50 protein-coding genes and 1 pseudogene are annotated in these 57671 nt (G+C 70.3%); 18 read left to right on the forward strand and 33 right to left on the reverse strand.

Going from position 1 to position 57671, the window contains the following annotated elements:
* Window positions 1-43: 43 nt before the first annotated feature.
* From ACLZN2_RS37245 to ACLZN2_RS37280, 8 genes are all read right to left on the reverse strand, one after another.
* Entirely contained in the window at window positions 44-376 is a 333-nt protein-coding gene (locus tag ACLZN2_RS37245; RefSeq protein ID WP_123978062.1) for a metal-sulfur cluster assembly factor, read from the reverse strand.
* Window positions 373-840, reverse strand: coding sequence for a Fe-S cluster assembly sulfur transfer protein SufU (gene sufU / locus ACLZN2_RS37250; protein ID WP_416984007.1), 468 nt, complete (start codon window positions 838-840; stop codon window positions 373-375). Before sufU ends, ACLZN2_RS37245 begins: the two co-directional genes overlap by 4 nt.
* 99 nt (window positions 841-939) lie before the next feature.
* A complete protein-coding gene (locus ACLZN2_RS37255) occupies window positions 940-2208 on the reverse strand; it encodes a cysteine desulfurase (RefSeq protein ID WP_416984008.1) in 1269 nt (422 codons plus the stop codon).
* Window positions 2205-2969: a Fe-S cluster assembly ATPase SufC gene (gene sufC, locus ACLZN2_RS37260; RefSeq protein WP_416984009.1), complete on the reverse strand. Its 765-nt coding sequence runs from the start codon at window positions 2967-2969 to the stop codon at window positions 2205-2207. Before sufC ends, ACLZN2_RS37255 begins: the two co-directional genes overlap by 4 nt.
* A gap of 7 nt (window positions 2970-2976) precedes the next feature.
* Window positions 2977-3294, reverse strand: a complete 318-nt coding sequence (locus tag ACLZN2_RS37265) for a bifunctional 3-phenylpropionate/cinnamic acid dioxygenase ferredoxin subunit (RefSeq protein WP_416984010.1) — start codon at window positions 3292-3294, stop codon at window positions 2977-2979.
* On the reverse strand, window positions 3291-4520 hold the full coding sequence (gene sufD, locus ACLZN2_RS37270) for a Fe-S cluster assembly protein SufD (protein WP_416984011.1): 1230 nt from the start codon (window positions 4518-4520) through the stop codon (window positions 3291-3293). The genes ACLZN2_RS37265 and sufD overlap by 4 nt, the downstream gene beginning before the upstream one ends.
* 59 nt (window positions 4521-4579) lie before the next feature.
* Window positions 4580-6001, reverse strand: coding sequence for a Fe-S cluster assembly protein SufB (gene sufB, locus ACLZN2_RS37275; protein WP_416984012.1), 1422 nt, complete (start codon window positions 5999-6001; stop codon window positions 4580-4582).
* Window positions 5998-6741 (reverse strand): helix-turn-helix transcriptional regulator, encoded by a 744-nt coding sequence (locus ACLZN2_RS37280; protein ID WP_416984013.1) that lies wholly within the window; start codon window positions 6739-6741, stop codon window positions 5998-6000. The genes sufB and ACLZN2_RS37280 overlap by 4 nt, the downstream gene beginning before the upstream one ends.
* A 173-nt stretch (window positions 6742-6914) precedes the next feature.
* Between ACLZN2_RS37280 and ACLZN2_RS37285 the strand changes: the two genes are divergently transcribed.
* The 4 genes from ACLZN2_RS37285 (at window position 6915) to ACLZN2_RS37300 (ending at window position 10645) form a co-directional block, all read left to right on the forward strand.
* Window positions 6915-7709 carry an aminoglycoside N(3)-acetyltransferase gene (locus ACLZN2_RS37285; protein WP_416984014.1) on the forward strand — a complete coding sequence of 265 codons (795 nt, stop codon included), beginning with the start codon at window positions 6915-6917 and terminating at the stop codon, window positions 7707-7709.
* A 129-nt stretch (window positions 7710-7838) separates the two neighbouring features.
* Entirely contained in the window at window positions 7839-8762 is a 924-nt protein-coding gene (locus ACLZN2_RS37290) for an ABC transporter ATP-binding protein (protein WP_416984015.1), read from the forward strand.
* A 50-nt stretch (window positions 8763-8812) separates the two neighbouring features.
* Window positions 8813-9529: an ABC transporter permease gene (locus ACLZN2_RS37295; RefSeq protein WP_416984089.1), complete on the forward strand. Its 717-nt coding sequence runs from the start codon at window positions 8813-8815 to the stop codon at window positions 9527-9529.
* Between the two features lie 105 nt (window positions 9530-9634).
* A complete protein-coding gene (locus ACLZN2_RS37300; RefSeq protein WP_416984016.1) occupies window positions 9635-10645 on the forward strand; it encodes a COX15/CtaA family protein in 1011 nt (336 codons plus the stop codon).
* A 126-nt stretch (window positions 10646-10771) separates the two neighbouring features.
* Here ACLZN2_RS37300 and ACLZN2_RS37305 read toward each other — a convergent pair whose 3' ends face one another.
* The 3 genes from ACLZN2_RS37305 to ACLZN2_RS37315 form a co-directional block, all read right to left on the reverse strand.
* Entirely contained in the window at window positions 10772-11878 is a 1107-nt protein-coding gene (locus ACLZN2_RS37305; RefSeq protein ID WP_416984017.1) for an amidohydrolase family protein, read from the reverse strand.
* A gap of 73 nt (window positions 11879-11951) precedes the next feature.
* Entirely contained in the window at window positions 11952-12293 is a 342-nt protein-coding gene (locus ACLZN2_RS37310; RefSeq protein WP_416984018.1) for a hypothetical protein, read from the reverse strand.
* A gap of 110 nt (window positions 12294-12403) precedes the next feature.
* Window positions 12404-13393, reverse strand: a complete 990-nt coding sequence (locus ACLZN2_RS37315; RefSeq protein ID WP_416984019.1) for a heme o synthase — start codon at window positions 13391-13393, stop codon at window positions 12404-12406.
* A 412-nt stretch (window positions 13394-13805) separates the two neighbouring features.
* Here ACLZN2_RS37315 and tkt point away from each other — a divergent pair, with 412 nt between their 5' ends.
* The 5 genes from tkt to pgl are packed head-to-tail and all read left to right on the forward strand — an operon-like array spanning window position 13806 to window position 20614.
* Window positions 13806-15914: a transketolase gene (gene tkt, locus ACLZN2_RS37320; RefSeq protein WP_416984020.1), complete on the forward strand. Its 2109-nt coding sequence runs from the start codon at window positions 13806-13808 to the stop codon at window positions 15912-15914.
* Between the two features lie 33 nt (window positions 15915-15947).
* The gene (tal, locus tag ACLZN2_RS37325) at window positions 15948-17066 is read left to right on the forward strand and encodes a transaldolase (RefSeq protein WP_416984021.1); all 1119 of its coding nucleotides are present in this window, start codon (window positions 15948-15950) and stop codon (window positions 17064-17066) included.
* Between the two features lie 4 nt (window positions 17067-17070).
* On the forward strand, window positions 17071-18609 hold the full coding sequence (gene zwf, locus ACLZN2_RS37330; RefSeq protein WP_416984022.1) for a glucose-6-phosphate dehydrogenase: 1539 nt from the start codon (window positions 17071-17073) through the stop codon (window positions 18607-18609).
* A complete protein-coding gene (gene opcA / locus ACLZN2_RS37335) occupies window positions 18606-19835 on the forward strand; it encodes a glucose-6-phosphate dehydrogenase assembly protein OpcA (protein ID WP_416984023.1) in 1230 nt (409 codons plus the stop codon). Before zwf ends, opcA begins: the two co-directional genes overlap by 4 nt.
* Window positions 19832-20614, forward strand: coding sequence for a 6-phosphogluconolactonase (gene pgl / locus ACLZN2_RS37340; RefSeq protein WP_416984024.1), 783 nt, complete (start codon window positions 19832-19834; stop codon window positions 20612-20614). The genes opcA and pgl overlap by 4 nt, the downstream gene beginning before the upstream one ends.
* A gap of 27 nt (window positions 20615-20641) precedes the next feature.
* Here the strand turns inward: pgl and ACLZN2_RS37345 are convergent, their stop codons facing one another.
* From ACLZN2_RS37345 to rapZ, 12 genes are all read right to left on the reverse strand, one after another.
* A complete protein-coding gene (locus ACLZN2_RS37345) occupies window positions 20642-21475 on the reverse strand; it encodes a hypothetical protein (protein WP_416984025.1) in 834 nt (277 codons plus the stop codon).
* Between the two features lie 61 nt (window positions 21476-21536).
* Window positions 21537-23189, reverse strand: a complete 1653-nt coding sequence (gene pgi, locus ACLZN2_RS37350) for a glucose-6-phosphate isomerase (protein WP_416984026.1) — start codon at window positions 23187-23189, stop codon at window positions 21537-21539.
* 73 nt (window positions 23190-23262) lie between these two features.
* Window positions 23263-24531 (reverse strand): MFS transporter, encoded by a 1269-nt coding sequence (locus ACLZN2_RS37355; protein WP_416984027.1) that lies wholly within the window; start codon window positions 24529-24531, stop codon window positions 23263-23265.
* Between the two features lie 155 nt (window positions 24532-24686).
* The gene (locus tag ACLZN2_RS37360) at window positions 24687-25022 is read right to left on the reverse strand and encodes an RNA polymerase-binding protein RbpA (RefSeq protein WP_003957010.1); all 336 of its coding nucleotides are present in this window, start codon (window positions 25020-25022) and stop codon (window positions 24687-24689) included.
* A 228-nt stretch (window positions 25023-25250) separates the two neighbouring features.
* A complete protein-coding gene (gene secG, locus ACLZN2_RS37365) occupies window positions 25251-25481 on the reverse strand; it encodes a preprotein translocase subunit SecG (RefSeq protein ID WP_189718317.1) in 231 nt (76 codons plus the stop codon).
* A gap of 113 nt (window positions 25482-25594) precedes the next feature.
* Entirely contained in the window at window positions 25595-26371 is a 777-nt protein-coding gene (tpiA, locus tag ACLZN2_RS37370) for a triose-phosphate isomerase (protein WP_416984028.1), read from the reverse strand.
* A gap of 6 nt (window positions 26372-26377) precedes the next feature.
* Complete coding sequence (locus ACLZN2_RS37375) at window positions 26378-27589, reverse strand: phosphoglycerate kinase (protein ID WP_416984029.1); 1212 nt, start codon at window positions 27587-27589, stop codon at window positions 26378-26380.
* Between the two features lie 133 nt (window positions 27590-27722).
* On the reverse strand, window positions 27723-28733 hold the full coding sequence (gene gap / locus ACLZN2_RS37380; RefSeq protein ID WP_416984030.1) for a type I glyceraldehyde-3-phosphate dehydrogenase: 1011 nt from the start codon (window positions 28731-28733) through the stop codon (window positions 27723-27725).
* A 228-nt stretch (window positions 28734-28961) separates the two neighbouring features.
* A complete protein-coding gene (locus ACLZN2_RS37385) occupies window positions 28962-31916 on the reverse strand; it encodes a M14 family zinc carboxypeptidase (protein ID WP_416984031.1) in 2955 nt (984 codons plus the stop codon).
* Between the two features lie 165 nt (window positions 31917-32081).
* Complete coding sequence (gene whiA / locus ACLZN2_RS37390) at window positions 32082-33071, reverse strand: DNA-binding protein WhiA (protein WP_385064485.1); 990 nt, start codon at window positions 33069-33071, stop codon at window positions 32082-32084.
* Window positions 33062-34129, reverse strand: a complete 1068-nt coding sequence (locus tag ACLZN2_RS37395) for a gluconeogenesis factor YvcK family protein (protein ID WP_416984032.1) — start codon at window positions 34127-34129, stop codon at window positions 33062-33064. The genes whiA and ACLZN2_RS37395 overlap by 10 nt, the downstream gene beginning before the upstream one ends.
* Complete coding sequence (gene rapZ / locus ACLZN2_RS37400; RefSeq protein ID WP_416984033.1) at window positions 34126-35025, reverse strand: RNase adapter RapZ; 900 nt, start codon at window positions 35023-35025, stop codon at window positions 34126-34128. Before rapZ ends, ACLZN2_RS37395 begins: the two co-directional genes overlap by 4 nt.
* Between rapZ and ACLZN2_RS37405 the strand changes: the two genes are divergently transcribed.
* Window positions 34982-35221, forward strand: coding sequence for a pentapeptide repeat-containing protein (locus tag ACLZN2_RS37405; RefSeq protein WP_416984034.1), 240 nt, complete (start codon window positions 34982-34984; stop codon window positions 35219-35221). The genes rapZ and ACLZN2_RS37405 overlap by 44 nt on opposite strands.
* Window positions 35222-35291: 70 nt before the next feature.
* Here the strand turns inward: ACLZN2_RS37405 and uvrC are convergent, their stop codons facing one another.
* Window positions 35292-37427, reverse strand: coding sequence for an excinuclease ABC subunit UvrC (gene uvrC / locus ACLZN2_RS37410; RefSeq protein WP_416984035.1), 2136 nt, complete (start codon window positions 37425-37427; stop codon window positions 35292-35294).
* Window positions 37428-37756: 329 nt separating this feature from the next.
* Between uvrC and ACLZN2_RS37415 the strand changes: the two genes are divergently transcribed.
* Together ACLZN2_RS37415 and ACLZN2_RS37420 are read left to right on the forward strand one after the other, a co-directional pair.
* Complete coding sequence (locus ACLZN2_RS37415; protein ID WP_416984036.1) at window positions 37757-38728, forward strand: hypothetical protein; 972 nt, start codon at window positions 37757-37759, stop codon at window positions 38726-38728.
* Window positions 38729-38845: 117 nt separating this feature from the next.
* On the forward strand, window positions 38846-39757 hold the full coding sequence (locus ACLZN2_RS37420) for a carbohydrate kinase family protein (protein WP_416984037.1): 912 nt from the start codon (window positions 38846-38848) through the stop codon (window positions 39755-39757).
* A 90-nt stretch (window positions 39758-39847) separates the two neighbouring features.
* On the opposite strand, the gene uvrA is transcribed toward ACLZN2_RS37420, so the two are convergent.
* A complete protein-coding gene (uvrA, locus tag ACLZN2_RS37425) occupies window positions 39848-42847 on the reverse strand; it encodes an excinuclease ABC subunit UvrA (protein ID WP_416984038.1) in 3000 nt (999 codons plus the stop codon).
* A gap of 222 nt (window positions 42848-43069) precedes the next feature.
* Between uvrA and ACLZN2_RS37430 the strand changes: the two genes are divergently transcribed.
* The 5 genes from ACLZN2_RS37430 to ACLZN2_RS37450 all read left to right on the forward strand — a co-directional run bounded on the left by ACLZN2_RS37430 (window position 43070) and on the right by ACLZN2_RS37450 (window position 47314).
* Window positions 43070-43756, forward strand: coding sequence for a maleylpyruvate isomerase family mycothiol-dependent enzyme (locus ACLZN2_RS37430; protein ID WP_416984039.1), 687 nt, complete (start codon window positions 43070-43072; stop codon window positions 43754-43756).
* 9 nt (window positions 43757-43765) lie between these two features.
* Window positions 43766-44422, forward strand: coding sequence for an MBL fold metallo-hydrolase (locus tag ACLZN2_RS37435; protein ID WP_416984040.1), 657 nt, complete (start codon window positions 43766-43768; stop codon window positions 44420-44422).
* Between the two features lie 344 nt (window positions 44423-44766).
* Window positions 44767-45651, forward strand: coding sequence for an ABC transporter substrate-binding protein (locus ACLZN2_RS37440; RefSeq protein ID WP_416984041.1), 885 nt, complete (start codon window positions 44767-44769; stop codon window positions 45649-45651).
* The gene (locus ACLZN2_RS37445) at window positions 45648-46565 is read left to right on the forward strand and encodes an amino acid ABC transporter permease (RefSeq protein ID WP_416984042.1); all 918 of its coding nucleotides are present in this window, start codon (window positions 45648-45650) and stop codon (window positions 46563-46565) included. Before ACLZN2_RS37440 ends, ACLZN2_RS37445 begins: the two co-directional genes overlap by 4 nt.
* Window positions 46562-47314 carry an amino acid ABC transporter ATP-binding protein gene (locus tag ACLZN2_RS37450; protein ID WP_416984043.1) on the forward strand — a complete coding sequence of 251 codons (753 nt, stop codon included), beginning with the start codon at window positions 46562-46564 and terminating at the stop codon, window positions 47312-47314. Before ACLZN2_RS37445 ends, ACLZN2_RS37450 begins: the two co-directional genes overlap by 4 nt.
* On the opposite strand, the gene aroQ is transcribed toward ACLZN2_RS37450, so the two are convergent.
* Window positions 47315-47785, reverse strand: a complete 471-nt coding sequence (gene aroQ / locus ACLZN2_RS37455) for a type II 3-dehydroquinate dehydratase (RefSeq protein WP_416984044.1) — start codon at window positions 47783-47785, stop codon at window positions 47315-47317.
* Between the two features lie 196 nt (window positions 47786-47981).
* Between aroQ and ACLZN2_RS37460 the strand changes: the two genes are divergently transcribed.
* The gene (locus tag ACLZN2_RS37460) at window positions 47982-49253 is read left to right on the forward strand and encodes an MFS transporter (protein ID WP_416984045.1); all 1272 of its coding nucleotides are present in this window, start codon (window positions 47982-47984) and stop codon (window positions 49251-49253) included.
* A gap of 13 nt (window positions 49254-49266) precedes the next feature.
* On the opposite strand, the pseudogene ACLZN2_RS37465 reads toward ACLZN2_RS37460, so the two are convergent.
* The 7 genes and pseudogenes from ACLZN2_RS37465 to ACLZN2_RS37495 all read right to left on the reverse strand — a co-directional run.
* Window positions 49267-49973, reverse strand: a pseudogene (locus ACLZN2_RS37465) (calcium:proton antiporter); the annotation flags it as partial.
* A gap of 66 nt (window positions 49974-50039) precedes the next feature.
* Window positions 50040-50354, reverse strand: a complete 315-nt coding sequence (locus ACLZN2_RS37470; RefSeq protein ID WP_416984046.1) for a hypothetical protein — start codon at window positions 50352-50354, stop codon at window positions 50040-50042.
* 126 nt (window positions 50355-50480) lie between these two features.
* Window positions 50481-51482, reverse strand: a complete 1002-nt coding sequence (locus tag ACLZN2_RS37475) for a TerC family protein (protein ID WP_416984047.1) — start codon at window positions 51480-51482, stop codon at window positions 50481-50483.
* Between the two features lie 234 nt (window positions 51483-51716).
* On the reverse strand, window positions 51717-53771 hold the full coding sequence (locus ACLZN2_RS37480) for a TerD family protein (protein WP_416984048.1): 2055 nt from the start codon (window positions 53769-53771) through the stop codon (window positions 51717-51719).
* A 54-nt stretch (window positions 53772-53825) separates the two neighbouring features.
* Entirely contained in the window at window positions 53826-54404 is a 579-nt protein-coding gene (locus ACLZN2_RS37485) for a TerD family protein (RefSeq protein ID WP_416984049.1), read from the reverse strand.
* 160 nt (window positions 54405-54564) lie between these two features.
* Window positions 54565-56709, reverse strand: coding sequence for an excinuclease ABC subunit UvrB (gene uvrB / locus ACLZN2_RS37490; RefSeq protein WP_416984050.1), 2145 nt, complete (start codon window positions 56707-56709; stop codon window positions 54565-54567).
* 82 nt (window positions 56710-56791) lie between these two features.
* The gene (locus ACLZN2_RS37495; protein WP_416984051.1) at window positions 56792-57655 is read right to left on the reverse strand and encodes an MHYT domain-containing protein; all 864 of its coding nucleotides are present in this window, start codon (window positions 57653-57655) and stop codon (window positions 56792-56794) included.
* Window positions 57656-57671: the final 16 nt, after the last annotated feature.

The following is a 57671-nucleotide window of genomic DNA, read 5'->3' on the forward strand; positions in this document are numbered from 1 at the left end:
CCCCCCGCTTCCGTCCGCTCGGCCTGAGACGCCTCGGGTGAACTCAGACGTTGAAGCCCAGCGCGCGCAGCTGCTCGCGGCCGTCGTCCGTGATCTTGTCGGGACCCCACGGCGGCATCCAGACCCAGTTGATGCGCAGTTCGCTGACGAGGCCGTCCGTGGCGGACTTGGCCTGGTCCTCGATGACATCCGTCAGCGGGCAGGCCGCCGACGTCAGGGTCATGTCGACCGTGGCGATGTTCGCGTCGTCGATGTGGATGCCGTAGATCAGGCCCAGGTTGACGACGTCGATGCCCAGTTCGGGGTCGACCACGTCGTACAGCGCCTCGCGGAGTTCCTCCTCCGAGGCCGGCTTCATCTCAACGGTCTCGCTCATGCCGTCCTCCTCTCGGCGTCGGCCCCGCCCAGGGCCTGGGCCGTCGCGTCCTTCCACGCCATCCAGCTCAGGAGAGCGCACTTGACCCGGGCCGGGTACTTGGAGACACCGGCGAACGCGACCGCGTCCTCCAGCACCTCCTCCATCGCGTCGTCGGGCTCGATCCGGCCCTTGGACTGCATCAGCTCCAGGAAGGTCTCCTGGATCTTCCGCGCCTCGGACACGTCCTTGCCGACCAGGAGTTCGTTCAGGACGGACGCACTGGCCTGGCTGATGGAGCAGCCCTGGCCCTCGTACGAGACGTCCTCGATCCTCGTGCCGTCGTACTTCACGCGCAGGGTGATCTCGTCGCCGCAGGTGGGGTTGACGTGGTGCACCTCGGCGTCGCCGTCCCGCAGACCACGCCCGTGCGGGTGCTTGTAGTGGTCCAGGATGACTTCCTGGTACATCGAGTCCAGTTTCACAACGAGATACCTCGCGTCCCATCGTCCGTCGCGTGGTTCTTCGGCCGGGGGTCCGGGGGTTGTCCCCCGGGCAGACACAGCACGGTTTCAGCACGCCCCTCAGCCGAAGAAGTTCCGTACGTGCTCCAGGCCGTCGACCAGTGCGTCGATCTCGGCCGGCGTGGAGTACAGATAGAACGACGCTCGCGTGGTCGCGGGAATTCCGTACCGCAGGCAGACCGGGCGGGCGCAGTGGTGGCCCACGCGGACCGCGATGCCCTGCTCGTCGAGGACCTGGCCCACGTCGTGCGGGTGGATGTCGCCGAGCGTGAAGGAGATCGCGGCGCCCCGGTCCTCGGCCGTCGTCGGGCCGATGATCCGCAGGTCCGGGACCTCCGCCAGACGGCGGACGGCGTACTCCGTGAGCGCGTGCTCATGGGCGAGGATCTTGTCCATGCCGATGGCGTTCAGGTAGTCGATCGCCGCGCCGAGGCCGACCGCCTGCGCGATCGGCGGGGTGCCCGCCTCGAACTTGTGGGGGGCCGGGGCGTACGTCGAGGAGTGCATCGACACCGTCTCGATCATCTCGCCGCCGCCGAGGAACGGGGGCAGGTCCTCCAGGAGTTCCTGGCGGCCCCACAGCACGCCGATGCCGGTCGGGCCGCACATCTTGTGGCCGGTGAAGGCCACGAAGTCGGCCTGGAGGGCCTGGACGTCCAGGGGCATGTGGGGTGCGGCCTGGGAGGCGTCGATGCAGACGAGGGCGCCGACCTCCTGGGCGCGGCGCACTATCGCCTCGACCGGGTTGACCGTGCCGAGGATGTTCGAGACCAGGACGAAGGAGACGATCTTCGTCTTCTCCGTGATGATCTCGTCGATGTTCGACAGGTCGAGGCGGCCGTCGTCCGTCAGGCCGAACCACTTCAGCTTCGCGCCCGTGCGCTGCGCCAGCAGCTGCCACGGCACGATGTTGGAGTGGTGCTCCATCTCGGTGATGACGATCTCGGTCTCGTGGTCCACCCGGTAGGGCTCGTCGGCCCAGCCGAGCATGTTCGCCACGAGGTTCAGCGATTCGGAGGCGTTCTTGGTGAAGATCACCTCGTCGCGGCTGGGGGCGTTGACGAACGCGGCGACCTTGTCGCGCGCGCCCTCGTACAGCGCCGTGGCCTCCTCGGCGAGCACATGCACACCGCGGTGGACGTTGGCGTTGTAGCGCTCGTAGTACTCGCTCAGGACGTCCAGCACCTGGCGCGGCTTCTGCGAGGTCGCCGCGTTGTCCAGGTACACGAGCTTCTTGCCGTCGTGGACCAGGCGGTCCAGGACGGGGAAGTCCTTGCGGATCGCCTCGGTGTCGAGGAGGCCGGGGAGCCCATGGCGGGAAGGGGTCACGCGGATACGCCACCCTTCGTGTATGCCTCGTAGCCCTCGTCCTCCAGCTTGTCGGCGAGTTCGGCGCCGCCGGACTCCACGATCCGACCGGCGGAGAAGACGTGGACGAAGTCGGGCTTGATGTAGCGCAGGATGCGCGTGTAGTGCGTGATCAGCAGGGTGCCGACCTCGCCGGTCTCGCGGACGCGGTTGACGCCCTCGGAGACGATGCGAAGGGCGTCGACGTCCAGACCGGAGTCCGTCTCGTCGAGGATCGCGACCTTCGGCTTGAGCAGTTCGAGCTGCAGGATCTCGTGGCGCTTCTTCTCACCGCCGGAGAAGCCCTCGTTGACGTTGCGCTCGGCGAAGGACGGGTCCATGTTGAGGCGCTCCATGGCCTCCTTGACCTCCTTCACCCAGGTGCGCAGCTTGGGGGCCTCGCCGCGGATGGCGGTGGCGGAGGTGCGCAGGAAGTTGGAGACCGAGACGCCGGGGACCTCGACCGGGTACTGCATCGCCAGGAACAGGCCCGCGCGGGCGCGCTCGTCGACGGACATCTCCAGGACGTCCTCGCCGTCGAGCAGCACGGTGCCGCCGGTGATCGTGTACTTCGGGTGGCCCGCGAGGGAGTAGGCGAGGGTCGACTTGCCGGAGCCGTTGGGGCCCATGATGGCGTGCGTCTCGCCCTGCTTCACGGTGAGGTCGACGCCCTTGAGGATCTCCTTCGTGGCGTTGTCGGCCTCGACGGTGACGTGCAGGTCTCGGATTTCAAGCGTTGCCATGGTGGCCTCAGGACTCCTGGGTGAGGGAGACGAGCACGTCGTCCCCTTCGATCTTGACGGGGTATACGGGGACGGGGCGCGTCGCGGGAAGGCCGGACGGCTTGCCGGTGCGGAGGTCGAACGAGGAGCCGTGCAGCCAGCACTCGATCTGGCAGTCCTCCACCTCGCCCTCGGAGAGCGAGACGTTCGCGTGGGAGCAGATGTCGTGGATGGCGAACACCTCTCCCTCGGTTCGGACGACCGAGATCGGCGTGCCGTCGAGTTCCACCCGCTTCGGGGTGTCCTCCTCCAGTTCGCTGAGCCCACAGGCGCGTACGAAGGTCATCGGCCCGATCCAGACACGGTCTCCAGCTCGGTCTCGATCTTGGCGAGCAGGCGCTCCTCGATGTCCGGGACACCGATCTGCTGGACCAGCTCGGCGAAGAAGCCGCGGACCACCAGGCGGCGGGCCTCGTCGGCCGGGATGCCGCGGGCCATCAGGTAGAAGAGCTGCTCGTCGTCGAAGCGGCCGGTGGCGGAGGCGTGGCCGGCGCCCACGATCTCGCCGGTCTCGATCTCCAGGTTCGGCACGGAGTCGACACGCGCGCCGTCCGTGAGGACCAGGTTGCGGTTCATCTCGTAGGTGTCGGTGCCCTCGGCCCTGGCCTCGATCAGCACGTCACCGATCCACACCGCGTGCGCGTCGTTGCCCTGGAGGGCGCCCTTGTAGGCCACGTTCGACTTGCAGTGCGGGGTGTTGTGGTCCACGAGGAGGCGGTGCTCCTGGTGCTGGCCCGCGTCGGTGAAGTACAGGCCGAAGAGCTCGGCCTCGCCGCCGGTACCGGCGTAGGCGACGCGCGGGTGGAGACGTACGAGGTCGCCGCCGAAGGTGACCACGAACGACTTGAAGGTGGCGTCCCGGCCGATCAGCGCGTTGTGCTGACCGACGTGCACGGCCTTGTCGTCCCAGTCCTGGACCGAGACGACGGTGAGCTTGGCGCCGTCCCCAAGGATGTAGTCGACGTTGGCGGCGAGGACCGCGTCACCGGTGTGGTCGATGACGACGACGGCCTCGGCGAAGGCTCCCAGCTCGACGACCTGATGGCCGTAGGCGACCCCGCCCTCGCCGTGCACCGCGATGCGGATCGGCTCGGTGAGGACCGTCTCCTTGGGGACGGTGATCACGCCGGCCTTCTCGAACGCGGAGTACGCCTGGGCGGCGACGCGGTCCACGGGGGTGCCCGCCCTGCCGAGGCGCGGGTCGTCACGGTCGACGGTCTCGACGGTGACGCCCTCGGGGGCCTCGACGGCGACCTTGACGCCCTCGCCGGTGGCGACGGCGGTGCCGTCGTGCAGACCGCGCAGGCGCTCCAGCGGGGTGAACCGCCACTCCTCCTCGCGGCCGTGCGGGACCGGGAAGTCCGCGACGTCGAAGGACGGGGGCGCGCTCATGCGCGTGGCGACGGTCGACTCGGCGGCGACCGCGATCGCGCCGGCGGTGGTGCTGCCCACCGATGGGGGTCCCCCCGCCTGAGCGGAGCCGAAGGTGGGGGAGTTCTGAGCCTCAGCCATGGCTGTCGGTTTGCTCTCTTCCTACGTCAGTAATCTGCGTGCTGCGTCAGGGGCGGGCGTCAGCCGACCGCGCCTTCCATCTGCAGCTCGATCAGCCGGTTGAGCTCCAGCGCGTACTCCATCGGCAGCTCCTTCGCGATGGGCTCGACGAAGCCGCGCACGATCATCGCCATCGCCTCGAACTCGGAGAGACCGCGGCTCATCAGGTAGAAGAGCTGGTCCTCGGAGACCTTGGAGACGGTCGCCTCGTGGCCCATGGACACGTCGTCCTCGCGGACGTCCACGTAGGGGTAGGTGTCGGAGCGGGAGATGGTGTCGACGAGCAGCGCGTCGCACAGCACGTTGGACTTGGAGCCGTGGGCGCCCTCGCCGATCTCGACGAGACCGCGGTAGGAGGTACGGCCGCCGCCCCGCGCCACCGACTTGGAGACGATGTTGGAGGAGGTGTTCGGCGCCATGTGGACCATCTTGGAACCGGCGTCCTGGTGCTGGCCCTCGCCCGCGAAGGCGATGGAGAGGGTCTCGCCCTTGGCGTGCTCGCCCATGAGGTAGACGGCGGGGTACTTCATCGTCACCTTGGAGCCGATGTTGCCGTCGATCCACTCCATGGTGGCGCCCTCGTAGGCGACGGCGCGCTTGGTGACCAGGTTGTAGACGTTGTTCGACCAGTTCTGGATGGTCGTGTAGCGGCAGCGGGCGTTCTTCTTGACGATGATCTCGACGACCGCGCTGTGCAGGGAGTCCGACTTGTAGATCGGGGCCGTACAGCCCTCGACGTAGTGCACGTAGGCACCCTCGTCGACGATGATCAGGGTCCGCTCGAACTGGCCCATGTTCTCCGTGTTGATGCGGAAGTAGGCCTGGAGCGGAATCTCGACGTGCACGCCCTTCGGCACGTAGATGAAGGAGCCACCCGACCACACGGCGGTGTTCAGCGCGGCGAACTTGTTGTCACCGGCGGGGATGACGGTGCCGAAGTACTCCTTGAAGAGCTCCGGGTGCTCCTTCAGGGCGGTGTCGGTGTCGAGGAAGATGACGCCCTGCTCCTCCAGGTCCTCGCGGATCTGGTGGTAGACGACCTCCGACTCGTACTGGGCGGCGACACCGGCGACGAGGCGCTGCTTCTCGGCCTCCGGGATGCCCAGCTTGTCGTAGGTGTTCTTGATGTCCTCGGGCAGGTCCTCCCAGGACTCCGCCTGCTTCTCCGTGGAGCGCACGAAGTACTTGATGTTGTCGAAGTCGATGCCGGACAGGTCGGAGCCCCAGTTCGGCATGGGCTTCTTGTCGAAGAGCCGCAGGCCCTTGAGGCGGAGCTTGGTCATCCACTCCGGCTCGGACTTCTTCGAGGAGATGTCCTTGACGACGTCCTCGTTGATGCCGCGCCGCGCAGAGGCACCGGCGGTGTCGGAGTCGGCCCAGCCGTATTCGTACTTGCCCAGACCCTCGAGTTCGGGGTGGGCAGTCTCCGTGGGGAGAGTCATGCGGGGTTCCTCCCGGCCGTGCTTGCAGATGCGTGATGAGTGGTCTGGGAAATCTTGGGGATGAACGTCGTGCACACCCCGTCGCCGTGGGCGATGGTGGCCAGTCGCTGGACGTGTGTTCCGAGCAGCGTGGAGAAGATCTCGGTCTCGACCTCGCAGAGCTGCGGGAACTTCTCCGCCACGTGGGCGACCGGGCAGTGGTGCTGGCACAGCTGCTCGCCGACCGGTGCGCTGCGCGCCGTAGCAGCGTACCCGTCGGCGCTCAGGGCCCTGGCGAGTGCCTCGGTGCGCGCCTCGGGGGCGGCGGCCTCGATGGCCGCGCGGTAGGCGGCGGCCTGCTCGGCGATCCGTGCGCGCGCGAACGCGACGACGGCCTCGTCCCCGCCGAACTGCTGCTGGATCCAGCGGAGCGCGTCCGCGGCGAGCGTGTCGTAGGACTGGTCGAAGGCGTCCCGGCCGCAGTCGGTGAGGGCGAAGACCTTCGCCGGGCGGCCGCGCGTGCGCGCTCCGTACACCCGCTGTTCCCGGGGCTGTACGACGTCGTCGGCGGCCAGCGCGTCGAGGTGGCGGCGTACGGCCGCGGGGGTGAGCCCCAGCCGGTCGGCCAGCTCGGCGACGGTCGACGGCCCGTGGTCCAGGATGGACCGCGCGACCCGGTTGCGCGTCGAGCGCTCCCCGGTCGCGAGCTCCTCCTGAGGGGTCCCCCTGGGGGTCTCCCGAGCCTCGCCGACGTTTTTCACAACGCCATTGTTGCGTAATTCCTCAGAGGCAGGCAAGCCGCGTCCGGTCCGCCCGACGGTGCCCTGCGTCACTTAGGCATACCTAATCTGACCTGCGGAAACGATCATTGATCGATCAAACGCCCGATAAAACCGGTGGCCCTCCGCGCCCCCTCCGGGGACACTGCACAACCATGCCCACACCCCCTCCGACCGGCCCACTTGTCACCCGGGAGACCCTCGCGGCCCAGCTGCGCCACCTGGGTGTCGAACCGGGAGAAACCCTCCTCGTCCACTCCTCCCTCAGCTCGCTCGGCTGGGTATGCGGAGGCGCCGTCGCCGTCGTCCAGGGACTACGCGACGCCCTCGGCCCGGACGGCACGCTCGTGGTCCCGACGCAGTCCGGGGACCTGTCCGATCCGGCGGTGTGGAGCAATCCGCCGGTGCCCGAGGAGTGGTGGGAGACGATCCGGGCCACCATGCCCGCCTACGACCCCCTCGTCACCCCCAGCCGAGGGCTCGGGGTGATCCCGGAGACCGTGCGCACCTGGCCCGGGGCCCTGCGCAGCGCGCACCCGCAGACGTCCTTCGCGGCACTGGGGGCACACGCGGCGGAGATCGTCGAGGGCCATGCTCCCGACTGCCGGCTGGGTGAGCACAGCCCGCTGGCCCGGCTGGAGAAGGCGGGGGCACGGGTGCTGCTCCTCGGCGCGGGATACGACACCTGCACCAGCTTCCACCTCGCCGAGTACCGGATCCCCGCCCCGCTGGTGGAGGTGGCCCGGCCCGGGCCGGGCGGCTGGGAGGTGGTGACCGAGGTGTCGATCGACTCCGACCGCTTCGACGAGCTGGGCCACGACTTCGAACGGGACCGTCCCGTCCTACGGGGGAAGGTGGGCGCGGCCGAGGCACGCCTGTTCCCGGTCGCGGACGCCGTGGCCTACGCCGAACGGTGGCTGGCGATCCACCGGCCCCGGGAGGAGGAGTGAACGGGACGGTCACACCGGCGTCCGCCGGAGCGCGTGGCCGGTTCCCGTACCCTCCCCCACTCTCGGCTCCGCTCGAGCGGGGGCACCCCCACGTCTGAGCCCCCACGAGCGAACCTAGACTCTGGACCCATGCGAACTGAGCCTGTCGTCCGGGTCCAGGCCCTGGTGAAGCGGTACGGGACGAAGACCGCGGTGGACGGCCTGGAGCTGACGGCCCGGGCGGGCGTCACCGCCGTCCTCGGACCCAACGGCGCCGGCAAGACGACCACGATCGAGACCTGTGAGGGGTACCGCACGGCGGACTCCGGCACCGTACGCGTACTCGGGCTCGACCCGGTCGCACAGGCGTCCGAGCTGCGGCCCCGGGTCGGGGTGATGCTGCAGTCCGGGGGCGTCTACTCGGGTGCGCGGGCCGACGAGATGCTGCGGCACGTGGCGAAGCTGCACGCGCATCCGCTGGACGTGGACGCGCTGATCGAGCGGCTCGGGCTCGGCTCCTGCGGCCGGACGACGTACCGCAGGCTCTCCGGCGGCCAGCAGCAGCGGCTCGCGCTGGCGATGGCGGTCGTCGGCCGCCCGGAGCTGGTGTTCCTGGACGAGCCGACCGCGGGCCTCGACCCGCAGGCCCGCCGCGCCACCTGGGACCTGGTCCGGGACCTGCGCGCCGACGGCGTCTCGGTCATCCTGACCACCCACCACATGGACGAGGCCGAGCAGCTCGCCGACGACGTGGCGATCATCGACGCGGGCCGGGTCATCGCCCAGGGTTCCCCCGAGGAGCTGTGCCGCGGCGGCGCCGAGAACACCCTGCGCTTCACCGGCCGCCCCGGCCTCGACGTCGCCTCCCTGCTCAAGGCCCTGCCCGCCGACTCCTTGGCGGACGAGCTGACACCGGGCTCGTACCGGGTGACGGGCAAGGTCGACCCACAGCTGCTGGCCACGGTCACGTCGTGGTGCGCGCAGCACGGCGTGATGCCCGACCGGATCTCGGTCGAACGCCACACCCTGGAGGACGTCTTCCTGGAACTGACCGGCAAGGAGCTGCGCTCGTGACCGCCACCGGCACCTACACGCCCAAGCCGGGCGCGGCCCCCCTCCCCCGCATGATCGCGGCGCAGGCGGCGCTGGAGACGAGGATGCTCCTGCGCAACGGTGAGCAGCTGCTGCTCACCGTGGTGATCCCGACGCTGCTGCTGGTGCTGTTCAGCAGCGTGGACATCGTCGACACCGGCGCGGGCGAGGCGGTGGACTTCCTCGCCCCCGGCATCCTCGCCCTGGCCGTCATGTCCACGGCCTTCACGGGCCAGGCCATCGCGACGGGCTTCGAGCGCCGCTACGGCGTCCTGAAGCGGCTCGCGTCCTCCCCACTCCCCCGCTGGGGGCTGATGGCGGCGAAGACCGTGTCCGTGCTGGTCACCGAGGTCCTCCAGGTCGTCCTGCTGACGGTGATCGCCTTCGCGCTGGGCTGGGACCCGCACGGCAACCCCCTCGCCGTCCTGCTCCTCCTCGTCCTCGGCACGGCGGCCTTCTCCGGCCTCGGTCTGCTGATGGCGGGCACCCTGAAGGCGGAGGCGACCCTGGGCGCCGCCAACCTGGTCTTCCTGCTGCTGCTCATGGGCGGCGGGGTCGTCGTCCCGCTGGACAAGTTCCCCTCCGCCGCCCAGGACGTCCTCGGCCTGCTGCCGATCTCGGCCCTCTCCGACGGCCTGCGGGACGTCCTCCAGCACGGCGCGGGCATGCCGTGGGGGGACCTGGGGATCCTGGCGGCGTGGGCGGTGGCCGGGCTCGCTGCGGCGGGGCGGTTCTTCCGCTGGGAGTGAGGCGGGCACGCGGCCGCTTGGGTGTGCGCGCTCCGCAACCCCTTCTGGACTCGGCCCTCGTCGAGACCCGACCCTCGTGAAAGCGTGCACAAGCGGCGGCCTACGATGGTGTGCGTGCCAAACGTGACCCGCGCCGACGCCCTGGCGGCCGTGCGCAACCCGCTCGCCTTCATTTCCGAACGCTGGACCCCCGCCCCCCGGACGGTTCAGCGGGCGGCCCTGTCCGCGCTCGTGATGGCGGTGGTCATCGTGGTCACCGGCGGTGCCGTACGCCTCACCGGCTCCGGCCTCGGCTGCCCGACCTGGCCCAAGTGCACCGCCGACTCGCTCACCGCGACCAGTGCGATGGGCCTCCACGGTGCCATCGAGTTCGGCAACCGCATGCTGACGTACGTCCTGTGCGCCGCCGTCGGCTGGGCGATCATCGCCGCCCGCTCCGAGAAGCCGCGGCGCGCGGGGCTGACCCGGCTGGGGTGGGCGCAGTTCTGGCTGGTGATGAGCAACGCGGTCCTCGGCGGGATCGTGGTGCTGGTCGGCCTCAACCCGTACACGGTCGCGGCGCACTTCCTGCTCACCTCGGCGCTGATCGCCGTCGCCGCGGTGATGTGGCAGCGCACCCGGGAGGGCGACGGGCAGCCCCGGCCGCTGGTCGGCAAGCCGGTGCAGCAGCTGGTGTGGTTCCTGGTCGCGGCCTCGGCGCTGCTGATCGCCGTCGGCACCGTGGTGACCGGCGCGGGCCCGCACGCGGGTGACTCCAGCGAGGTCGAGCGGATGCCGCTGGACTGGGAGACGGTGTCCAAGCTGCACGCGGTGCTCGCGTGGATCGTGGTGACGCTGACCTTCGCCCTGTGGTTCATCCTCAAGGCGGTCGACGCTCCGCGGGGCCCGCTGAACCGCACCCGGGAGCTGTTCCTCATGCTGCTCGCGCAGGGCGTCATCGGGTACGTCCAGTACTTCACGAACCTCCCCGAGGTGCTGGTGGGCCTGCACATGCTCGGCTCGGCGCTGATGTGGATCTGGGTACTGCTGGTGCTGCTGGCGCTGCGCGAGCGCCCGGGGGCGACGGCCGACCTGCCGGGCCCGGCGGCGGAGGCCGCGGTCGGCTCGAACGCCTGAGCGCTCCGCTGGACAGGCCGCGCCATGCGCCGTCTTTCGTCTGCGGCGTCGTTGTGGCTGGTCGCGCAGTTCCCCGCGCCCCTCTGGGGTGCTGCCGAACCGCAGCGGAGGAAGGCTCGGTCGCGGTCACCCCAGCCCGTACACCCGCCGGGCGTTCCCCTCCGCCACCATCCCCGCCACCCGCTGGGCGTCCGTCAGGGACCACGCGCCCTCGGCGACCCAGCCGCCCAGGACCCGGCCCAGGGCCTCGCGGAACAACCGTGCGCCCACCACGTGCAGCTCGGGCAGGGCCTGCGCCCCGCTGGAGAACAGGATCTTGCCGAAGGGGGCCAGTTCCAGGATCTCCGCGAGGACCGTCGCGGCGCGGGCGCCGGTGCGCACGAGCGCGGCGCCGGAGTCGGCGTACACGTGCGGGAAGACGGCGGCGAGATGGGCCGCATGGCGGTGGTAGGGGTAGCCGTGGAGCAGGACGAGGTCGGTGCCGAGGCCCGCGGTGGCGCGAACGAAGTCGGTCAGCAGCGCGGGGTCGGTGCGGTCGACGCGCAGGCCCGGCTCGGCGAGCCCGGCGTGCAGCTGGAGCGGCAGTCCGGAGGCGACGGCGATCCACAGCAGATGCCGTAGCAGCACGGGGTCGCTCAACTCGCCGCCGACGCGGCGGGCGGCCAGCCAGCGGCCCGCGGCGCCCCGCACCTCGCCGGGGCCGGGCGGTTCCGGCGCCAGGGCGAGGCCGTGCCGGACGCCGGCGACGGAGGTGAAGGCGACGGCGCCGGCGGCGGCCGAGTGGACCGCCTCGGCGAGATTGGCGAGAAACGCCTCGACGGTGCCGGAGGTGTCGGCGACCTGTTCGGCCAGGAGTTCGAGGCGGACGATCTCACGGGCCTCGGCGGCCGCGGCGGAGGCCAACTCGGCGGGGCCGGTGAGGTCGCCGGGCAGTCCGGTGTCGACGAGGTAGGTCGTGATGCCGCTGCCGCGCAGCAGTCTGCGGCCCGATTCCAGTACGCCGAGTTCACGGCGCCGGGCGAGATAGCTGGCGGGTGTGCAGTGCGGTTCCAGGCCGAGCAGCGGGGGGCACCAGCGGCGTACGGCGAACCCGGTCTGGGTGTCGAAGAGGGTCGTACCGGGTGCGGGCGGGCCCTCGGTACGGGCCAGCCGGGCCTCGAAGGTGCCGAGACCCAGCTCCGTTCTGAGCACGCCGTGGCAGTACTGGTCCACCAGGGACGGCGTTTCGATCATCGGGACTCCCGTGACTGGACCTCGTACCGCTGAAGGTCCTAACGGGTGAACCCGGTGTCAGGTGTTGGGTGGGTCAGCCGTTGCTCGGTCCGCCCACCTGGATTCCGGCCATGCGCGTCCATTCGTACGGCCCGGTCCGCACCTTCGCCGCGAACTCGCCGTCGAAGGACTCGTGGACGGTGATGCCGGCCTTCTCCACGGCCTTCTCGGCGATCTCCACCGAGGGCGCCACGAGGTCGCCCCAGCCGCCGTCCTCGCCGACGAGGACGATCCTCGCCCCGCGTTCCCCGATGTACGCGACCTGGCCCTCGGCCCCGCCGTGCTGCTTCGAGAAGGCGCTGATCTGCTTCGCGAGCCGGGCGACGCGGCGCCCGTCCTTCGCGTCAACCTGCTGCGTGTCTGCCGTGTCTGCCATGGTCAGGATGCTACCGACGGGTAGATCAAACGGCGACGGCCGGGGTGCGTGGCCTTGACCACGCACCCCNCCCCGGCCGCGGCGCCGGAAGGGGCTGGGGCAGGAAGGAGCTAGCGCAGGAAGGGGTCCACCGCGACCGCCACGAACAGCAGCGAGACATAGGTGATGGACCAGTGGAACAGCCGCATCTCCTTCAGCTTGCCGCCCGTCACCTCGGCCTTCGCGCGGTTCTGCAGGGCGTGCGCCTCCCACAGCCACCAGCCGCCCGCCACCAGCGCGACGGCCGTGTAGAACCAGCCGGTGTAGCCGAGCGGGGTGAGCAGCAGCGACACCGCGACCATCACCCAGCTGTAGATCACGATCTGCCTGGCGACGACCTTGTTGGAGGCGATGACCGGCAGCATCGGGACGCCCACGCGCGCGTAGTCGTCCCTGACCTTCATGGACAGCGGCCAGTAGTGCGGCGGCGTCCAGAAGAACATCACGAGGAAGAGGACGACCGGGGCCCAGGACAGGGAGTTCGTCACCGACGACCAGCCGATCAGCACCGGCATACAGCCGGCGATGCCGCCCCACACGATGTTCTGCGCGGTGCGCCGCTTGAGGATCATCGTGTACACGACGACGTAGAAGAGGAGCGCTCCGAGGGACAGCCAGGCGGACAGCCAGTTGACGGCCAGACCGAAGAGAAGGGTCGAGACGACCGCGAGGGTGATGCCGAAGGCGAGGCACTCGCGCGGGCTGACCATGCCGGTGACCAGCGGACGCTGTGAGGTGCGGTCCATCAGGGCGTCGATGTCGCGGTCGATGTACATGTTCAGCGCGTTGGCGCCGCCCGCGGAGAGGTAGCCGCCGAGGCAGGTGATCAGCACCAGGCCGAGGTCGGGCACACCCTGCTGCGCCAGGAACATCACCGGAACGGTGGTGATCAGCAGCAGCTCGATGATCCGCGGCTTGGTCAGCTCCACGAACGCCTTGACCCGGGCACCGAACGGCCGCCGCCGGCTCGGGCTCTGGCTCGTCCCGATCTCCCCCACTGCCCAATGGGCGTGGGTGGTACCCCCACCCACTGGACGGGATTCAACGGCCGTCACGCACACCCCTGACAGAGACTCCCAGCAAGCCTCCCCATGTGAATGCGGGGTAAAGGCTCACGCGTACCACGCCACTGTAGACGTTGCCCATACCCCGGCCTTCGCGGGGGTGGGGTCGTGTTGGGAGGGGCCCGGAGGAGGGGGTGGGGGAGGGGGTGCGGGGGGCTTCCCATGAGTCGTACTGGGGCTCGATTGAGCAGTCAGATGAGCGGCTCCGTATTCATGTGCCGAATGCGGTTCCGGCCATCCGGTGGGCGGATCGCAGCAAGGCCCGGCAGTCTGGAATGACTCGAAAAAACGCACGTCCCCGCAGGGGTAGGCTCGACAGCGGCCGGTGGGCATCCAGTCCCCCGGCAGCCGGTGGGCGCGTGCCCGGAACAGCCGGTATTCGACATGTGGAGAGGAGCCCTGACCCAGGGTGAGCACCAAGCCGACCACCACAGACCTCGAGTGGACCGCATTGGATCAGCGGGCCGTCGACACCGCCCGCGTCCTGGCCGCCGACGCCGTACAGAAGGTCGGCAACGGCCATCCCGGTACGGCGATGAGCCTGGCCCCCGCCGCCTACACCCTCTTCCAGAAGGTGATGCGGCACGACCCGGCGGACGCCGACTGGGTGGGCCGCGACCGTTTCGTGCTGTCCGCGGGCCATTCGTCCCTGACCCTCTACACCCAGCTCTACCTGGCCGGTTTCGGCCTTGAGCTGGACGATCTGAAGGCCTTCCGTACGTGGGGTTCGAAGACCCCCGGTCACCCCGAGTACGGCCACACAGTGGGTGTCGAGACCACCACCGGCCCGCTGGGCCAGGGTGTCGCCAACGCCGTCGGCATGGCGATGGCCGCCCGCTACGAGCGCGGTCTGTTCGACCCGGAGGCCCCGCAGGGCGAGTCCCCCTTCGACCACTTCGTGTACGTGATCGCGGGTGACGGCTGCCTCCAGGAGGGCATCGCCGCCGAGGCGTCCTCGATGGCCGGCCACCAGAAGCTGGGCAACCTGGTCCTGCTGTGGGACGACAACCACATCTCGATCGAGGGTGACACCGAGACGGCCGTCTCCGAGGACACCGTCAAGCGGTACGAGGCCTACGGCTGGCATGTGCAGCGGATCGCCCCGAAGCCGGACGGCGACCTCGACCCGCACGCGATCTACAACGCGGTCGAGGAAGCGAAGAAGGTGACGGACAAGCCGTCCTTCATCGCGATGCGCTCGATCATCGCCTGGCCCGCCCCGAACGCGCAGAACACCGAGGCCGCGCACGGCTCGGCGCTCGGCGACGACGAGGTGGCCGCGACCAAGCGCGTCCTCGGCTTCGACCCGGAGCAGTCCTTCGAGGTCGCCGACGAGGTCATCGCCCACACCCGGGGGGCGCTGGAGCGCGGCGCGGACGCGAAGGCTCAGTGGGAGAAGTCCTTCCAGCTGTGGCGGGACAACAACCCCGAGCGGGCCGCCGAGTTCGACCGGATCGCCGCGGGCGAGCTGCCGGCCGGCTGGGAGGAGAAGCTCCCGGTCTTCGAGCCCGGCAAGGGTGTCGCCACGCGTGCCGCGTCCGGCAAGGTGCTCCAGGCGCTCGGCGCGATCATCCCCGAGCTGTGGGGCGGCTCGGCCGACCTCGCGGGCTCCAACAACACGACGATCGACAAGACCTCGTCGTTCCTCCCGGCGGACAACCCGCTGCCCGAGGCGGACCCGTACGGCCGCACGATCCACTTCGGCATCCGCGAGCACTCCATGGCCGCGGAGATGAACGGCATCGCGCTGCACGGCAACACCCGTGTCTACGGCGGCACGTTCCTCGTGTTCTCCGACTACATGCGCAACGCGGTGCGGCTGTCGGCGCTGATGCACCTGCCGGTGACGTACGTGTGGACGCACGACTCGATCGGTCTCGGTGAGGACGGCCCGACGCACCAGCCCGTCGAGCACCTCGCCTCGCTGCGCGCCATCCCGGGCCTGAACGTGGTCCGCCCGGCCGACGCCAACGAGACCGCGATCGCCTGGCGCGAGATCCTCCGGCGCTGGACCAAGGTGTTCGGCAAGGGCGCCCCGCACGGCCTCGCGCTGACCCGTCAGGGCGTGCCGACGTACGAGCCCAACGAGGATGCCGCTCGTGGCGGTTACATCCTCTTCGAGGCGTCGAACGGTTCGCCGGAGGTCGTCCTCGTCGCCACCGGTTCCGAGGTGCACGTGGCCGTCGAGGCGCGCGAGCGGCTGGAGGCCGACGGGGTGCCCACCCGCGTCGTGTCCATGCTGTCCGTGGAGTGGTTCGAGGAGCAGTCGCGCGAGTACCGCGACAGTGTCCTCCCGCCGTCCGTGAAGGCCCGTGTCGCGGTCGAGGCCGGTATCGGTCTGACCTGGCACAAGTACGTCGGGGACGCCGGCCGCATCGTTTCCCTGGAACACTTCGGTGCTTCGGCCGACGGCAAGGTCCTTTTCCAGGAGTACGGCTTCAATGCCGAGCACGTTGCCGATGAGGCAAAGAAGTCGATCGACAAGGCGCGGGAATCTCTCGCCGACGCCCGGCGCTGACGCTCATATACGACACGTAGGAGATGTAATTCCATGACAGACGCACTGAAGCGCCTCTCCGAGGAGGGCGTCGCGATCTGGCTGGACGACCTGTCGCGCAAGCGGATCACGTCCGGCAACCTGGCCGAGCTGATCGACCAGCAGCACGTCGTGGGCGTCACCACCAACCCGTCGATCTTCCAGAAGGCGATCAGCGGCGGCGACGGGTACGAGGAGCAGGTCGCCGACCTCGCGGCCCGCAAGGTCACCGTCGACGAGGCCATCCGCATGATCACCACGGCGGACGTCCGGGACGCGGCCGACATCCTGCGCCCGGTCTTCGACGCCACCGGCGGTCAGGACGGCCGGGTGTCGATCGAGGTCGACCCGCGCCTGGCGCACAACACCCGCGCGACGGTCGCCGAGGCCAAGCAGCTGGCCTGGCTGGTCGACCGCCCCAACACGCTCATCAAGATCCCGGCCACCAAGGCGGGTCTGCCGGCGATCACCGAGGTCATCGGCAACGGCATCAGCGTCAACGTCACGCTGATCTTCTCGCTGGAGCGCTACCGCGAGGTGATGGACGCCTACCTGGCCGGTCTGGAGAAGGCCAGGGAGAAGGGTCTCGACCTCTCACTGATCCACTCGGTGGCGTCGTTCTTCGTGTCCCGTGTGGACACCGAGATCGACAAGCGCCTGGACGCGCTGGGCACCGACGAGGCGAAGGCCGCGCGCGGCAAGGCCGCCGTCGCCAACGCCCGGCTCGCCTACGAGGCGTACGAAGAGGTCTTCGGCACCGAGCGCTGGAGCAAGCTGGAGAGCGCCGGCGCCAACAAGCAGCGTCCGCTGTGGGCCTCCACCGGTGTGAAGGACCCGGCGTACAAGGACACCCTGTACGTCGACGAGCTCGTCGCGCCGAACACGGTCAACACCATGCCGGAGGCCACCCTCCAGGCGACCGAGCAGCACGGCGAGATCACCGGCAACACCGTCGCCGGCACCTACGAGCAGGCCCGCGCGGACCTCGACGCCGTCGAGCGGCTGGGCATCTCGTACGACGAGGTGGTACAGCTGCTGGAGGACGAGGGCGTCGAGAAGTTCGAGGCGTCCTGGAACGACCTGCTCAAGTCGACCGAGGCCGAGCTGGAGCGCCTCGCGCCTTCGGAGGGCTGAATCCTTGCCTCCCCTTTCCGGTTCCGGAGCGAACCCGCTTCGTGACCCCGCCGACCGACGGCTCCCGCGTATCGCGGGGCCGTCGGGCCTGGTCATCTTCGGTGTCACGGGCGACCTGTCCCGCAAGAAGCTCATGCCCGCCGTGTACGACCTCGCCAACCGGGGTCTGCTGCCGCCGGGTTTCTCGCTGGTCGGGTTCGCCCGCCGCGAGTGGGCGCACGAGGACTTCGCGCAGGAGGTCCACGACGCCGTCAAGGAGCACGCCCGCACGCCCTTCCGTGAGGAGGTCTGGCAGCAGCTCATCCAGGGCATGCGCTTCGTGCAGGGCACCTTCGACGACGACGACGCCTTCGAGCGGCTGCGCGCGACGATCGAGGAGCTCGACAAGGCACAGGGCACGGGCGGCAACTTCGCCTTCTACCTGTCCGTGCCGCCGCGGTCCTTCCCGGTGGTCATCCAGCAGCTGAAGAAGCACGGGCTGGCCGACCAGACGAAGGAGTCCTGGCGGCGCGCGGTCATCGAGAAGCCGTTCGGGCACGACCTGGCCTCCGCGGAGGAGCTCAACAAGGTCGTCCACGAGGTCTTCGCCCCGGACCAGGTCTTCCGCATCGACCACTATCTGGGCAAGGAGACCGTCCAGAACATCCTGGCGCTGCGGTTCGCCAACACGATGTTCGAGCCGATCTGGAACCGGTCGTTCGTGGACCACGTCCAGATCACGATGGCCGAGGACATCGGCATCGGCGGCCGGGCCGGTTACTACGACGGCATCGGCGCCGCCCGTGACGTCATCCAGAACCACCTGCTGCAGCTGATGGCGCTCACCGCGATGGAGGAGCCCGCCTCCTTCGACGCGGACGCGCTGGCCGCGGAGAAGACCAAGGTGCTCGGCGCGGTACGGCTGCCCGAGGACCTGGGCCGGGACACCGTGCGCGCCCAGTACGCGGCCGGGTGGCAGGGCGGCGAGAAGGCCATCGGCTATCTCGAAGAGGACGGCATCGACCCGCGGTCGAAGACCGACACCTACGCCGCCATCAAGGTGCAGGTCGACAACCGCCGCTGGGCGGGCGTCCCCTTCTATCTGCGCACCGGCAAGCGGCTCGGCCGCCGGGTCACCGAGATCGCGGTCGTCTTCCAGCGCGCCCCGCACTCCCCCTTCGACCACACGGCGACGGAGGAGCTCGGCAAGAACGCGATCGTCATCCGCGTCCAGCCCGACGAGGGCGTGACCGTCCGCTTCGGCTCCAAGGTGCCCGGCACCTCCATGGAGATCCGGGACGTGTCCATGGACTTCGCCTACGGCGAGTCGTTCACGGAGTCCTCGCCCGAGGCGTACGAGCGCCTCATCCTCGACGTGCTGCTCGGCGACTCGAACCTCTTCCCCCGCACGGAAGAGGTGGAGCTGTCCTGGAAGATCCTCGACCCGATCGAGCGGTACTGGGACGAGAACGGCAGGCCCGCGCAGTACCCGGCCGGTACCTGGGGCCCCGTCGAGGCGGACCAGATGCTCGAACGAGACGGACGGAGCTGGCGCCGGCCATGAAGATAGACCTCACGGACACCACCGCCAGCAAGATCAACAAGGCGCTGGTGCAGGGCCGCCGGGCGATCGGCACCCCGGCCGTGGGCATGGTGCTCACACTCGTCGTCGTCACCGACGAGGAGAACGCGTACGACGCGCTCAAGGCCGCAGGCGACGCCTCCCACGAGCACCCCTCGCGCACGCTCGTGGTCATCCGGCGCGTCTCGCGCTCACCCCGCGACCGCACGCAGTCCCGGCTGGACGCCGAGGTGCGGGTGGGCGCGGACGCGGGCACCGGCGAGACGGTCGTGCTGCGGCTGTACGGCGAGGTGTCCGACCACGCCCAGTCGGTGGTGCTGCCGCTGCTGCTGCCGGACGCCCCGGTCGTCGTGTGGTGGCCGGTGAACGCCCCGCTCGACCCGGCCGCCGACCCGCTCGGCGCGCTGGCCCAGCGCCGCGTCACCGACACCTACGCCTCCGAGCAGCCGGTGCGCGAGCTCGGCGCCCGCTCCGACACCTACACCCCCGGTGACACGGACCTGTCGTGGACCCGCATCACGCCCTGGCGTTCGATGCTGGCCGCGGCGCTGGACCAGGTCACCTGCGAGGTGGAGTCGGTCGAGGTGGAGGGCGAGGAGTTCAACCCGAGCTGCGAGCTGCTGGCGATGTGGCTCGCGGACCGGCTGGACGTGCCCGTCAGGCGCTCGCTGTCGGGCGGCCCCGGGCTCACCGCCGTCCGCATGGCGACCTCCTCCGGGCCGATCGTCCTGGACCGGGCCGACGGCTCGCTGGCCACCCTCTCCATCGAGGGCCAGCCCGACCGCGCGGTGGCGCTCAAGCGCCGCGACACGGCCGAGCTGATCGCGGAGGAGCTGCGCCGGCTGGACCCGGACGACACGTACGCCTCCGCCCTGCGGTTCGGGGTGGAGCGGCTGAACGCGTCGGCCGCGGCCCCGGCGGCCTCGGTTCCGGCGGCCTCGGTTCCGGCGGCCTCGCCGGGCGGGGACGCGGTCGCGCGGGCCATGGCCGCGGTCGAGAAGGCCGGGGCGGCTGTGGAACAGGCCGAGGCGGCGGTCGGCAAGGCGGAGGCCGAGCCGGCCGAGGGCGAGGGTGACACCGGGACCGAGCCGGCCAAAGGAGATCGGGACGGCGTCGAAGGGCCTACGGAAGCTGCCGGGAAGGAAGGGCAGGCGTCGGCACCGCTGAAGCCGGTCCCTTCCGGTCTCTCCGGGAAGGCCGCACGGTGAACGCCCCGCAGCTGGTCGTGCACCGCGACAAGGAGCTGATGGCGCAGGCCGCCGCGGCCCGTCTGATCACACGGATCGTGGACGCGCAGGCCTCCCGGGGCTTCGCGTCCGTGGTCCTCACCGGCGGCCGCAACGGCAACGGTCTGCTGGCCGCACTGGCGTCCGCGCCCGCCCGGGACGCGATCGACTGGGGCCGGCTCGACCTGTGGTGGGGCGACGAGCGGTTCCTGCCCGAGGGCGACCCGGAACGCAACGTCACCCAGGCCCGTGAGGCCCTGCTGGACGCCGTCCCCCTGGACCCGAAGCGCGTGCACGCCATGCCCGCGTCCGACGGTCCGTACGGCGCCGACGTCGAGACCGCCGCGGAGGCGTACGCGCAGGAGCTGGCCCGTGCGGCCGGCCCCGAGAACCACGGCACCGTGCCCACCTTCGACGTCCTGATGCTGGGCGTCGGCCCGGACACCCATGTGGCCTCGCTCTTCCCCGAGCTGCCGGCCGTACGGGAGACCGAGCGCACGGTGGTCGGGGTGCACGGCGCGCCCAAGCCCCCGCCGACCCGGGTCACGCTGACCCTGCCGGCCATCCGGGCGGCCCGTGAGGTGTGGCTGCTCGCGGCGGGCGAGGACAAGGCGAACGCCGCGGCGATCGCCCTCTCCGGCGCGGGCGAGATCCAGGCCCCGGCGGCGGGCGCCCGCGGCCGGGCCCGCACCCTGTGGCTCCTGGACCAGGCGGCGGCCTCCCAGCTGCCGAGGTCGCTGTACCCGCCGGCGTCTCCCTGAGACACCCCGCTCACGGAACCCGTACGGTCAAGCGCCGTACGGGTTCCGTCCGTTGTGGGGGCTGAACGGGTTGCCCTGCTGAGGCAGGTACGCCGCCGACCGCGGTGCCGGGGCAGGTCGGAAGGTGGCCGGGTGGGCCATGAGGCGGATGCCGTAGTGCTTTTTGAGGCGATGGGCCTCCAGCAGGCCGATCGCCGTGACCGTCACCGGGGCGGACAGGATGCACACGACACCGACGAAGTTGTCCATGCCGCGCTCATCACTGCCCACCAGGTCGGAAACGGCCGGCACCCAGCTCGTCACGGTGGCGAGCAGGGGCGGCAGACAGCGGTGCACCGCGGCGGTGCCGAAGAAGTTGCCGGTGAGCTGGACAGCACCCCAGATCAGGAAGAGGAGCATCCACAGGCCCAGGCCGCTCAGGACGATCTTCGGGATCGTCCCCACCTTCTCGCCGAATACGAACAGCTCAAAGCAGACCAAGGCCGAGGCGGTGAAGAGTGAGAGCAGTTTGACCGTGTCGAAGAGGCGCGCCCGCATCCGGCGCACGGTGCCGCCGCGCCGCCAGACCAGGAGCATCACGCCGGTCGTCAGCGGGGTGACACAGAACAGCACGATCGCCGCGATCGTGGCGTTCCTCGGCAGATCCACCCAGGAGAACCCGGTCTCGATGACCAGGTGGACGCCGAGGGCCGCGACGAATCCGACGGCGACCCTGGCCCGCTTGAGCCGCTCCACGGTCGGGTCGAGCGCGTCCGGGATCCAGGCGGGGTGGAACACCGCCCGCGCCGCGCGATGCGGCAGCAGGTAGGACCCGGCCGTCAGGTCGCCGTCGGTCCAGCGCCTGCGGTGTGCGTTGCCCACTGAGGCTCCCGAGCAATCGTGTACATGATCGCCCGGGAGTCTACACACGGGATGTTGTCGGCTAGCGGCCCCGCAGCTCGCGGTACTTGGCGACCAGCGCCTTGGTCGATGCGTCCAGGCCGGGGACCTCGGCGCCTTCGGTCAGTGCGGGCTCGACGCGCTTGGCGAGGACCTTGCCGAGCTCCACGCCCCACTGGTCGAAGGAGTCGATGTTCCACACGGCGCCCTGCACGAACACCTTGTGCTCGTAGAGCGCGACGAGTTGGCCGAGGACCGACGGGGTCAGCTCGGCGGCGAGGATCGTGGTCGTCGGGTGGTTGCCCTTGAACGTCTTGTGGGCCACCAGTTCCTCGGGCACGCCCTCCGCGCGCACCTCTCCGGGCGTCTTGCCGAAGGCGAGCGCCTGGGTCTGGGCGAAGAAGTTGGCCATCAACAGGTCGTGCTGCGCCTTGAGTTCGTCGCTCAGCTCGTCGACCGGGCGGGCGAAGCCGATGAAGTCCGCCGGGATCAGCTTCGTGCCCTGGTGGATCAACTGGTAGTAGGCGTGCTGCCCGTTGGTGCCGGGCGTGCCCCAGACGACCGGGCCGGTCTGCCAGTCGACCTCCTTGCCGTCGCGGCCGACGTACTTGCCGTTCGACTCCATGTCCAGCTGCTGGAGATAGGCGGCGAACTTGGACAGATAGTGGCTGTAGGGCAGCACGGCGTGCGACTGGGCGTCGTGGAAGTTGCCGTACCAGATGCCCAACAGGCCGAGCAGCAGCGGCACATTGGACTCGGCGGGGGCGGTGCGGAAGTGCTCGTCGACGGTGCGGAAGCCGTCGAGCATCTCGCGGAAGCGGTCCGCGCCGATGGCGATCATCAGGGAGAGACCGATCGCCGAGTCGTAGGAGTAGCGGCCGCCGACCCAGTCCCAGAACTCGAACATGTTGGCCGTGTCGATGCCGAAGTCCGCGACTTTCTCCGCGTTCGTCGACAGCGCCACGAAGTGCCGCGCGACCGCCTTCACGTCGCCGCCGAGGCCCTCGAGGAGCCAGGTGCGGGCCGAGGTGGCGTTGGTGATCGTCTCGATGGTGGTGAAGGTCTTGGACGCGATGATGAACAGCGTCTCGGCCGGGTCCAGGTCGCGGGTGGCCTCGTGCAGGTCGGCGCCGTCGACGTTCGACACGAAACGGACCGTGAGGTCACGGTCGGTGTAGCTGCGCAGCACCTCGAAGGCCATCGCCGGGCCGAGGTCGGAGCCGCCGATGCCGATGTTGACGACGTTCCTGATGCGCCGGCCGGTGTGGCCGGTCCACTCGCCGGAGCGCACACGGCCCGCGAAGTCGGCCATCTTGTCCAGGACGGCGTGGACGGCGGGGACCACGTTCTCCCCGTCGACCTCGATCACCGCGTCGGCCGGGGCGCGCAGGGCGGTGTGCAGCACCGCACGGTCCTCGGTGGTGTTGATCTTCTCGCCGCGGAACATGGCGTCCCTGAGGCCGAAGACGTCGGCCGCCTCGGCCAGCTCGCGCAGCAGCCGCAGCGTCTCGTCGGTGACGAGGTGCTTGGAGTAGTCGATGTGCAGGTCGCCGACCTGCACGGTGTATCCGCCGCCGCGTTCGGGGTCGGCGGCGAACAGCTCGCGCAGCTGTACCTCGCCGAGTTCCTCGCGATGCTTGGCCAGAGCCGTCCACTCGGGCGTCTGGTTGAGCCTCGTACGGCCGTCTGCGTTCATGTCGGACTTCAGCCCTTCCTTGCCTGTCCGTGCTGCCTCGCACGGCTTGCCCCGCCGGTCCCAACCTAGTTGATCAGCGCGTCACGCGAGCGGACGCGGAACCGTCCTGCGGGGCAACAACAGGTACGTCCGCCCGGCCCGCGGGTATCAACGCGGCGACGGCCAGGCCGAAGAGCGCGGCCGCCAGCAGCGCGGGCGCGTTCAGCCCGAGGACGTCGGCGGCCGCCCCGCCGAGGAGGGCACCGGTCGGAGCGCCGGACGTGGACGCCGTACGGAAGGCCGAGGAGATACGGCCGACCATGGACTCGGGGCTGCGCTGCTGGATCAGCGTGACCTGGTTGACGTTCCACACCATGTTCATGATCCCGAGCAGCAGCATGCCGGCGAGAAGCGCGCCGAGATGCCGGACGGTGCCCATCAGCACCAGTGCGGCGGTCTGGACGGTGCCGCCGAGCAGCAGGGCCCGGGCCCGGCCGACACGGAGCGCGACGCGCTGGGCGAGCAGGCCGCCGGCGAGGCTGCCGAGGGCGTACGCCGTCATGGCGGCGGCGTATCCGGTGGTGTCCGCGTGCAGCCAGCGCGTCACGTGCAGCACCAGGGTGGCGATGAGGGCGCCCATGCCGATGTTGCACAGCAGGGTGGCGGAGCAGATCGCGCGCAGGACGCGGTCCTGCCAGAGGTGGCGCAGTCCGTCGCCCATCTCCTTGCGCAGGGTGCTGCCCGAGGGGCGCGGCTCCCGCTCGGGCGGGCGTGTCCGCAGGGAGGCGACCAGGGCTGCGGCCAGCAGATAGGTGCCCGCGTCGGCGGCGAACGGCATGAAGGCGCCGATGCCGAGCAGCACGGGCACGAACGGTCCGGCCAGGAGGCCGCCGGCCAGTTGCTGGCCGGTCAGCAGCCGGGCGTTGGCGCCGCCCAGGGCCGAGCGGGGCACCAGGGAGGGCAGCAGGGCCGTCGCAGCGTTGTCGAAGAGGGTCTGCAAGGTGGTCAGCAGGAACGCTAGGGCGATCAGCAGCGGGACGGAGGCGTGGCCGAGGCCCACGGCGAGCGCGAAGGCGGCGACGAGCAGTCCTCGTACGGTGTCGACGGCCCACATGGCGCGCCGCTGGTCCACCCGGTCGGCGACGGCCCCGCCGAGCAGGCCGAACAGCAGCCAGGGGAGATAGGCGCAGGCGGTCACGGAGGCGACGGCCAGTGGCTCGTCCGTGAGCCGCACGGCGAGCAGCGGCAGGGCGGTCGTGCGCAGCGCGTCCCCGAAGCGGGAGATCACGGCGGCGCTCCACAGCCGTCCGAAACCCCCGCGCCAGGCGGGCGCCCGCTTCTGGCCCGTCTCGACCCCCGTCATGAATCCCCTCCCCCGTTCGCCGGTTCACCGCGCAGCGGGAACCCACGGAAAGAACGTTAGAGGAGACCACTGACAACGGGCCGGGAGGCGGTCGGCCACGGCGGGCGAAACAGGTCCGGCCAGGTGCCTGTCGGGCACCCGGCCGGTGTCAACTCCTAGATTTCGCCCCGCAGTTTGGCGAGCGCCTCGGCGAGGATCGCCTCGCCGTCCGCGTCGCTGCGCCGCTCCCGCACATAGGCGAGGTGCGTCTTGTAGGGCTCGGTGCGCGGCGGGTCCGGGGGGTTGTCCCGGTCCTGTCCGGCCGGGAAGCCGCAGCGCGGGCAGTCCCAGGTGTCGGGAACCTGCGCGTCGCTGGCGAAGCTGGGCTGCGTCTCGTGCCCGTTGGAGCACCAGAAGGAGATGCGCAGTCGGGGCGCGGACTCGCCCCGCTCGGCCTCGCCCATCGGCCCCGCCCCGACCCGGCTTCCTCGGATCGCGTTGCCACTTGCCACGGTCGTAACTCCCTGCGTGATGGTGCCGCAAAGCGAGTCGGCGTTTCGCTTCGCTGCGAGCGCCTCAGTCTACGTAAGGCCCAACGCGCGTCCAGTGATTGGAGTTACAGCTCCGGCACATAGACGCAAGCCCCATGATAGGCCGCGCTCAGCTGCGCGTACCGAACATGGGGCCTTACGTACGGATTGTGCGTGCCTGTGAGAGGCTGATCAGCTGTTCGTCCGCGCTCAGCTGTTCGTCTTCATGAGGATGCCGAGGACGATGATGCACGCGAACCAGAGCAGACCGATCACGACGGTGATGCGGTCGAGGTTGCGCTCGGCGACCGAGGAGCCGCCGACGGACGACTGCATGCCGCCACCGAACATGTCGGAGAGGCCGCCGCCCTTCCCCTTGTGCATCAGCACCAGCAGCATCAGCAGCAGGCTGAAGACGATCAGGGCGATCGAGAACCCCAAAACCACGGCTGGACCAACTTCCTCGGATTCGGATAACAACGGGGGCACGGCACCTGGGCCATGCCCCCGCAAGGGTACGACGGATCGCCGCTACCGCCTACTCACAGCTCGGGTCACTGGTCGCGGAAGCGCACGATCTTGACGAACTCGTCGGCGTCCAGCGAGGCACCGCCGACCAGGGCGCCGTCGATGTCGGCCTGGGCCATGATCTCGGCGACGTTGCCGGCCTTGACGGAGCCGCCGTACTGGATGCGGACCTTGTCGGCCAGCTCCTGGTCGTACAGCTCGGCGATCTTGCCTCGGATGGCGGCGCAGACCTCCTGGGCGTCGGCGGCGCCGCAGACCTTGCCGGTGCCGATGGCCCAGACGGGCTCGTAGGCGATCACGACGGTCTCGGCCTGGTCGGCCGGGATGTCCTTCAGACCGCCCTCGACCTGGGCGAGGGTGTGGGAGACGTGGTTGCCCGCCTCGCGGACCTCCAGCTCCTCGCCGACGCACAGGATGGGGGTGATGCCGTGCTTGAAGGCGGCCTTGGCCTTGGCGTTGACCTGCTCGTCGGTCTCGGCGTGGTACTGGCGGCGCTCGGAGTGGCCGACGGCCACGTACGCGCACTTCAGCTTGGCGAGCATGGGTCCGGAGACCTCGCCGGTGTAGGCGCCGGACTCGTGGGCCGAGATGTCCTGGGCGCCGTACTTGATGGGGAGCTTGTCGCCCTCGACCAGGGTCTGCACGGAGCGCAGGTCGGTGAAGGGCGGCAGGACGGCGACCTCGACGGCCTCGTAGTCCTTGTCGGACAGGGCGAAGGCGAGCTTCTGGGTGTGGGCGATGGCCTCGAGGTGGTTGAGGTTCATCTTCCAGTTGCCCGCCATCAGCGGCGTACGGGTGCTCATGAGCGGTCAGTCCTCCAGTGCGGCGAGGCCGGGGAGCGTCTTGCCCTCGAGGTATTCGAGGGAGGCGCCGCCGCCGGTCGAGATGTGGCCGAATGCGTTCTCGTCGAAGCCCAGGAGGCGGACGGCGGCGGCGGAGTCGCCACCGCCGACGACCGTGAAGGCCGGGGAGTCGAGGAGGGCCTGGGCGACCGCCTTGGTGCCCTCGGCGAAATCGGGGTGCTCGAAGACGCCCATCGGGCCGTTCCAGAAGACGGTGGCGGCGTCGGTGATCTTCGATGCGTACAGCTTGCGGGACTCCGGACCGATGTCCAGGCCCATCCGGTCGGCCGGGATGCCGTCCGCGGTGACGGTCGTGGCGTCGGCCGGGGCCTTGGTGGCCAGGTCCGGGAACGCGGGGGCGACCACCACGTCGACGGGGAGGACCAGCTCGACGCCGGTCTTCTCCGCGCGCTCGATGTACTCCTGGACCGCCGGGATCTGGTCCTCCTGGAGGAGGGACGTGCCGATCTCGTGGCCCTTGGCCTTGAGGAAGGTGTACGCCATGCCGCCGCCGATGAGCAGCCGGTCGGCCTTGCCGAGCAGTTCGTCGATGACGGCGAGCTTGTCGGAGACCTTGGCGCCGCCGAGCGCGACGACATAGGGGCGCCGGACGTCCTCGGTGAGCTTCTTCAGGACGCCGACCTCGGTGGCGATGAGGAAGCCGGCGTAGTGCGGCAGCCGGGCCGGGAGGTCGTAGACCGAGGCGTGCTTGCGGTGCACGGCACCGAAGCCGTCGCCGACGTAGACGTCCGCGAGCCGGGCGAGCTGGTCGGCGAAGGCGCCGCGCTCGACGTCGTCCTTGGAGGTTTCGCCCGCGTTGAAGCGCAGGTTCTCGACGACGGCGACCTGGCCGTCGGCGAGGGCGGCGACCGTCTGCCGGGCGGAGTCGCCGACCGTGTCGGTCGCGAAGGCCACGGCGGAGCCGAGGAGTTCGCCGAGCCGCGTGGCGGCGGGGCCGAGGGAGAACGCCGGGTCCGGGGCGCCCTTGGGGCGGCCCAGGTGGGAGGCGACGACCACCTTGGCGCCCGCCTCCGCGAGGGCCTTGACGGTCGGCAGGACGGCGCGGATCCGGCCGTCGTCGGTGATGGTGGTGCCGTCCAGCGGCACATTGAGGTCGGCGCGGACGAAGACCCGCCGGCCGGCCACTCCTTCGGCGAGGAGTTCGTCGATCGTCTTCATGAAGGGGACTCCCGAGGGCTGGTGTTGCTCCGTGATCGTAGACAGGGCGGTTCTGTACGTGACTCAGGGCCCGGGCGGCGCGTCCCTGCGCCGCCCGGGCCCTGCGTTCACACCGTGGTGCCTGGTCCGACGGTCAGAGCCGACCGCCGACGAAGACCGTCAGGTCGACGAGGCGGTTGGAGTAGCCCCACTCGTTGTCGTACCAGCCGAGGATCTTCACCGTGTTGCCCTCCTGGACCATGGTCAGGGAGGAGTCGAAGGTGCAGGAGGCCGGGTCGCTGACGATGTCCGAGGACACGATCTGGTCCTCGGTGTAGAACAGGATGCCCTTGAGGTCGCCGTCCTCGGAGGCCTTCTTGAACGCGGCGTTGACCTCGTCCTTGGTGACCTCGCGCTGGAGCGTCACCACGAGGTCGGTGGCCGAGCCGGTCGGGACCGGGACGCGCATGGCGATGCCGTCCAGCTTGCCCTTGAGCTGCGGGAGGACCAGGGCGGTGGCCTTCGCGGCGCCCGTCGTGGTCGGGATGATGTTCTCGGCGGCGGCGCGGGCGCGGCGCAGGTCCGAGTGCGGGAAGTCCAGGATGCGCTGGTCGTTGGTGTACGCGTGGACCGTGGTCATCAGGCCCTTGACGATGCCGAAGTTCTCGTCGAGGACCTTGGCCATCGGCGCCACACAGTTGGTGGTGCAGGAGGCGTTGGAGATGACGTGGTGGTTCGCCGGGTCGTACTTGTCCTGGTTGACGCCCATCACGATGGTGATGTCCTCGTCCTTGGCCGGAGCCGAGATGAGGACCTTCTTGGCGCCGCCGGCGAGGTGCTTCGCGGCGTCGGCCTTCTTCGTGAAGATGCCGGTCGACTCGATGACGATGTCGACGCCGAGCTCGCCCCACGGGATGTCGGCGGGGTTGCGCTCGGACAGCACCTTGATGGTGTGGCCGTCGACGGTGATCGTGTCGGCGGTGTGCGACACCTCGGCCTTGAGGCGGCCCAGGATGGTGTCGTACTTGAGCAGGTGAGCGGTGGTCGCGGTGTCACCCAGGTCGTTGACAGCCACGATCTCGATGTCAGCACCCTGCTCCAGCAGCGCGCGGAAGTAGTTACGACCGATGCGGCCAAAGCCGTTGATGCCTACGCGGATCGTCACGAACCGATCTCCTCGTTGGTACGCCGGCCATGCGGTGCCGGCGAGCTGTATTTGGGATGTCCCCGACCACCCACGACCCTACCTCTCCGAGGCCCCGTCGGTGACATCGACTCCGCCCATACACGGCAGGACGGTCCGTACCCGCCAGTAGGGGTACGGACCGCCCGGACCTGAGGCGTTTTGTGCCCTTATTTCGTCACGGTGCGTCAAACATCGTTGACCGGTGTGTCACTGATCAAGTGATGCGAGGGCCTTTCCGATGAGCGTTTCGCGGTCCGCCGCCGAGGTCATGTGCTCCAGGCCGAAGCCGAGCAGCACGGTGTCGTCGGTGGTGATCGCGCCGTATGTCTGGAACAGCGCTCCGGTGCGGGTCCAGTCCTTCAGGACGGCGGGGCTGCCCGCGGGCGGTCCGCCGGCCTTCCAGGCGCCGAGCGAGGTCTCGAAGCCCTCGGTCTCGGTGGCCGTGCCGCCGACGACCAGCGAGGCGTCGTCGGCGAGGACGCCGTGGCCGCCGGTGCCGGGGTCGGTGACATAGCTGATCGAGACCTCGATGTTCCTGCCCGCGTAGGCGCTCAGGTCGAAGTCGACCTGCTGCCAGCCGCTGGAGGCGCCGGTGAGGGCGTTCCAGGCGCCGGTGGTGCCGGTCGCGGTGCAGTCGTTCGCCCCGAGGGTCAGGTAGTGCTTGAGCCACGGGTGCTCGCCGATGTAGAAGCCCGCGCCGCACTCCGCCGGTACGGCGGTGCCGGTCGCGCCGCCCGTCTCGGGGAGCGTGGTCCAGTCGTCGGCGCCGACGGTGTGGACCTCGACGATCGCGTTGTCGTAGCCGGGCTCGGTGTCCCACAGCAGCCGGGTGCGCAGGGCGGGCTTGCTCGCCGCGGCGACACCGCTGAGGTCGATGGTGCGGGTGAGGCGCTTGTAGGCGTCGTCGGTGTGCACCGCGGCGGCCATGTACGCGCCCGCGTACGGACCGTACGGGTTGACCGTCCCGGAGAACTGCCCGGCGCCGGAGCCGGCGAACTGCGGGTGGGTGGCGGCCGGCAGCTCGTCGGAGGTGACGCCGTAGGTGCCCGCCTTGTCCAGCGGGTTGCCGGCCGCGGCGCCGAGGGCACCGCCTGCGCCCGCGAGCGCGCCGGAGCCGGTGAATCCGGTGGCGCCGGGGGTCGACGTACGGGAGTAGGCGCCCAGGTAGTACTGGCTGAAGTCGTCGGACGGGGTGCCGTCGCCGAGGTCGACGGTGCCGCCGGCCAGTTCGCCGGCCTCGATCAGCTTGCCGCCCTCGTTGAGGAAGGCACGCAGTTCGAGCTGGGTCGGGTTACCGGGAACGCTCGCGCCCGTGTAGTGGACGACCGTGTCGAAGTGGCTCAGCACGCCGAGCGCGTCGGGCGCGCCCTGGGCGGCGACGTCCCAGACGACCGCCTTGCGCCCGTTCGCCTTCAGCGCGTCGACGTAGGTCTGGGCCTGCGTGGCGGCCGCGCCCTCCTCGGCGACGACCAGGGTGTCGGCCTTCGGCCGTGCGGCGATCGTGTAGGTGAAGTGCGAGCTGGAGACCTTCTTGCCGGCCTTGGTCTCACCGGTGAACCAGGCCTCGACCTTGTCACCCGGCCTGCCGCCCCGCACCTTCGCCCGGTACTCGTCGAAGTACAGGTTGTCGTCCCCGCCGTAGGTCTCGCCGCCCTTCCAGGCCTTGAGCGCCCGGTCCTGCGTACGGCCGCCGTTGACGCGGTACTTGAGCTCCTTGTCGCGGATCGCCTTCCGTACGACGACGGAGACCTCCTGGTCCGCGCCGCGCCCGTACGACGTGGTGAACGGCGCCGGGGTGAAGTCGGCGGCGCTCAGACCGACCGAGGACTTCGGCTGGTCGGGGCGGGCGGCGGACTCGGCGACGGAGAGCGCGAACGGGATGTTCTTGGTGAACTCCTGCTGGATCAGCTTCTCGTCGTCGGGGAAGTTGAAGACCGACTGGCAGTCGGAGGCGTTCCACTGGTCGTTCGGGTCGATGTTCGACGCGGTCTGACAGGTCGACATCTCCGGGGTGAACATCGCCGTGCCGTTGACGTTCGCCGCGTGGCCGTCCGCCTCGCCGTTGGTGGTGTACAGCTCCGAGGACACCTGCGGGTGGTAGCCCGGGACCGCGGAGTTGTCGGGCGTGCCGGCGAGCGCCTTGTAGACGACGTCGTCCGGGGTGTCGGTGGCGACCTGCCAGCCGACGCCGTAGAGCAGCAGTTCGGCCGCGGAGTGGTAGTTGATGCCGTACGTGAACCCGATCCGCTTCTCGAAGGCGTCGAGCGCCTTGGTCTCGGGCTCGGAGCCGGCGCTCGCGCCGCGGTAGGTCTGGCTGGTGGGGTTGGGGGACGAACCCTCGTCGTCGTAGCCCCACTTGTAGGGGAAGTTGCGGTTGAGGTCGACGCCGTCGCCGGTGGAGATCGCGCCGTCGCCGTTGACGTCCCGCAGGTTCTTGCGCCACAGGCGGTTGTCGGTGTCCTGGAAGGTGTAGTCGTAGCCGTCGGGGTTGGCCGACAGGACGAACCACAGCTCGGTGGAGTCGACGATCTTCTTGACGCGCTTGTCGGTCCGGTAGTTGTCCAGGTAGTGGTGCAGCAGCCGGCGGGTCATCTCCGGCGTGATCCATTCCCGGGCGTGCTGGTTGGACATGTACAGCACCGAGGGCTTGGAGCCGTCCTTGGTCTTCTTCGCGTCCTTGGTCAGTTTGAGCGCGAGGATGTCCTGGCCGTTCACCGTCTTGCCGATGGAGACGACCTTGGTCAGGCCCGGGTACTGCTGCCCGGTGCGGACGATCTCCTCCTTCAGGCCGCCGCTGCCGCCGTAGGGACGGAACACCGCGTCGGAGGCCGCCTGCACCCGGTCCTCGGCCTTGGCCGAAAGGGTGTGTTCGGTGAGCTCGACGCCCTGCTTCTCGAGCCTGGCCGCCTGCTTGTCGGTGAGGTAGACCTCGACGGTGGCGGTGCCCTTCTCGGGCGCCTGCTCACTGAGTTCGTGCCCGTCCTGGCCGGCCGCCAGCAGCAGGGGTACCTGCTTCTTGGTGACCTCGGCCCGGAACACCTTGACCTCGTCCGGGTCGGGCTTCGGGGCGTTTGCGGGCTGCGCCTGGGCGATGGGTGCGAGTGCCGCTCCGCCGAGCAGGAGTGCGCCGACGGCGAGGATCGATCTCGCTCTACGTCTCATGAACCCCCCTTGCGTAGGTTCGCCACAGCAGCGAACTCTGCCAGGCTCATGACACCTCATGATCCAGTCAAGGGCGCCTCAAGGACAGCAAAACGCCGGTGATATCACCCTATTGGGTCACACCACCGGCGTCCTGAGAACGCCTCAGAGCATCCTGAGGGACCGTCAGCCCACGAGGTTGTCGGCCAGCTCCTCGGAGAGGTTGGCCTCCGTGCCCGGGATGCCGAGGTCGGACGCGCGCTTGTCGGCCATCGCCAGCAGACGGCGGATACGGCCGGCGACCGCGTCCTTGGTCAGCGGCGGGTCGGCGAGCGCGCCCAGCTCCTCCAGCGAGGCCTGCTTGTGCTCCATGCGCAGCCGTCCGGCCGCCGCGAGGTGCTCGGGCACCTCGTCGCCGAGGATCTCCAGGGCACGCTGGACACGGGCCCCGGCGGCCACCGCCGCGCGGGCCGAGCGGCGCAGGTTGGCGTCGTCGAAGTTGGCGAGCCGGTTCGCCGTGGCCCGCACCTCGCGGCGCATCCGGCGCTCCTCCCACGCCAGCACCGACTCGTGCGCGCCGAGACGGGTCAGCAGCGCGCCGATCGCGTCGCCGTCGCGCACGACGACCCGGTCCACGCCGCGCACCTCGCGGGCCTTCGCGGCGATCGACAGCCGGCGGGCGGCGCCGACCAGCGCGAGCGCGGCCTCGGGGCCCGGGCAGGTCACCTCCAGGGAGGAGGAGCGGCCGGGCTCGGTGAGCGAGCCGTGCGCCAGGAACGCCCCGCGCCAGGCCGCCTCGGCGTCACAGGTCGCGCCGGAGACCACCTGCGGGGGAAGCCCCCGGATCGGGCGCCCGCGGCCGTCGACCAGTCCCGTCTGGCGGGCCAGCTGGTCCCCGCCGGCGACCACGCGCACGACATAGCGCGAGCCGCGGCGCAGTCCGCCCGGAGCCATCACGATCAGTTCCGAGCTGTGGCCGAAGATCTCCAGGATGTCCCGCTTGAGCCGGCGGGCCGCCATCGCCGTGTCCAGCTCCGCCTCGATCACGATGCGGCCGCTCACCAGGTGCAGGCCGCCGGCGAACCGCAGGACGGCGGAGACCTCCGCCTTTCTGCAGCAGGTCCGGGTGACGGGAAGCCGGGAGATCTCGTCCTTCACCGCTGCCGTCATCGCCATGGGCCGATCCTTCCATGCATCCGAAAAATACGGTCGTACGCGGCGGCGAGGAGCTCCGGGTCGTGTCGGGGCGTTCCATCGGTCCGGGCCACCTTCGCCAGCTCGACAGCGGCCCCGAACCGGGTGGCGGCGTCGGTCAGGGAGTCGCGGTCGGGCACGGCGGCCTCGTCGGCCAGCACCACGTCCAGGGCGAGTTTAGGGGCGTGTCGTCCCAAAACCTCCAAATGACGCTGCGGGGAGAAGCCGTCGGTTTCTCCGGGCTGCGGCGCGAGGTTCAGCGAGAGTACCCGGCGCGCCTTGGTCTCCATGAGGGCGTCCAGCAGTTCCGGCACAAGGAGGTGCGGTATGACCGAGGAGAACCAGGATCCGGGGCCGAGGACCACCCAGTCCGCGTCCAGGACAGCCGCCACCGCCTCGGGTACGGCCGGCGGGTCGTGCGGCACGAGGTGCACGGACTGCACCTCACCGGGGGTGAGAGCCACGGTCGCCTGCCCGCGCACGGTGTCCACGTCCTCCGGCCGCCGCGGATCGTGCCCCTTGACCAGGGCCTGCAGCTCCAGCGGTACGGCGGACATGGGCAGCACCCGGCCATGCGCGCCCAGCAGCTTGCCGACCAGGTCCAGGGCCTGGACGTGATCGCCGAGCTGCTCCCACAGGGCGACGATCAGCAGGTTGCCGACCGCGTGCCCGTTGATCTCGCCCTGGGACTGGAAGCGGTGCTGGATGACCCGGGCCCAGGTCTGGCCCCAGTCGTCGTCGCCGCACAGCGCGGCCAGCGCCTTGCGCAGATCGCCGGGCGGCAGTACGCCCAGCTCGTCCCTCAGCCGCCCGCTGGAGCCGCCGTCGTCGGCGACGGTGACCACGGCGGTGAGGTCACCGGTGATCCGGCGCAGCGCGGCGAGCGAGCCGGACAGGCCCATACCGCCGCCCAGCGCGACGACCTTGGGCTGGGCGCCGCGGCGGCGCGGCCTCGCGCCCCGGGCCTCGACCGGCCGGCTCGCGCGCCCCTCGGACGCCACCCTGCGCAGCCGGCCCAGCCGCGGAGTACGTCCTGTCATTCCCGTCCCATGTCCCGGTGCACGACCACCGTCTCCACGCCCTCGGCCGCGAGGCGCGCGGCGAGCTTCTCCGACATCGCGACCGAACGGTGCTTGCCGCCCGTACAGCCGACCGCGATGGTCACATAGCGCTTGCCCTCCCTGCGGTAGCCCGCGGCGATCAGCTGGAGGAGCTCCGCGTACCGGTCGAGGAACTCTTTCGCGCCGGGCTGGTTGAGGACGTAGGTGGCGACCTCCTCGTTGAGGCCGGTGTAGGGGCGCAGCTCCGGGACCCAGTGCGGGTTGGGCAGGAAGCGCATGTCCACGACCAGGTCGGCGTCGACCGGGAGGCCGTACTTGAAGCCGAAGGACATGACGGTGGCCCGCAGCTCGGGCTCCTCCTCGCCCGCGAACTGGGCGTCCATCTTGGCGCGCAGCTCGTGCACGTTGAGGCTGGAGGTGTCGATCACCAGGTCGGCGTCGCCGCGCAGTTCGCGCAGCAGTTCGCGCTCGGCGGCGATGCCGTCGACGATCCGGCCGTCGCCCTGCAGCGGGTGCGGGCGGCGCACCGACTCGAAGCGGCGCACCAGGGCGTCGTCGGAGGACTCCAGGAAGACGATCCGCCGGGTGACGTTCTTCGACTCCAGGTCGGCGAGGGACTCGCGGAGGTTGTCGAAGAAGCGTCGGCCGCGGACGTCGACGACGACCGCGATCCGCGCCACGTTGCCCTGGGAGCGGGCGCCCAGCTCCACCATGGTGGGGATCAGGGCGGGCGGGAGGTTGTCGACGACGAACCAGCCGAGGTCCTCCAGACACTTGGCGGCCGTCGAGCGGCCGGCCCCGGACATGCCGGAGATGATCACCAGCTCGGGGATGGCCGCCTCGGGGATCCCGGGCGGCGTGCTGTCCGTACTCACCTGTGCTCCGTCTTCGTGCCCGGCGTTGTCGGGGTCTGTGTTCTGGGGGGCTGTGGTCCCGGGAACCGTGTTCTCGGGGGCCGTGTTCTCGGGGGCCGTGTTCTCGGGGGCCGTGTTCTCGGGGGCCGTGCCGCCGGGGGTCGCGTGGTCGGGGGTGGCGGGGTGCCGGGTGGGATCCTCGCCGGGTTCCCTGTGACCCTGCGGGGATGCCGCTGTGGGCGTGCGGTCCCGCTCGTCCGTGGGATGTGCGTCGTGCTCGTGCTCGGTCATGTCTCCTGCCCCCGTCGTTCTTCCGGGGCGCCCGCCGTCACGGGGTCTCCGGGGGAACCCGCCGTCGTTTCGGGTTCCTCATCATCAATGATCTCTCCGGTCGCCGTGTTCACGGCGGGGGCGGGCCGGGCCGCCCGGGCGAGGGCCGCCGCGATGGTCTCGGCGGTCTTGCGGCCTATGCCCGGGACCTCGCAGATCTGGTCGACCGTCGCGGCGCGCAGCTTCTTCACCGAGCCGAAGTGCTTGATCAGCGCCTGTTTGCGCGTCTCGCCGAGGCCCGGTACGTCGTCCAGGGGGCCGGAGCGCAGTCGCTTGGCCCGCTTGGTGCGCTGGTAGGTGATCGCGAAGCGGTGGGCCTCGTCGCGGACGCGCTGGAGGAGGTAGAGGCCCTCGCTGGTGCGGGGCAGGACGACCGGGTCGTCGTCGTGCGGCAGCCAGACCTCCTCCAGGCGCTTGGCGAGGCCGCAGACGGCGATGTCGTCGATGCCGAGTTCGTCGAGGGCGCGGCGGGCGGCCGCGACCTGGGGCTGCCCGCCGTCGACGACGACGAGCTGGGGCGGATAGGCGAAGCGCTTGGGGCGGCCCTCGTCGTCCTTGAGGCTGGTGGCGAGGGGGGCTTCCTTGCCGTTGGCGAGGGTGGTGCCGTCGGTTTCCGTGCCCTCTGTTTCCGTGACCTCTGTTTCCGTGCCCTCGGGCAGGGCGCTCTCGGCGTCGGTCCACTCCCCCGTGCGCTCCTTCTCCGCGAGGTAGCGGCGGAAGCGGCGGGTGATCACCTCGTGCATGGAGCGGACGTCGTCCTGCCCCTCGAAGCCCTTGATCTGGAAGCGGCGGTACTCGCTCTTGCGGGACAGTCCGTCCTCGAAGACGACCATGGAGGCCACCACGTCGTCGCCCTGGAGATGCGAGATGTCGTAGCACTCGATCCTCAGGGGGGCGCTGTCCAGGTCGAGGGCCTCGGCGATCTCCTCGAGGGCCCGCGAGCGCGTGGTCAGGTCGGAGGCGCGCTTGGTCTTGTGCAGGACGAGCGCCTGCTGGGCGTTGCGCTCCACGGTCTCCATCAGGGCCCGCTTGTCGCCGCGCTGCGGGATGCGCAGCGAGACGCCCGAGCCGCGGCGCCCGGTGAGCCACTCCTGGACGGGCTCGACCGGGTCGGGCAGCGCGGGGACGAGCACCTCCTTGGGGACGGCGTCGCCGGTCTCCTCGCCGTACAGCTGCTGCAGGGCGTGCTCGACGAGGGCTCCGGTGGTGATCTCCTCGACCTTGTCGGTGACCCAGCCACGCTGGCCGCGCACCCGTCCGCCGCGGACGTGGAAGATCTGGACGGCCGCCTCCAGCTCGTCCTCGGCGACCGCGATCAGATCGGCGTCGGTCGCGTCCGCGAGCACGACGGCGTTCTTCTCCATGGCCTTCTTCAGGGCCTCGATGTCGTCGCGCAGGCGGGCGGCCCGCTCGTACTCCATCTCCTCGGCCGCCTCCGTCATCTCCTTCTCCAGGCGGCGGAGGTGGGTGCCGGTGCGGCCGGCCATGAAGTCGCAGAACTCGTCGGCCAGTTCCCAGTGGTCGTCGGCGGAGATGCGGCCGACGCAGGGCGCGGAGCACTTGCCGATGTAGCCGAGCAGACAGGGCCGGCCGGTGCGGGAGGCGTTCTTGAAGACGCCGGCGGAGCAGGTGCGCACGGGGAAGACGCGCAGCAGCAGGTCGACGGTGTCGCGGATCGCCCACGCGTGCGCGTACGGACCGAAGTACCGGACGCCCTTCTTCTTGGGGCCGCGCATGACCTGCACGCGCGGGAACTCCTCGTTCATCGTCACCGCGAGAGAGGGGTAGCTCTTGTCGTCGCGGTACTTCACGTTGAACCGGGGGTCGTACTCCTTGATCCAGGAGTACTCCAGCTGCAGCGCCTCGACCTCCGTGGACACGACCGTCCACTCCACCGACGCGGCCGTGGTGACCATCGTGCGGGTGCGCGGGTGGAGGCCCGCGAGGTCCTGGAAGTAGTTCGCCAGGCGCTGGCGCAGGCTCTTCGCCTTTCCGACGTAGATCACCCGGCGGTGCTCGTCGCGGAACCTGTACACCCCGGGAGAGTCCGGGATCTGTCCCGGCTTGGGGCGGTAGCTGGAGGGGTCGGCCATGTCTCACACCCTACTGGCGCGGAGTGACACTCCGACGGGCCTGTGGACAACGACCGGCCGCTGTCGGGACCCCTGTGGAAAACCCGGGTTTCCGTACGTTTCCGGACGGCCGTTCGGTGTCCGCTCGCACGGCGGACACCGGCCAGGCGCATGTGCCACTCGGGCATCAGGTGTTGTCGGGACTTTGTCAACACGCTTCAATGCGGGGGAACTCGGGGCCCTGAAGGACGCCTTGCGGATGTGAAGGAGCCCCGGCGTCTAGCGGGGAACCCCGGTCCCTCACGCGCGGTCCGACCAGCCGTCGCGAGCTTTCACAGAAAGGCCCCTGCATGCCGCACGCCACACAGCACGCGGACGCCGCCGAGGACGTCGCCGTCGCGGAACTGGACACGGTCCTGCGGGGCGGCCCGTTCCATGTCGCGCTGCGTGCCGCGATCGCCGCCCGTGGACTGCCCCTGCAGCGCGTCCAGCACCATCTGTCACGCCACGGGGTCAAGGTCGGCGTCACGAGCCTGAGTTACTGGCAGCAGGGCGCCCGGCGCCCGCAGCGTCCGGAGTCGCTGCGGGCCGTCCGGGCGCTGGAGGAGATCCTGCGTCTGCCGGAAGAGTCCCTGATCCGGTTGCTGGGGGACGCCGAGGTGAGCACCGGCGCCGACCCCGTTCCCGGGCGGACCACGGGCCGGTCCTACCGCTCCGTCCAGGAGGCCTCCGGCGTCCTTGAACGTCTGCACGCCGAACTGGAGTGCCCCCTCGACAGCGGGCTGCACACCCTGGGTCATCACGAGAGCGTCCGCATAGGGGCGCGCCGTGAGCTCCTGGGCCGCGAGTCGCAGCACATCGTGCGCGCCCACCGGGACGGCGTGGACCGCTTCCTCGCCGTCCACCAGGGGGATCCCGGGTGCGCCCCCGAGCGGATGACCGTACATGCCCTGGAGAACTGCCGCGCCGGACGGGTCCGCCGCCATCACGACACCGGCGTGCTGGTGGCCGAGTTCCTGTTCGACACCCGGCTGCGGGCCGGTGAGACGTTCCTCTTCCGTTACGCCGTCGAGGACGGCACCGCCGACGTCTCCCGCGAGTACGTCCGCGGTTTCGGTGCGGCGGGCGGCCAGTACGCGCTGCAGATCCGGTTCGCCGAGCAGGCGCTGCCCGTGCGCTGTCACCGGTTCACGCAGCACTCGGCGGCGGCGCCGCGGGGCGGCCGTCAGGAGCTTTTGCTCAGCTTCCGCCACCGCTCGGTCCACCTCGTCGAGCCGCGCGTGCGGTCGGGGATGGTGGGCATCGGCTGGGACTGGGAGTAAGCGGGGGGCGGCACAGGGCGTCGGCTGCCCGGACTCGTCCGTTCCGTCCCGCGGTGCCTCGCGGAGCGGGCAGACTCGGCTTGAGCAGCCCGAAGTGTCCGCGAAAGGAACCGTCCCGTGATCGTCGTCGCCGGTGAGGCCCTCATCGACCTGGTACCGCGGGGCACGGGGGCCCTCGCGGCTCTGCAGCCGGCACTCGGCGGCGGGCCCTTCAACACGGCGGTCGCCCTCGGCCGCCTCGGCTCCCCCACCGCCTTCTGTTCCCGTGTCTCGTACGACGCGTTCGGGGAGGCGCTGCTTGGCAGGCTGCGGGAGTCGGGCGTGGACGTGTCCGCCGTGCAGCGGGGCCCCGAGCCGACCGCCCTCGCGGTCGCCACCGTCGACGGCGACGGCTCGGCGGCGTACTCCTTCTACGTCGAAGGCACCGCCGACCGTCTGTTCAGCGCCCCGGCCGCCCTCCCGGCGGGGACGCGCGCGCTGTCGTTCGGCACCTGCTCGCTGGTGCTGGAGCCGGGTGCGAGCGCCTACGAGGAACTGCTGCGGACCGCGGCCGGGCAGGGTGTGTTCACCGCGCTCGACCCGAACATCCGGCCCGGGCTGATCCCCGACGCCGACGCCTACCGGGCGCGGTTCAAGGGCTGGCTGCCCTCGGTGAACCTGCTCAAGCTCTCGGAGGAGGACGCCCTGTGGCTGGGCGGCACCCCGCACGAGTGGCTGTCCGCCGGTCCCTCGGCCGTCGTGATCACGCACGGCGCCGCCGGGCTGAGCGTCATCACCTGGGACCACGCCGTGTACGCCGTGCCGGGCGAGCCGGCCGACGTCGTGGACACCATCGGCGCCGGTGACACCGTGACCGCGGCTCTGCTGCACGGTCTTTCGGTGCGGGACGCCCTGTCGCCGACGGCCCTCGAGGAGCTGGGTGCCGAGGGCTGGCGGCGATTGCTGGGGTTCGCCGCCCGCGCGGCGGCGCTCACCTGCTCCCGGGCGGGTGCGGAACCGCCGTACGCCTCGGAGCTGGGCGAGTCGTAGGGACTGCTGGTCCACAACGCTGCGGCGCCCCGCGGGGAGTTTCCGGGGGCGCCGTGTTCGCGGACGGGGCGGGGCCTGCCGCCGCTCGGCTCAGGCCTTGCGGGCCCGGGTCGTCTTCTTCCCGGGGGCGACCTTCTTGGCGGCCGCGGGGACCTTCTTGGTCACCGTGTTGTTGGCGGTCCTGGCCGCGACCGTCTTCTTAGCCGCGGCCTTGCGCGGGGCCTTCACCGGTGCCGCGTCGCTGATGCGGTCGGCGCCGAGGATCTCGCGCAGGAACTTGCCGGTGTGGCTGGCCGGTACCCCGGCGACCTCCTCCGGTGTGCCTTCGGCGATGACCAGGCCACCGCCGGCGCCGCCCTCGGGGCCCATGTCGACGACCCAGTCGGCGGTCTTGATCACGTCGAGGTTGTGCTCGATGACGATGACCGTGTTGCCCTTGTCGACGAGGCCGGCGAGGACCGTGAGGAGCTTGCTGATGTCCTCGAAGTGCAGGCCCGTGGTCGGCTCGTCCAGGACGTAGACGGTGCGGCCGGTGGAGCGGCGCTGGAGCTCGCTGGCGAGCTTGACGCGCTGTGCCTCACCGCCGGAGAGGGTGGTCGCGGACTGGCCGAGCCGGACGTAACCGAGGCCGACGTCCTTGAGGGTGTTGAGGTGGCGGGCGATCGACGGGACGGCCTCGAAGAAGTCCGTGGCCTCCTCGATCGGCATGTTCAGCACATCGGCGATGGACCTGCCCTTGTAGTGGACCTCCAGGGTCTCCCGGTTGTACCGGGCGCCGTGGCAGACCTCGCACGGGACGTAGACGTCCGGGAGGAAGTTCATCTCGATCTTGATCGTGCCGTCACCGGCGCAGTTCTCGCAGCGGCCCCCCTTGACGTTGAAGGAGAAGCGGCCGGGCAGGTAGCCGCGGACCTTCGCCTCGGTGGTCTCGGCGAACAGCTTGCGGACGTGGTCGAAGACGCCGGTGTACGTGGCCGGGTTGGAGCGGGGGGTGCGGCCGATGGGCGACTGGTCGACGTGCACGACCTTGTCGACGAGGTCGTCGCCGTCCACGCGCGTGTGCCGCCCCGGGACGTTCCTCGCGCCGTTCAGCTCGCGGGCCAGGTGGGTGTACAGGATGTCGTTGACCAGGGTGGACTTGCCGGAGCCGGAGACGCCGGTGACGGCCGTGAACACGCCCAGCGGGAAGGACACGTCGATGTCCTGGAGGTTGTTCTCGCGGGCGCCGTGCACGGTGAGCTGCCGGGAGGGGTCGCGCGGGCGCCGGATGTCCGGCAGCGGGATCGACTTCCTGCCGGACAGATACTGACCGGTCATCGACTCGGCGTTGGCCAGCAGCTCCTTCAGGGAGCCGCTGTGGACGACCTTGCCGCCGTGCTCACCCGCGCCGGGGCCGATGTCGACGACCCAGTCGGCCACCTTGATGGTGTCCTCGTCGTGCTCGACGACGATGAGCGTGTTACCCATGTCGCGCAGCCGGACCAGGGTCTCGATCAGCCGGTGGTTGTCGCGCTGGTGCAGGCCGATGGACGGCTCGTCGAGGACGTAGAGCACGCCGACGAGTCCGGAGCCGATCTGGGTGGCCAGGCGGATGCGCTGGGCCTCGCCGCCGGAGAGCGTGCCGGCCGCGCGGTTGAGGGAGAGGTAGTCGAGGCCGACGTCGACCAGGAAGCGCAGCCGTTCGTTGACCTCCTTCAGGACGCGTTCGGCGATCTTCTTGTCACGGGCGTTGAGCCTCAGCTCGCCCAGGAAGTCCGCGCAGTCGCTGATGGACATCGCGGAGACCTCGGCGATCGACTTCTCCATGATCGTGACCGCGAGGACGATCGGCTTCAGGCGTGTGCCCTCACAGGTGGGGCAGGGCACCTCGCGCATGTAGCCCTCGAAGCGCTCGCGGCTCGCGTCGCTCTCGGCCTCGCTGTGCCGGCGCTTGACGAACGGGACGGCGCCCTCGAAGGGCGTGGTGTACACGCGCTCACGGCCGTAGCGGTTGCGGTAGCGGACCTCGATCTGTGTCTTGTGGCCGTACAGCAGGGCCTTCCGGGCGCGCTGCGGCAGCCCGGCGAAGGGGATGTCCGTCCGGAAGCCCAGCGCGTCCGCGAGGGCGCCGATCAGACGTCCGAAGTAGTCCTTGGTGTGACCGTGCGACCAGGGGTGGATGGCGCCCTCGTCGAGGGACTTGTCCTCGTCCGGGACGATCAGCTCGGGGTCGACCTCCATGCGCGTGCCGATGCCCGTGCACTCGGGGCAGGCGCCGAAGGGCGAGTTGAACGAGAAGGAGCGGGGCTCCAGCTCCTCGAAGGACAGGTCGTCGTACGGGCAGTACAGGTGCTCCGAGAACATGCGCTCGCGCTCGGGGTCGTCCTCGGGGAGGTCGACGAAGTCGAGCACGACCATGCCCCCGGACAGGCCGAGGGCGGTCTCCACGGAGTCGGTGAGGCGGCGCTTGGCGGAGTCCTTCACGGTGAGGCGATCGACGACCACCTCGATGGTGTGCTTCTCCTGCTTCTTCAGCGTGGGCGGGCTGGACAGCTGGATCGTCTCGCCGTCCACGCGCGCGCGGGAGTAGCCCTTGGTCTGGAGGTCGGCGAACAGGTCGACGAACTCTCCCTTGCGCTCGCGCACCAGCGGCGAGAGCACCTGGAAGCGGCTGCCCTCGGGCAGCTCCAGGACCCGGTCGACGATGGCCTGCGGCGACTGGCGGGAGATCGGGCGGCCGCACTCGGGACAGTGCGGCTTGCCGATGCGCGCGAAGAGCAGCCGCAGGTAGTCGTAGACCTCGGTGATGGTGCCGACCGTCGAGCGCGGGTTGCGCGAGGTCGACTTCTGGTCGATGGAGACGGCCGGCGAGAGACCTTCGATGAAGTCGACGTCCGGCTTGTCCATCTGGCCGAGGAACTGGCGGGCGTACGAGGAGAGCGACTCCACGTAGCGCCGCTGCCCCTCGGCGAAGATGGTGTCGAAGGCCAGCGAGGACTTGCCCGACCCCGACAGGCCCGTGAAGACGATGAGCGAGTCGCGCGGCAGGTCGAGCGAGACATTCTTGAGGTTGTGCTCGCGCGCGCCACGGACGATGAGACGGTCGGCCACGCCGGTCCGCACCTTTCTTGAGAGAAGTGACAGGGGCGGGGCCCCCGTCGTTCTCAGACTAGGGGGAGCCACTGACAGCGCCGGTCGGATTCACCGGTTGACAACAATCCCGGGCCATCCAGCATGCCCGATGCCGTCACCGACCTTATAGCACGCACATTCGATTTTGGGCCGCGGTCCGACACCTTCACCCGAAGGAGTGGCGGAGCTAAGGTCAGCAGCATGATTGATCACGCTCATGACCTGGCGTCTGTACGTGAAGCGACCGACCGACTGCTCACCGCAGTCGGCAAACTGGACGACGCGGCGGTGGCGGAACCGTCACGTCTGCCCGGCTGGAGCCGGGGTCATGTCCTCGCCCATCTCTCCCGCAACGCGGACGCCCTCGTGAACGTCTTCGAGGGCCGGCCCATGTACGCCGACGCGGCCGTCCGCGACGCCGACATCGAGCGGGACGCCCCGCGCCCCCGGGACGTCCAGCTCACCGACCTGAGGGACAGCGCGGCCCGCTTCCAGGCGGCCGGGGCCTTGCCCGCCGACTGGTCGCGCACGGTCGAGCTGCGAGGCGGTGTCGTCGACACGGCGGCCCGGGTGCCCTTCCGGCGCTGGGTGGAGGTGGAGCTGCACCATGTGGACCTCGGCATCGGCTACGAGCTGGAGGACCTGCCGGAGGAGTTCACCGAGCGGGAGACCGACTTCCTCGCGGACCGCTTCGCCGGGCACCCGGACGTGCCCCCGACCCGGCTGACGGACGGCACGCGCGCGTGGCGCACCGGGCGGGAGGCGGCCGCCCCCGAGGCGACCGTCACCGGGGCCCCGGCCGACCTGCTGGGCTGGCTCGCGGGACGCCGCGACGGATCCGCGCTGACCGTGGCCGGCGGGCCGCTCCCGGCCCTGCCCCCGCTATAGGCTGCCGACATGACGTACAGCGGAGAGGTGACGGTCGGCGGACCGGCGGACGTGCACGAGCTCAAGGACCTGATGATCACCAAGATCGCGGTCGGCCCGATGAACAACAACGCCTATCTGCTGCGCTGCCGGGCCACGGACGAGCAGATGCTGATCGACGCGGCCAACGACGCGCGGGCGCTGCTCGGGATGATCGGCGACGACGGCATCGCGTCCGTCGTCACCACCCATCAGCACGGCGACCACTGGCAGGCGCTCGCCGAGGTCGTGGCGGCCACCGGTGCGCGCACGTACGCGGGCCGGGAGGACGCCGGGGGCATCCCCGTGCCGACGGACGTCCTGGTCGACGACGGCGATGTGGTCCGCGTGGGGAACGTGGAGCTCACCGCGCGGCATCTGGTCGGGCACACGCCGGGCTCGATCGCGCTCGTCTACGACGACCCGCACGGGCATCCCCATGTCTTCACCGGCGACTGTCTGTTCCCTGGCGGCGTGGGCAACACCTGGAAGGATCCGGAGGCGTTCGCCAGCCTGATCCACGACGTCGAGACGAAGATCTTCGACGTGCTTCCGGACGAGACCTGGGTCTACCCGGGACACGGCAACGACACCACGCTGGGCGCGGAGCGGCCGCATCTTCCGGAGTGGCACGCGCGCGGGTGGTGAGTCCGGCACGGGGGCGCGGCTGGTGAGTTCCTGACAGCGTGCGGTGAGTTCTGGGCACTGGGGCGCGCGGAGTCGTTCGCGCGCCCCGTGTGAATCGTGCGCACGCGCCGGTGCCTTACGCGCGCTCCCCCTCCCACGTCGTTGCGCGGTCAACTGGTTGCAGCCCCGCGCGGGATGACGGCTCCGGCGCGGAATGGGCCGCCGGTCTTCGATCCCCGCCCTCGGCCGGCGGCCCAGGCAAGACTTCGCGAACCTGTTCACGAGAACGCAACACCCGTTCCCACCATGCGGACAAACGCGGGCGTGACGTGGACAAACACGGGTTTCGCTGCCACTCTCCCGCCATGCACCTCGCCCCTCGTGTTCTGCGCCGCGCCGCCGCCGGCGCCACCGTCGCCCTCCTCGCGACCGCGGTCGGCTGCGCTCCGCAGCCCGAGGCCGACGCGTCCGCCTCGGCCTCCGCCTCGGCCGGAAAGACCTGCGCCAAGGGCGAGTTGGCGACCAAGACCTCCGGAAAGCTGACGATCGCCACCGACGAACCCGCGTACGAGCCGTGGTTCAAGGACGACAACCCGTCCAGCGGCGAGGGCTTCGAGTCCGCGGTGGCCTACGCCGTGGCGAAGCAGCTCGGGTACGACAAGAGCGCCGTCGTCTGGCAGAGCGTGCCGTTCAACAAGGCCTTCGCGCCGGGCGAGAAGACCTTCGACTTCGACATCAACCAGGTGTCCGTCAGCGACGAGCGCAAGAAGGCCGTGGACTTCTCCTCCGGCTACTACGACGTCCGTCAGGCCGTCATCGCGCTGAAGGGCACCAAGGCCGCCGAGGCGACGGGCATCGCCGACCTCAAGGGTCTCAAGCTGGGCGCCCAGGTCGGTACGACCAGCCTCGACTACATCGACGACGTGGTGAAGCCGAGTCAGCAGGCCGCCGTCTACGCCAAGAACGACCAGGCCAAGTCCGCGCTGAAGAACGGCCAGGTGGACGCGATCGTCGTCGACCTGCCCACCGCCTTCTACATCACCGCCGCCGAGGTGACGAACGCCGAGATCGTCGGCCAGTTCGAGAACCAGGGCGGCACGCCCGAGCAGTTCGGGCTCGTCCTCGACAAGGGCAGCGCGCTCACCTCGTGCGTGACGGACGCCGTGGACGCCCTCCGCGAGGACGGCACCCTGGCGAAGATCGAGCAGCAGTGGCTCTCCGACTCCGTCGACGCCCCGGTGCTCAAGTGACGGTCACGAAGGAGGAGTCCGGTCAGGAGGGCGCGGACGACAAGGGCGACATGTCCGGGGGCGGCGACGCGTACGTCCCGTCCCAGCGGCGGCTGGAGCGTGAGCGCTACAAGCGCACGCGTGCCCGCCGCGCCACCGCGATCGCCGCGCTGTCGACCCTGGTCACGGCCGCCGTCCTCTATCTGATCGTCGTCGGCGCGCCCGGCTGGCCGCGCACCAAGGAGACGTTCTTCAACGGGCAGTACGCGCGCGAGGCGTACCCCAAGGTCCTGGAAGGGCTCTGGCTGAACGTCCGGCTGCTGTTCGTCTGCGGCGCCGCCGTGCTCGTCCTCGGCATGCTCATCGCCGTGGCCCGCACCCTGCGCGGCCCGGTGTTCTTCCCCCTGCGGGTGCTGGCGGCGGCGTACACGGACTTCTTCCGCGGACTGCCGCTGATCATCAACCTCATGATCGTGGTCCTGGGCGTCCCCGCGCTGCGTCTGCAGGGCGTCACGGTCGACCCGGTGCTGCTCGGCGGTACGGCGCTGACGCTGACGTACTCGGCGTACGTCGCCGAGGTGTTCCGCGCCGGCATCGAGTCCGTGCACCCCTCACAGCGCGCGGCGGCACGCTCCCTCGGCCTGTCCAACCGTCAGGCGCTGCGGTACGTGGTGCTCCCCCAGGCGGTGCGGCGCCAGGTGCCGCCGCTGCTGAACGACCTGGTGTCCCTGCAGAAGGACACCGGCCTGGTGTCGATCGGCGGCGCCGTCGACGCCGTCCGCGCGGCGGACATCATCGTGGGCCGCAGTCTCAACTACACGCCGTACATCGTGGCGGGGCTGGTCTTCGTCGCCCTGACCATCCCGATGACCCGCTTCACGGACTGGGTGACCGCCCGGATGGACAGCCGGCGGGCCCAAGGAGGAACGACATGAGCGACGGCCCGGTGCTGCGGATGGAGTCCGTCCGCAAGACCTTCGGCGGCTCGGTCGTCCTGCGGGACGTCGATCTGGAGGTCGCCCCGCACACGGTGACCGCGTTGATCGGCGCCTCCGGATCCGGCAAGTCGACACTGCTGCGCTGCGCCAACCTCCTGGAGGACATCGACGACGGCGCGATCTGGCTGGACGGCGAGGAGATCACCGACCCGCGCACCGACCAGGACGCGGTACGGCGCCGTATCGGCGTGGTCTTCCAGTCGTACAACCTGTTCCCGCACATGACGGTGCTGGAGAACATCACGCTCGCCCCGCGCCGGGTGCACGGCGTCGCCCGCGCGGAGGCCGAGGAACGCGCCGGGGAGCTGCTGGAGCGGCTCGGACTGGGGGGTCGGGCGGGCGAGTACCCCGACCGGCTCAGCGGCGGCCAGCAGCAGCGTGTGGCGATCGCACGCGCCCTCGCCGTACGTCCCCGGCTGCTGCTGCTCGACGAGATCACCGCCGCTCTCGACCCGGAACTGGTCGGCGAGGTCCTGGACGTCGTCCGCGATCTGAAGGGCGACGGCATGACCATGGTGCTGGCCACGCACGAGATGGGCTTCGCCCGTGAGGTGGCCGACCAGGTCTGTTTCCTGGACGGAGGGGTCGTGCTGGAGCGCGGCAGCGCCGAGCAGGTGTTCGGTGACCCACGGCAGCAGCGCACGCAGCGCTTCCTGCGGCGGATCGTGGAGGCCGGCCGGCTCTGATCAGCCCGCGTTCCCCGTCCCCGCCAGCGCGGCGACCCGCTCCACCCCGAACACGTATCCCTGCACCCCGCAGCCCGCGATGACACCGTCGGCGCGCAGGGAGACGTACGAGTGGTGGCGGAAGGACTCCCGCTGATGGATGTTGGAGATGTGGACCTCCAGCACCGGCAGGCCGTCGCAGGTGTTGAGCGCGTCCAGGATCGCGACCGACGTGTGCGAGTAGGCGCCCGGGTTGATCACGATGCCGCAGTGGTTCAGGCGCGCCTCGTGGATCCAGTCGACCAACTGACCCTCGTGGTTGGACTGCCGGAAGTCCACCGTGCCGCCGTGTCCTGCCGCCGCCTTCACACACATCGCCTCGACGTCGGCGAGCGTGTCGGACCCGTAGATCTCCGGCTGGCGCTGACCCAGGAGGTTCAGGTTGGGGCCGTTCAGGATCATGATCGGGGCGGTGGCCAGGGTGTGGGGCACGGTTCCTCCGGTCCGTTCGGAGCGGCCCGTCGGGGACCGCTGCTCAGACCCGGTCTATCACGGTGAAACGGCGCACCGAGAGGCCGCCTCGGTCACCCGCCGCCCCGCTCGTCACCTCCGTGCGCCCCCGTAACCCGCCGTCACCATGGGTAGTTGACGCGGCATGCACGATGTACGCACCGTAAGGGCGCCCTCCATGCCACGGCTCGCCGCCGCCTCGCTGGCGGGGACGGCCATCGAGTTCTACGACTTCTTCGTCTACGGCACCGCGGCCGCGCTGGTTCTCGGGCCGCTGTTCTTCCCGACGTTCTCGCCGCTGGCCGGGACGCTGGCCGCGTTCGCGACGTTCGGCGTGGGCTTCGTCGCGAGGCCGCTCGGGTCGGTCCTCTTCGGGCATGTCGGGGACCGGCGCGGCCGGCGTCCGGTCCTCGTCGTCTCCCTGCTGCTGACCGGGGCGTCGACGGTCGCGGTCGGCTGCCTGCCGACGTACGGCAGCATCGGGGTGACCGCTCCTCTGCTGCTGCTCGCGCTGCGCTTTCTGCAGGGGCTGGGGCTCGGCGGGGAGTGGGGTGGCGCGGTGCTGCTCACTGCCGAGCACGCGCCGGCCGAACGGCGCGGGCTGTGGTCGAGCTTCCCGCAGGTCGGACCCGCGGTCGGGTTCGTGCTGGCCAACGGGGTGGTGCTGGTGCTGTCGGCGACGCTGACGGAGACGCAGTTCGCCGAGTGGGGGTGGCGGGTTCCGTTCTGGGCGGCCGGGGTGCTGGCCGTACTGGGCCTGTGGCTGAGGTCGTCGCTCCCGGAGAGCCCTCGGTTCCTGGAGATCGGCGACCACGCGCGCGTGCCGCTCGCGGAGGTCCTGCGCGACCACGGGCGGCTGGTCCTGCTGACCGCCGGCGGGCTCGCCGTCGGGTACGCGATCTTCTACGCCGTCACGACCTGGTCCCTCGCGTACGCGACCGAACGCCTCGGGGTGAGCCGTACCGTCATGCTGGCCTGCATCATGGGCGCGGTGGTGGTGAAGGGCGCGCTGACGCCCGTGGCGGCGATGCTGGGCGACCGTTTCGGACGGCGGCCGCTGTGTCTCGTGGGGTGTGCGGCGGCGGCGCTGTGGATGCTGCCGATGGTCGCGCTGCTGGCGACCGGCGCTCCCCTGCCGATGTTCCTGGGCTTCCTCGGGGCCCTCCTCGCGTTCGTCACGATGTTCGGGGTCGTCGCGGCCTATCTGCCCGAGCTGTACGAGCCGAGGATCCGCTGTACGGGCGCTGCGGTCGGCTACAACCTCGGCGGTGTTCTCGGGGGCGCGCTCACGCCGATCGTGGCCACGGCCCTGGCGGAGCGGTCGGGGCGCGTGCCCTGGGGTGTGGGCGTGTATCTCACGGGGATCGCCCTCGTCAGCCTCGGCTGCTTCGCGCTGCTGCCGGAGACGCGCCCGGTGCGGATGGCCGCCGCGCAGCCGGTGCTGGAGTGAACAGCCCGGGTCGCGGGTTGATCGCCAGTTCCAGGTAGGCCGTGAACAGCACGAGGTGCACGCCGCCCTGGAGGGGGGTGGCCCGTCCCGGCACCACGGTCAGGGAGGCGACCACGATGGTCAGCGCGAGCAGCACCATGTGGGTGGCGCCCAGGCCGAGGACGAGCGGGCCGGAGAGCCAGACTGAGGCGAGGGCGACCTCGGGGATCGTCAGGCCGATGCCGGCCATGGCGGAGCCGAGCGCGAGGTTGAGGCTGGTCTGCCCACGGTCGCGGCGGGCGGAGCGCAGTCCCCCCGGCCGTACAGGATCAGCGAGGACAGCGCGGCGAAGGTCAGCTGGACGCTGGAGAACCCGGGGCCCGGTTTGCTGGTCGTGAAGGTCGGCAGGACCAGGCTGAGCGTGGCGAGGGTCGTCACGGTGGCCAGGGCGGCGCCGGTGCCCTCGGCGTTGAACACGGCTGTGCCGTGGCGCAGGGAGGCGACGAGGAGGCACACGCCGACCACGCCGTTGCAGGTGATCATCACAGCCGCGAACACCGTGTCCCTCGCCAGGGGCGAGGACTTGTCGCCGCCGTCCGCCATCAGGGTCACGATCAGGGCGCCCCACGCGACGACCGCCGCGGACAGGTCGCGTCCCCAGGTCAGGACCAGGAGAACGACTGCGAGCACCGGCACGAGGGTCGTCCACCGGGTGGTGGGCGTCCTGAGCCGAACGATCATGCGGCGATCGTCGCAGAGCCGTCGGGCCTTCGCATTCCGGCCGCTACGGCCGGTGCGGCCCGCGCGTCACCTGAACGTGGTGGCGTCCTCGACGTCGCAGTCCGTGAAGGACGGGGGCTTGGTGCAGAGCGCGGCCATCCGCTCCGCGAACTTGCTCGTCTCGGGGGATTCGCTGTTGCGCATGGCCTCCTCGTAGGAGTCGAACTCGATCACCACCAGGTAGCGGTTCGGCTGGTTCCTGTCCTTGAGGACGAGGCGCCGCACGGGGCCGTCGGCGCTGTCCCTGAGTCCCTGTTCCCCCTCCTCGGCGAGTGCGCGCATCTCGTCGATGCGGTCGGTCTCGAAGCCGATGATCTGTACGAACTTCTGTGAACTGCCCATGGTGCCTCCGCCCGTAGCGGGCGCCCCCTGCTGCGGACGCCCGGGTCCCAAGGAACCACCGGGAGCGGCGGTCGGCAATGCGCCGCGCACCGCTCCCCGGGCTGGTTGTTTCTACGTCGTCCGTGGTCAGGCCTGGATGCTGTCCTTCGGAGCGCCTTCGCCCGCTGTCTGCGCCGCCTCGGCCGCCGTCTGCTTCTTCGAGGCCCGCAGACTGGTGATCGTGGTGACGATCAGGACGGAGCAGATGACGCCGAGCGAGAACGGGATGCTGATCTCGGGGACGTGGACCCCCGATTCGTGCAGCGCGTGCAGCACCAGCTTGACGCCGATGAAGCCCAGGATGACCGACAGTCCGTAGCTGAGGTGGACCAGCTTCTTCAGCAGGCCGCCGATGAGGAAGTACAGCTGCCTGAGGCCCATGAGCGCGAAGGCGTTGGCGGTGAAGACGATGTACGGGTCCTGCGTGAGGCCGAAGATCGCGGGGATGGAGTCGAGGGCGAACAGGACGTCGGTGGTACCGATCGCGAGCATCACGACGAGCATCGGGGTCATGACCCGCTTGCCGTTCTGCTCGATCCACAGCTTGGTGCCGTGGTAGCGGTCGGCGACGCCGAACCTGCGCTCGGCGGCCTTGAGTAGCTTGTTCTCCTCGAACTCCTCGTCCTCGTCGTCGGCGCGGGCCTCCTGGATGAGCTTCCAGGCCGTCCAGACGAGGAAGGCGCCGAAGAGGTAGAACACCCAGGAGAAGCTGGCGAGGATCGCGGCGCCCGCGGCGATGAAGACCGCCCGCAGGACCAGGGCTATGAGGACGCCTATCAGCAGGACCCGCTGCTGGTACTGCGACGGAACCGCGAACTTCGCCATGATCAGGACGAAGACGAAGAGGTTGTCGACGCTGAGCGACTTCTCGGTGATGAAGCCGGCGAAGAACTCTCCGGCGGGCCGGCCGCCGCCGAAGACGAGCAGGCCGAGGCCGAAGAGTGCGGCCAGGGCGATCCAGACGACGGTCCAGATGCCCGCTTCCTTGATCGACACGTCATGCGGCTTGCGACCGATGAAGAAGTCGACCGCGATCAGGGCGGCCAGACCCAAGATGGTCAGAACCCACAGGTTCAGGGAAACATCCACTGCGCCTCCGGCAGTACGTAACGGCAGGTAATCAGCGTCGTCGCGCTGCCGGAGGTCTCTTCCACCCAGTCCATGGCGGGACGGGGCCGACGTCCCGGGATCCACTTCGATCCGTATTGACGGGTGCGCCGCAGCAGGGAGTACTCCCCTCCGTGCGGAAAACAGTACCCCAATCACCAAGGAAAGGTAAAGTGATTGGCAAAAGAAAGACCAAGTTCCCTGGTCAGGATGCCTTTACGAGTGCTTGGTACGAGCGATGGCGACCTGAGCCAGCACCTGCTGGAGCACCTGGCTGCCGGGCGGCACGAGCGCCGGTTCGTACGTCCAGGCATGCCCGACCCACGGGTCCGCGAGATGGTCGTCGGGCACCGGAGTCAGCCGGAGCAGCCCGCGCCACAGCGGGTCCAGCAACGGACCGTAACCGGCGGCGTCCTCCCGGTCGGCGACCAGCATCAGATGCACACCGACGGCGGGACCCTCGTCCGCGAGGTACCGGAGCTGGTTCACGGCGCGGTCGTCGAAGCCGTGCGGGAAGTCGTTGACGACCACGAGCTGCTGAGAGGTGTCGAAGCCGGGCGGCAGCGAGTCGGCGGCACCGCCCCGCAACGCCATCTGCACCAGGTCGACGCGCTGGGTCAGCCGGCCCAGGACGTCCGCCACCCCCGCGGCGCCGGCGGCGGGCGGGGCCGCGAGCACCCCAGCCTGGACGAGCGGTGCGAACGCCGTCGCCCCCGAGCCGGCCGGGTCGATCACGTGCACGGTGAACTCCCCCGCCGGATACACGGCCAGCAACCGGGCCGTGTGCGCCACGGCCGACACCAGGGCGAGGTGCCGCAGCTCGTGCGAGTCGGCGAACGACTCCTCGGACGACCCCGTGCCGCCGCTGTCGATCCACAGCCCGCGCTCCAGCGGGAGTCGGACCAGCATCGGAATACGCAGCGGATCGCTCTCGGGAAGATGGAGATCGCCCAGACGCAGCGCCATCGGCATCTCCATGGGGACGCGGTAGGCGTGCCAGACGGGGTTGTCCCAGCGGGCGTAGGCCGGGGGCAGCGCCGGTTCCACGACGTCGGACTCGGCGCCGAGCTGGGTGAGATCCCGCTCCAGGGCTTCCCGGGCCTGGTCGACGAGCTGGATGTGCCGGGCCTGGGCCGCTTCGCGGGCCGCGTCCCCCTGGCCGCCGATCCTGCTGCGCGGGTCGGACAGGACCTGGTCCAGCTCCTTCTCCATGCGGGTGTCGGCGAAGTCCACGGCACTGCGGTAGGCGGCCGTGGTGCGGGCCAGGTCTTCGAACATGCCCCAGACCTGGTTGTAGAGCCGCTCCTCCATCGACCAGCCGGTCGCGTCGCCCGCGACGGGCGGGGCGGGCTGCCCCGGCTGGGCCGGCGGCGCGGTGGGCGCAGGCGGCGGCGGAGCGGCGTTCCGTCGACGGGGGTGGACGTAGTCGACCGGGACGCCGGTGGTGGGCGGGGGCGGCGGCGCGGTGGGCTGGGTCGCGCCGGGATCCGTCGGCACCGCACCCGTCGGGACGGAACCCGTCGGCGCGCCGGTCGAGTAGCCGCTCCCTGCGCCGGGCTGGGGGCTCTGGCCCGTCCCGTAGGGACCGGTGGCCCCCTGAGCACCCTGCGCTCCTACCGCGGAGCCGCTCTGGTCCGGGCCGAGTGCAGACGCGGCCGCCTGCCGGGAGCGGTCGCCGTCGGCCGTACGGGGTGGCGGTGCCGGGACCGAGCGGGCCAGGCCCTGGGCCACCGCCTCGTTGATGCCGGTCGCGAGCTGGTGCGCCTCGGGCAGGCCCTGGTCGGTGAGGAGTTCGGCGAGGCCGCCCGCGTACCCCTGGCCGACGGCGCGGACCTTCCAGGCGCCCTGGCGCCGGTAGAGCTCCAGGGCGACGACCGCCGACTCGGCGCTCAGACCGGTGACGGTGTACGTGGCGACCTCGGTGCCGTCGAGGCCGGTGACCTTGACGGCGGGGGGTGTGACCGAGCCGAAGCTGGCCGGGCCTCCCCCGTCGCCCGTGGGCAGGGAGAGCAGTACGTTGACGCGGTGCACGCTCGCCGGCATGGCGTCCAGGTCCACCGCGAGACGGTGATCTGCGGCCGCCTGCCGGGAGACCTCGAGGCCGGGCAGGGTCGGGGAGCCTGGATGGGCCACCCATTCGACGCCCTGCGCCCTGCCGTCCTCGTCGCTGAGCGTGGCCGCGGCCACGACCGGCGTGTCGGCCGAGATCCTGATCTCGAGGCGAACCGTGGAGAGCGGGTGGTTCTGCCCCCGCACCAGCTCGGCCGTCATCGCCCGTCCCCCTGTGTCGCGTGTGGTGTTGTCGTGTCCGTCGGCCCCGGCTCGCTACAGAACCGGCACGAGGGCGGGCATCAGGTCCTGGAAGGTACGGCCGTTGGCCGGGGATCCGAGGGCCGTCATCGTCCAGCCCGAACCCGAACGGTGCACCTTGGCCATGATCTGGGCCGTGTAGGCGCCGCCGCCCGCGAGCGTGTAGCGCGCCAACTCCTGACCGTTGGTCTCGTCGACCAGGCGGCAGAAGGCGTTCTGCACCTCCTGGAAGGTCTGGCCGGTGAAGGAGTTGACGGTGAAGACGATCTGGTCGATGTGGACCGGGACCCGCGCGAGGTCGACAAGGATCGCCTCGTCGTCGCCGCCCTGGCCGACGCCGCCGACGAGGTTGTCACCGGTGTGCCGCACGGAGCCGTCGTCGCTCACCAGGTGGCGGAAGAAGACGACGTCGACGGGCTGCTTGTCCGCGAACAGGACGGCGGAGGCGTCGAGGTCGATCTCCCGGGTGCGGGAGCCGAACAGACCGCGCCGCGGGGCCGCCTGCCAACCGAGACCCATACGGACCGCGGTCAGGCTGCCCCCGTCGTTCTTCTGCAGACTGATGGCCTGGCCCTTGGTCATATTGACGGTCACGGGCTGATTCCCCTCTCGAACTGTCCCCTGTTGCCGCGGAGTCCGCGGTTGCCGAAAACCCTACGCACAGGCACTGACGGTGCCGTACCCGGGCACGGACTTTGTGTCGTTCTTGCAACACTGCGCGTCGCGACCCGGGCACGACGACCGCAGAGGCCCGTCAGGCCAGACCCGCCTCCCTCATCTGACGCAGCTCCTTCTTCATCTCGGAGACCTCGTCGCGGATCCGGGCGGCGACCTCGAACTGCAGGTCCGCGGCGGCGGCCCGCATACGCTCCGTCATCTCCTCGATCTGCTCGGCGAGTTGGGCCGCCGGACGGTCGGTGGGAACCGTCTCCTTGGCCTTGCCCTTGGCGGACTTGGCCTTGGCGCCCTTGGCCGCCTTGTCGCCCAGCGAGGGCACGGGGGCCTTGGTGCCGCGCCCGTCCTTCTTCGCCCGGTAGCCCGTACCGAGCAGCTGCTCGGTGTCGACCTCCTCGCGGGCGATCTGCGCGACGATGTCGTTGATCTTCTTGCGGAGGGGCTGCGGGTCGATGCCGTTCGCCTTGTTGTAGGCGACCTGCTTCTCGCGGCGGCGGTTGGTCTCCTCGATGGCCCGCTCCATGCCCGGGGTGATCTTGTCGGCGTACATGTGCACCTGGCCGGAGACATTGCGCGCCGCGCGGCCGATGGTCTGGATCAGCGAGGTGCCGGAGCGCAGGAAACCCTCCTTGTCGGCGTCGAGGATCGCCACCAGGGACACCTCGGGCAGGTCGAGACCCTCCCGCAGGAGGTTGATGCCGACCAGGACGTCGAACTCTCCGGCGCGCAGCTCGCGGAGCAGCTCGATGCGGCGCAGGGTGTCGACGTCGCTGTGCAGGTAACGCACCTGGATGCCGAGCTCAAGGAAGTAGTCCGTGAGGTCCTCGGCCATCTTCTTGGTGAGCGTCGTGACCAGGACGCGCTCGTCCTTCTCCACACGTGTCCGGATCTCGTGCACCAGGTCGTCGATCTGCCCCTCGGTGGGCTTGACGACCACCTCGGGGTCGACGAGACCGGTGGGGCGGATGATCTGCTCGACGACGCCGTCCCCGCGTGAGAGCTCGTACTTGCCGGGCGTCGCCGACAGGTACACGGTCTGCCCGATGCGCTCCTGGAACTCCTCCCACTTCAGGGGACGGTTGTCCAGGGCGGAGGGCAGCCGGAAGCCGTGGTCGACAAGGGTGCGCTTGCGGGAGGCGTCGCCCTCGTACATCGCGCCGATCTGCGGCACGGTGACATGCGACTCGTCGATGACGAGCAGGAAGTCGTCCGGGAAGTAGTCGAGCAGGGTGTTCGGCGGGGAGCCGGGCTCACGGCCGTCGAAGTGCATCGAGTAGTTCTCCACACCGGAGCACGAGCCGATCTGGCGCAGCATCTCGATGTCGTACGTGGTGCGCATCCGCAGCCGCTGGGCCTCCAGGAGCTTGCCCTGCTTCTCCAGTTCGGCGAGGCGCTCCCCCAGTTCCTTCTCGATGTCGTTGACGGCCCGCTCCATACGCTCCGGGCCGGCGACGTAGTGGGAGGCCGGGAAGACGTACAGCTGCTCGTCGTCGCTGATGATCTCGCCGGTGAGGGGGTGCAGTGTGGACAGGGCCTCGATCTCGTCGCCGAACATCTCGATGCGGACGGCGAGCTCCTCGTAGACCGGGAAGATCTCGACGGTGTCGCCGCGCACCCGGAAGGTGCCGCGGGTGAACGCCAGGTCGTTGCGCGTGTACTGGATGTCCACGAAGCGGCGCAGCAGCTCGTCGCGGTCGATCTCCTCGCCAACCTTCAGGGGGACCATCCGGTCCACGTACTCCTGCGGCGTACCGAGGCCGTAGATGCAGGAGACCGAGGCGACCACGACGACGTCGCGCCGGGTGAGCAGCGAGTTGGTCGCGGAGTGACGCAGGCGCTCGACCTCCTCGTTGATCGAGGAGTCCTTCTCGATGTACGTGTCCGACTGCGGTACGTAGGCCTCGGGCTGGTAGTAGTCGTAGTACGAGACGAAGTATTCGACCGCGTTGTTCGGGAGCAGTTCGCGGAATTCGTTCGCCAGCTGGGCGGCCAGGGTCTTGTTCGGGGCCATCACGAGGGTGGGCCGCTGGAGCTTCTCGATCATCCACGCGGTGGTGGCGGACTTGCCGGTGCCGGTCGCGCCGAGGAGGACGACGTCCTTCTCGCCGCCTCCGACCCGCTGGGCGAGCTCGGCGATGGCCGTCGGCTGGTCGCCGCTGGGCTGGTAGGGGCTGACGACCTCGAAGGGCGCCACCGTGCGTTCGATGTGAGAAACGGGCCGCATGCCATCCACCGTACGACCACCCACTGACAACGGGGCCGGATCAGCGGTTTCGTGCGGGCGGGCACCGGTCCGGCGGGCGGACTCAGCGGTTCTGCGGGGTGCGGGACTCGCGGTGGGCGACTTTGCGGCGGGTGCGCAGGGCCGGGCGGCGGGCGGAGTGCTGCACGGCCGGGTGCGCGGGGACACCGGGCTTGTGTTCGACGGGGGTCCAGCGGGGTTTGCCCACCATCAACGGGTCGAACATCACGACGATGCCGGCAAGGAGCAGGAAGGCGAGGGGGCCGATCAGCATCGGTGCGAGGAGGGCGGCGGGCGAGTCGCCCGCGGTCGGGCTGCCGGTCGCGTGCAGGTGGACGCTGAGCGCGGCCATGCCCGTGTAGTGCATGCCGGTGACGGCGAGCCCCATGACGAGGCTGGCGCCCACGCTCCACAGGAAGCCTCTGACCTGTCCGGCCGACCACAGGGCGGCGGTGGCGGCGGCCATGGCTATCGCGACGGAGACACCGACGGTGAACGTGTTGTAGTCCAGGTTGCCGTTGAACCGCATCCCGGCCATGCCGAGGTAGTGCATCGACGCGATGCCGAGGCCGGTGATGGTGCCGCCGGTGAACAGCGCGGTTCCGGTCGCGCCCTTGTAGCCGACGATGAAGATCCCCACGCCCACCATGAGGATGGCGACGCCGAGGCTGGCGTAGGTCGTCGGCTTGTCGTAGTGGATCGGGGCGCCCGTGACCGTGAAGCCCATCATCGCGATGAAGTGCATGGTCCAGATGCCGGAGCCGATCGCCGCCGAGCCGAGCGCGAGCCATCCGGGGCGCCAGGAGTGGGCGACGAGCAGGGCTCTGGTGGTGCAGCGCAGGCCGAGTGCACCGCCGAGGCAGGCCATGAGGTAGGCCACCAGCGGTGTGACGATTCCGTAGCTGAATCCGTCGACCGTGCCTTGCATGCGCGGTTGTCCTCCG

The organism is Streptomyces sp. T028, from assembly GCF_048159505.1.
Taxonomy (GTDB): domain Bacteria; phylum Actinomycetota; class Actinomycetes; order Streptomycetales; family Streptomycetaceae; genus Streptomyces.

What these genes read in the sequence shown, in the direction of transcription:
- ACLZN2_RS37245 (WP_123978062.1), bottom strand. Translation starts at nt 376, where the DNA reads ATGAGCGAGACCGTTGAGATGAAGCCGGCCTCGGAGGAGGAACTCCGC.
- sufC (WP_416984009.1), bottom strand. Translation starts at nt 2,969, where the DNA reads ATGGCAACGCTTGAAATCCGAGACCTGCACGTCACCGTCGAGGCCGAC.
- ACLZN2_RS37265 (WP_416984010.1), bottom strand. Translation starts at nt 3,294, where the DNA reads ATGACCTTCGTACGCGCCTGTGGGCTCAGCGAACTGGAGGAGGACACC.
- sufD (WP_416984011.1), bottom strand. Translation starts at nt 4,520, where the DNA reads ATGGCTGAGGCTCAGAACTCCCCCACCTTCGGCTCCGCTCAGGCGGGG.
- sufB (WP_416984012.1), bottom strand. Translation starts at nt 6,001, where the DNA reads ATGACTCTCCCCACGGAGACTGCCCACCCCGAACTCGAGGGTCTGGGC.
- ACLZN2_RS37285 (WP_416984014.1), top strand. Translation starts at nt 6,915, where the DNA reads ATGCCCACACCCCCTCCGACCGGCCCACTTGTCACCCGGGAGACCCTC.
- ACLZN2_RS37290 (WP_416984015.1), top strand. Translation starts at nt 7,839, where the DNA reads ATGCGAACTGAGCCTGTCGTCCGGGTCCAGGCCCTGGTGAAGCGGTAC.
- ACLZN2_RS37295 (WP_416984089.1), top strand. Translation starts at nt 8,813, where the DNA reads ATGATCGCGGCGCAGGCGGCGCTGGAGACGAGGATGCTCCTGCGCAAC.
- ACLZN2_RS37300 (WP_416984016.1), top strand. Translation starts at nt 9,635, where the DNA reads ATGGTGTGCGTGCCAAACGTGACCCGCGCCGACGCCCTGGCGGCCGTG.
- ACLZN2_RS37305 (WP_416984017.1), bottom strand. Translation starts at nt 11,878, where the DNA reads ATGATCGAAACGCCGTCCCTGGTGGACCAGTACTGCCACGGCGTGCTC.
- ACLZN2_RS37310 (WP_416984018.1), bottom strand. Translation starts at nt 12,293, where the DNA reads ATGGCAGACACGGCAGACACGCAGCAGGTTGACGCGAAGGACGGGCGC.
- tal (WP_416984021.1), top strand. Translation starts at nt 15,948, where the DNA reads ATGACAGACGCACTGAAGCGCCTCTCCGAGGAGGGCGTCGCGATCTGG.
- opcA (WP_416984023.1), top strand. Translation starts at nt 18,606, where the DNA reads ATGAAGATAGACCTCACGGACACCACCGCCAGCAAGATCAACAAGGCG.
- pgi (WP_416984026.1), bottom strand. Translation starts at nt 23,189, where the DNA reads ATGAACGCAGACGGCCGTACGAGGCTCAACCAGACGCCCGAGTGGACG.
- ACLZN2_RS37355 (WP_416984027.1), bottom strand. Translation starts at nt 24,531, where the DNA reads ATGACGGGGGTCGAGACGGGCCAGAAGCGGGCGCCCGCCTGGCGCGGG.
- tpiA (WP_416984028.1), bottom strand. Translation starts at nt 26,371, where the DNA reads ATGAGCACCCGTACGCCGCTGATGGCGGGCAACTGGAAGATGAACCTC.
- ACLZN2_RS37375 (WP_416984029.1), bottom strand. Translation starts at nt 27,589, where the DNA reads ATGAAGACGATCGACGAACTCCTCGCCGAAGGAGTGGCCGGCCGGCGG.
- ACLZN2_RS37385 (WP_416984031.1), bottom strand. Translation starts at nt 31,916, where the DNA reads ATGAGACGTAGAGCGAGATCGATCCTCGCCGTCGGCGCACTCCTGCTC.
- whiA (WP_385064485.1), bottom strand. Translation starts at nt 33,071, where the DNA reads ATGGCGATGACGGCAGCGGTGAAGGACGAGATCTCCCGGCTTCCCGTC.
- ACLZN2_RS37395 (WP_416984032.1), bottom strand. Translation starts at nt 34,129, where the DNA reads ATGACAGGACGTACTCCGCGGCTGGGCCGGCTGCGCAGGGTGGCGTCC.
- ACLZN2_RS37405 (WP_416984034.1), top strand. Translation starts at nt 34,982, where the DNA reads ATGGCCGCCTCGGGGATCCCGGGCGGCGTGCTGTCCGTACTCACCTGT.
- uvrC (WP_416984035.1), bottom strand. Translation starts at nt 37,427, where the DNA reads ATGGCCGACCCCTCCAGCTACCGCCCCAAGCCGGGACAGATCCCGGAC.
- ACLZN2_RS37415 (WP_416984036.1), top strand. Translation starts at nt 37,757, where the DNA reads ATGCCGCACGCCACACAGCACGCGGACGCCGCCGAGGACGTCGCCGTC.
- ACLZN2_RS37430 (WP_416984039.1), top strand. Translation starts at nt 43,070, where the DNA reads ATGATTGATCACGCTCATGACCTGGCGTCTGTACGTGAAGCGACCGAC.
- ACLZN2_RS37435 (WP_416984040.1), top strand. Translation starts at nt 43,766, where the DNA reads ATGACGTACAGCGGAGAGGTGACGGTCGGCGGACCGGCGGACGTGCAC.
- ACLZN2_RS37440 (WP_416984041.1), top strand. Translation starts at nt 44,767, where the DNA reads ATGCACCTCGCCCCTCGTGTTCTGCGCCGCGCCGCCGCCGGCGCCACC.
- ACLZN2_RS37450 (WP_416984043.1), top strand. Translation starts at nt 46,562, where the DNA reads ATGAGCGACGGCCCGGTGCTGCGGATGGAGTCCGTCCGCAAGACCTTC.
- ACLZN2_RS37460 (WP_416984045.1), top strand. Translation starts at nt 47,982, where the DNA reads ATGCCACGGCTCGCCGCCGCCTCGCTGGCGGGGACGGCCATCGAGTTC.
- ACLZN2_RS37470 (WP_416984046.1), bottom strand. Translation starts at nt 50,354, where the DNA reads ATGGGCAGTTCACAGAAGTTCGTACAGATCATCGGCTTCGAGACCGAC.
- ACLZN2_RS37480 (WP_416984048.1), bottom strand. Translation starts at nt 53,771, where the DNA reads ATGACGGCCGAGCTGGTGCGGGGGCAGAACCACCCGCTCTCCACGGTT.
- uvrB (WP_416984050.1), bottom strand. Translation starts at nt 56,709, where the DNA reads ATGCGGCCCGTTTCTCACATCGAACGCACGGTGGCGCCCTTCGAGGTC.
- ACLZN2_RS37495 (WP_416984051.1), bottom strand. Translation starts at nt 57,655, where the DNA reads ATGCAAGGCACGGTCGACGGATTCAGCTACGGAATCGTCACACCGCTG.